The 56298-nt window shown below is 66.0% G+C and carries 56 protein-coding genes (2 of these 56 only partly in view); 29 read left to right on the forward strand and 27 right to left on the reverse strand.

From position 1 onward, the window contains the following. The 11 genes from nuoE to ACZYW1_RS04750 all read left to right on the forward strand — a co-directional run. Positions 1-763: the 3' portion of an NADH-quinone oxidoreductase subunit NuoE gene (gene nuoE, locus ACZYW1_RS04700; protein ID WP_463783686.1), read on the forward strand. It extends 80 nt beyond the left edge of the window; only the last 763 of its 843 coding nucleotides appear in the window; the start codon falls outside the window, past its left edge; the stop codon is at positions 761-763. Then, on the forward strand, positions 763-2085 hold the full coding sequence (nuoF, locus tag ACZYW1_RS04705; RefSeq protein ID WP_463783688.1) for an NADH-quinone oxidoreductase subunit NuoF: 1323 nt from the start codon (positions 763-765) through the stop codon (positions 2083-2085). Before nuoE ends, nuoF begins: the two co-directional genes overlap by 1 nt. Continuing rightward, positions 2082-4484 carry an NADH-quinone oxidoreductase subunit G gene (locus ACZYW1_RS04710; RefSeq protein WP_463783689.1) on the forward strand — a complete coding sequence of 801 codons (2403 nt, stop codon included), beginning with the start codon at positions 2082-2084 and terminating at the stop codon, positions 4482-4484. Before nuoF ends, ACZYW1_RS04710 begins: the two co-directional genes overlap by 4 nt. Then, positions 4481-5743, forward strand: coding sequence for an NADH-quinone oxidoreductase subunit NuoH (nuoH, locus tag ACZYW1_RS04715; RefSeq protein WP_463783691.1), 1263 nt, complete (start codon positions 4481-4483; stop codon positions 5741-5743). Before ACZYW1_RS04710 ends, nuoH begins: the two co-directional genes overlap by 4 nt. Next, positions 5736-6281 (forward strand): NADH-quinone oxidoreductase subunit NuoI, encoded by a 546-nt coding sequence (gene nuoI / locus ACZYW1_RS04720; RefSeq protein ID WP_463783695.1) that lies wholly within the window; start codon positions 5736-5738, stop codon positions 6279-6281. The genes nuoH and nuoI overlap by 8 nt, the downstream gene beginning before the upstream one ends. Beyond that, positions 6278-7075 carry an NADH-quinone oxidoreductase subunit J gene (locus ACZYW1_RS04725; protein ID WP_463783696.1) on the forward strand — a complete coding sequence of 266 codons (798 nt, stop codon included), beginning with the start codon at positions 6278-6280 and terminating at the stop codon, positions 7073-7075. Before nuoI ends, ACZYW1_RS04725 begins: the two co-directional genes overlap by 4 nt. Continuing rightward, positions 7072-7371, forward strand: a complete 300-nt coding sequence (gene nuoK / locus ACZYW1_RS04730) for an NADH-quinone oxidoreductase subunit NuoK (RefSeq protein WP_463783700.1) — start codon at positions 7072-7074, stop codon at positions 7369-7371. Before ACZYW1_RS04725 ends, nuoK begins: the two co-directional genes overlap by 4 nt. A gap of 4 nt (positions 7372-7375) precedes the next feature. Beyond that, positions 7376-9259, forward strand: coding sequence for an NADH-quinone oxidoreductase subunit L (gene nuoL / locus ACZYW1_RS04735; RefSeq protein ID WP_463783703.1), 1884 nt, complete (start codon positions 7376-7378; stop codon positions 9257-9259). A gap of 61 nt (positions 9260-9320) precedes the next feature. Next, positions 9321-10898 carry an NADH-quinone oxidoreductase subunit M gene (locus tag ACZYW1_RS04740; protein ID WP_463783704.1) on the forward strand — a complete coding sequence of 526 codons (1578 nt, stop codon included), beginning with the start codon at positions 9321-9323 and terminating at the stop codon, positions 10896-10898. A 20-nt stretch (positions 10899-10918) separates the two neighbouring features. Next, complete coding sequence (gene nuoN / locus ACZYW1_RS04745) at positions 10919-12508, forward strand: NADH-quinone oxidoreductase subunit NuoN (RefSeq protein WP_463787679.1); 1590 nt, start codon at positions 10919-10921, stop codon at positions 12506-12508. Next, the gene (locus ACZYW1_RS04750; RefSeq protein ID WP_463783706.1) at positions 12505-13302 is read left to right on the forward strand and encodes an enoyl-CoA hydratase; all 798 of its coding nucleotides are present in this window, start codon (positions 12505-12507) and stop codon (positions 13300-13302) included. Before nuoN ends, ACZYW1_RS04750 begins: the two co-directional genes overlap by 4 nt. On the opposite strand, the gene ACZYW1_RS04755 is transcribed toward ACZYW1_RS04750, so the two are convergent. The 9 genes from ACZYW1_RS04755 to ACZYW1_RS04795 form a co-directional block, all read right to left on the reverse strand. Beyond that, on the reverse strand, positions 13275-14585 hold the full coding sequence (locus ACZYW1_RS04755) for an FAD-dependent oxidoreductase (protein WP_463783708.1): 1311 nt from the start codon (positions 14583-14585) through the stop codon (positions 13275-13277). The genes ACZYW1_RS04750 and ACZYW1_RS04755 overlap by 28 nt on opposite strands. Before the next feature lie 122 nt (positions 14586-14707). Continuing rightward, entirely contained in the window at positions 14708-14959 is a 252-nt protein-coding gene (locus ACZYW1_RS04760) for a three-helix bundle dimerization domain-containing protein (protein WP_463783709.1), read from the reverse strand. 43 nt (positions 14960-15002) lie between these two features. Next, complete coding sequence (locus ACZYW1_RS04765) at positions 15003-15443, reverse strand: hypothetical protein (protein ID WP_463783711.1); 441 nt, start codon at positions 15441-15443, stop codon at positions 15003-15005. A gap of 20 nt (positions 15444-15463) precedes the next feature. Beyond that, positions 15464-16708, reverse strand: coding sequence for a DUF58 domain-containing protein (locus ACZYW1_RS04770; protein WP_463783712.1), 1245 nt, complete (start codon positions 16706-16708; stop codon positions 15464-15466). Positions 16709-16714: 6 nt separating this feature from the next. Continuing rightward, the gene (locus ACZYW1_RS04775) at positions 16715-17659 is read right to left on the reverse strand and encodes an AAA family ATPase (RefSeq protein ID WP_463787680.1); all 945 of its coding nucleotides are present in this window, start codon (positions 17657-17659) and stop codon (positions 16715-16717) included. 46 nt (positions 17660-17705) lie between these two features. Beyond that, positions 17706-18188 carry a hypothetical protein gene (locus tag ACZYW1_RS04780; protein ID WP_463783715.1) on the reverse strand — a complete coding sequence of 161 codons (483 nt, stop codon included), beginning with the start codon at positions 18186-18188 and terminating at the stop codon, positions 17706-17708. Next, complete coding sequence (locus ACZYW1_RS04785; protein ID WP_463787681.1) at positions 18185-19123, reverse strand: DUF4129 domain-containing protein; 939 nt, start codon at positions 19121-19123, stop codon at positions 18185-18187. The genes ACZYW1_RS04780 and ACZYW1_RS04785 overlap by 4 nt, the downstream gene beginning before the upstream one ends. 76 nt (positions 19124-19199) lie before the next feature. Then, positions 19200-19652 (reverse strand): SRPBCC family protein, encoded by a 453-nt coding sequence (locus ACZYW1_RS04790; RefSeq protein WP_463783716.1) that lies wholly within the window; start codon positions 19650-19652, stop codon positions 19200-19202. A gap of 16 nt (positions 19653-19668) precedes the next feature. Then, the gene (locus tag ACZYW1_RS04795; protein WP_463783718.1) at positions 19669-20340 is read right to left on the reverse strand and encodes a pyridoxamine 5'-phosphate oxidase family protein; all 672 of its coding nucleotides are present in this window, start codon (positions 20338-20340) and stop codon (positions 19669-19671) included. Between the two features lie 38 nt (positions 20341-20378). On the opposite strand from ACZYW1_RS04795, the gene ACZYW1_RS04800 reads away from it, so the two are divergent. Then, positions 20379-21695 (forward strand): aminotransferase class I/II-fold pyridoxal phosphate-dependent enzyme, encoded by a 1317-nt coding sequence (locus ACZYW1_RS04800; protein WP_463783719.1) that lies wholly within the window; start codon positions 20379-20381, stop codon positions 21693-21695. A 43-nt stretch (positions 21696-21738) separates the two neighbouring features. On the opposite strand, the gene ACZYW1_RS04805 is transcribed toward ACZYW1_RS04800, so the two are convergent. Next, complete coding sequence (locus ACZYW1_RS04805; RefSeq protein ID WP_463783721.1) at positions 21739-22608, reverse strand: SDR family NAD(P)-dependent oxidoreductase; 870 nt, start codon at positions 22606-22608, stop codon at positions 21739-21741. Beyond that, on the reverse strand, positions 22605-23225 hold the full coding sequence (locus ACZYW1_RS04810; protein ID WP_463783723.1) for a TetR/AcrR family transcriptional regulator: 621 nt from the start codon (positions 23223-23225) through the stop codon (positions 22605-22607). Before ACZYW1_RS04810 ends, ACZYW1_RS04805 begins: the two co-directional genes overlap by 4 nt. Positions 23226-23270: 45 nt before the next feature. Between ACZYW1_RS04810 and ACZYW1_RS04815 the strand changes: the two genes are divergently transcribed. Then, a complete protein-coding gene (locus ACZYW1_RS04815) occupies positions 23271-24407 on the forward strand; it encodes a phosphotransferase family protein (protein WP_463783725.1) in 1137 nt (378 codons plus the stop codon). Continuing rightward, positions 24407-25531 (forward strand): Rv3169 family protein, encoded by a 1125-nt coding sequence (locus ACZYW1_RS04820; protein WP_463783726.1) that lies wholly within the window; start codon positions 24407-24409, stop codon positions 25529-25531. Before ACZYW1_RS04815 ends, ACZYW1_RS04820 begins: the two co-directional genes overlap by 1 nt. Here the strand turns inward: ACZYW1_RS04820 and ACZYW1_RS04825 are convergent. Beyond that, positions 25528-26520, reverse strand: a complete 993-nt coding sequence (locus ACZYW1_RS04825; protein WP_463787683.1) for a TIGR03617 family F420-dependent LLM class oxidoreductase — start codon at positions 26518-26520, stop codon at positions 25528-25530. The two genes, ACZYW1_RS04820 and ACZYW1_RS04825, sit on opposite strands and share 4 nt — an antisense overlap. A 112-nt stretch (positions 26521-26632) precedes the next feature. On the opposite strand from ACZYW1_RS04825, the gene ACZYW1_RS04830 reads away from it, so the two are divergent. After that, positions 26633-28000, forward strand: coding sequence for a flavin monoamine oxidase family protein (locus tag ACZYW1_RS04830; RefSeq protein WP_463783727.1), 1368 nt, complete (start codon positions 26633-26635; stop codon positions 27998-28000). Here ACZYW1_RS04830 and ACZYW1_RS04835 read toward each other — a convergent pair. After that, the gene (locus tag ACZYW1_RS04835) at positions 27974-28924 is read right to left on the reverse strand and encodes an alpha/beta fold hydrolase (RefSeq protein ID WP_463783729.1); all 951 of its coding nucleotides are present in this window, start codon (positions 28922-28924) and stop codon (positions 27974-27976) included. The two genes, ACZYW1_RS04830 and ACZYW1_RS04835, sit on opposite strands and share 27 nt — an antisense overlap. A 265-nt stretch (positions 28925-29189) precedes the next feature. On the opposite strand from ACZYW1_RS04835, the gene aceA reads away from it, so the two are divergent. Both aceA and ACZYW1_RS04845 read left to right on the forward strand, forming a co-directional pair. Beyond that, complete coding sequence (gene aceA, locus ACZYW1_RS04840; RefSeq protein ID WP_463783731.1) at positions 29190-31505, forward strand: isocitrate lyase ICL2; 2316 nt, start codon at positions 29190-29192, stop codon at positions 31503-31505. Between the two features lie 11 nt (positions 31506-31516). Continuing rightward, positions 31517-31825, forward strand: a complete 309-nt coding sequence (locus ACZYW1_RS04845; protein ID WP_463783732.1) for a hypothetical protein — start codon at positions 31517-31519, stop codon at positions 31823-31825. On the opposite strand, the gene ACZYW1_RS04850 is transcribed toward ACZYW1_RS04845, so the two are convergent. After that, complete coding sequence (locus ACZYW1_RS04850) at positions 31822-32721, reverse strand: NAD-dependent epimerase/dehydratase family protein (RefSeq protein WP_463783734.1); 900 nt, start codon at positions 32719-32721, stop codon at positions 31822-31824. The two genes, ACZYW1_RS04845 and ACZYW1_RS04850, sit on opposite strands and share 4 nt — an antisense overlap. Before the next feature lie 157 nt (positions 32722-32878). Here ACZYW1_RS04850 and ACZYW1_RS04855 point away from each other — a divergent pair, with 157 nt between their 5' ends. Continuing rightward, a complete protein-coding gene (locus ACZYW1_RS04855; RefSeq protein ID WP_463783737.1) occupies positions 32879-33637 on the forward strand; it encodes an SDR family NAD(P)-dependent oxidoreductase in 759 nt (252 codons plus the stop codon). A 6-nt stretch (positions 33638-33643) separates the two neighbouring features. Here ACZYW1_RS04855 and ACZYW1_RS04860 read toward each other — a convergent pair whose 3' ends face one another. After that, the gene (locus ACZYW1_RS04860) at positions 33644-35371 is read right to left on the reverse strand and encodes an acyl-CoA dehydrogenase family protein (protein ID WP_463783738.1); all 1728 of its coding nucleotides are present in this window, start codon (positions 35369-35371) and stop codon (positions 33644-33646) included. Between the two features lie 159 nt (positions 35372-35530). Here ACZYW1_RS04860 and ACZYW1_RS04865 point away from each other — a divergent pair, with 159 nt between their 5' ends. Next, the gene (locus tag ACZYW1_RS04865) at positions 35531-36058 is read left to right on the forward strand and encodes a hypothetical protein (protein WP_463783739.1); all 528 of its coding nucleotides are present in this window, start codon (positions 35531-35533) and stop codon (positions 36056-36058) included. 11 nt (positions 36059-36069) lie between these two features. Here the strand turns inward: ACZYW1_RS04865 and ACZYW1_RS04870 are convergent, their stop codons facing one another. Next, positions 36070-37515: an aldehyde dehydrogenase gene (locus tag ACZYW1_RS04870; RefSeq protein WP_463783741.1), complete on the reverse strand. Its 1446-nt coding sequence runs from the start codon at positions 37513-37515 to the stop codon at positions 36070-36072. Between the two features lie 9 nt (positions 37516-37524). After that, complete coding sequence (locus tag ACZYW1_RS04875; RefSeq protein WP_463783742.1) at positions 37525-38235, reverse strand: SDR family NAD(P)-dependent oxidoreductase; 711 nt, start codon at positions 38233-38235, stop codon at positions 37525-37527. 82 nt (positions 38236-38317) lie between these two features. On the opposite strand from ACZYW1_RS04875, the gene ACZYW1_RS04880 reads away from it, so the two are divergent. From ACZYW1_RS04880 to ACZYW1_RS04900, 5 genes are all read left to right on the forward strand, one after another. After that, complete coding sequence (locus ACZYW1_RS04880) at positions 38318-39283, forward strand: TIGR03621 family F420-dependent LLM class oxidoreductase (protein WP_463783744.1); 966 nt, start codon at positions 38318-38320, stop codon at positions 39281-39283. A gap of 107 nt (positions 39284-39390) precedes the next feature. Continuing rightward, positions 39391-40287, forward strand: a complete 897-nt coding sequence (locus ACZYW1_RS04885; protein ID WP_463783746.1) for an enoyl-CoA hydratase/isomerase family protein — start codon at positions 39391-39393, stop codon at positions 40285-40287. Further along, on the forward strand, positions 40284-41594 hold the full coding sequence (locus ACZYW1_RS04890) for an aromatic ring-hydroxylating oxygenase subunit alpha (protein WP_463783748.1): 1311 nt from the start codon (positions 40284-40286) through the stop codon (positions 41592-41594). The genes ACZYW1_RS04885 and ACZYW1_RS04890 overlap by 4 nt, the downstream gene beginning before the upstream one ends. After that, on the forward strand, positions 41591-41923 hold the full coding sequence (locus ACZYW1_RS04895) for a hypothetical protein (protein WP_463783749.1): 333 nt from the start codon (positions 41591-41593) through the stop codon (positions 41921-41923). Before ACZYW1_RS04890 ends, ACZYW1_RS04895 begins: the two co-directional genes overlap by 4 nt. A 13-nt stretch (positions 41924-41936) precedes the next feature. After that, positions 41937-42545 carry a TetR/AcrR family transcriptional regulator gene (locus ACZYW1_RS04900; protein WP_463783751.1) on the forward strand — a complete coding sequence of 203 codons (609 nt, stop codon included), beginning with the start codon at positions 41937-41939 and terminating at the stop codon, positions 42543-42545. A gap of 134 nt (positions 42546-42679) precedes the next feature. Here the strand turns inward: ACZYW1_RS04900 and ACZYW1_RS04905 are convergent, their stop codons facing one another. Then, positions 42680-43882 (reverse strand): cytochrome P450, encoded by a 1203-nt coding sequence (locus tag ACZYW1_RS04905; protein WP_463783753.1) that lies wholly within the window; start codon positions 43880-43882, stop codon positions 42680-42682. 236 nt (positions 43883-44118) lie between these two features. On the opposite strand from ACZYW1_RS04905, the gene ACZYW1_RS04910 reads away from it, so the two are divergent. The 4 genes from ACZYW1_RS04910 to glnA all read left to right on the forward strand — a co-directional run bounded on the left by ACZYW1_RS04910 (position 44119) and on the right by glnA (position 47271). Continuing rightward, on the forward strand, positions 44119-44532 hold the full coding sequence (locus ACZYW1_RS04910) for a hypothetical protein (RefSeq protein ID WP_463783754.1): 414 nt from the start codon (positions 44119-44121) through the stop codon (positions 44530-44532). 139 nt (positions 44533-44671) lie between these two features. Continuing rightward, on the forward strand, positions 44672-45301 hold the full coding sequence (locus ACZYW1_RS04915) for a glycoside hydrolase (protein WP_463787684.1): 630 nt from the start codon (positions 44672-44674) through the stop codon (positions 45299-45301). 123 nt (positions 45302-45424) lie between these two features. After that, a complete protein-coding gene (locus ACZYW1_RS04920) occupies positions 45425-45679 on the forward strand; it encodes a hypothetical protein (RefSeq protein WP_463783755.1) in 255 nt (84 codons plus the stop codon). A gap of 155 nt (positions 45680-45834) precedes the next feature. Beyond that, a complete protein-coding gene (gene glnA / locus ACZYW1_RS04925) occupies positions 45835-47271 on the forward strand; it encodes a type I glutamate--ammonia ligase (RefSeq protein WP_463783757.1) in 1437 nt (478 codons plus the stop codon). A 6-nt stretch (positions 47272-47277) separates the two neighbouring features. Here glnA and ACZYW1_RS04930 read toward each other — a convergent pair whose 3' ends face one another. The 5 genes from ACZYW1_RS04930 to ACZYW1_RS04950 all read right to left on the reverse strand — a co-directional run bounded on the left by ACZYW1_RS04930 (position 47278) and on the right by ACZYW1_RS04950 (position 53841). After that, positions 47278-49056: a potassium channel family protein gene (locus ACZYW1_RS04930; protein ID WP_463783759.1), complete on the reverse strand. Its 1779-nt coding sequence runs from the start codon at positions 49054-49056 to the stop codon at positions 47278-47280. Between the two features lie 173 nt (positions 49057-49229). Further along, positions 49230-49496: a hypothetical protein gene (locus ACZYW1_RS04935; RefSeq protein WP_463783760.1), complete on the reverse strand. Its 267-nt coding sequence runs from the start codon at positions 49494-49496 to the stop codon at positions 49230-49232. A gap of 31 nt (positions 49497-49527) precedes the next feature. After that, positions 49528-50721, reverse strand: a complete 1194-nt coding sequence (locus tag ACZYW1_RS04940) for an amidohydrolase family protein (RefSeq protein ID WP_463783762.1) — start codon at positions 50719-50721, stop codon at positions 49528-49530. 33 nt (positions 50722-50754) lie between these two features. Further along, positions 50755-52971 carry an acyl-CoA dehydrogenase family protein gene (locus ACZYW1_RS04945; protein WP_463783764.1) on the reverse strand — a complete coding sequence of 739 codons (2217 nt, stop codon included), beginning with the start codon at positions 52969-52971 and terminating at the stop codon, positions 50755-50757. Positions 52972-52974: 3 nt separating this feature from the next. Then, the gene (locus ACZYW1_RS04950) at positions 52975-53841 is read right to left on the reverse strand and encodes an amidohydrolase family protein (RefSeq protein WP_463783766.1); all 867 of its coding nucleotides are present in this window, start codon (positions 53839-53841) and stop codon (positions 52975-52977) included. 229 nt (positions 53842-54070) lie between these two features. Here ACZYW1_RS04950 and ACZYW1_RS04955 point away from each other — a divergent pair, with 229 nt between their 5' ends. Beyond that, complete coding sequence (locus ACZYW1_RS04955) at positions 54071-54637, forward strand: TetR family transcriptional regulator (protein ID WP_463783768.1); 567 nt, start codon at positions 54071-54073, stop codon at positions 54635-54637. A 29-nt stretch (positions 54638-54666) separates the two neighbouring features. Here the strand turns inward: ACZYW1_RS04955 and ACZYW1_RS04960 are convergent, their stop codons facing one another. From ACZYW1_RS04960 to ACZYW1_RS04975, 4 genes are all read right to left on the reverse strand, one after another. Further along, the gene (locus ACZYW1_RS04960; protein WP_463783769.1) at positions 54667-54891 is read right to left on the reverse strand and encodes a hypothetical protein; all 225 of its coding nucleotides are present in this window, start codon (positions 54889-54891) and stop codon (positions 54667-54669) included. A 7-nt stretch (positions 54892-54898) separates the two neighbouring features. Continuing rightward, positions 54899-55420 (reverse strand): G/U mismatch-specific DNA glycosylase, encoded by a 522-nt coding sequence (mug, locus tag ACZYW1_RS04965; RefSeq protein WP_463783770.1) that lies wholly within the window; start codon positions 55418-55420, stop codon positions 54899-54901. A gap of 57 nt (positions 55421-55477) precedes the next feature. Continuing rightward, complete coding sequence (locus ACZYW1_RS04970; protein WP_463787685.1) at positions 55478-55930, reverse strand: DUF5078 domain-containing protein; 453 nt, start codon at positions 55928-55930, stop codon at positions 55478-55480. 122 nt (positions 55931-56052) lie between these two features. Next, positions 56053-56298, reverse strand: the 3' portion of a protein-coding gene (locus ACZYW1_RS04975) for a hypothetical protein (protein WP_463783772.1). It continues 165 nt past the right edge of the window; 246 of the gene's 411 nt are visible here — the last part of the coding sequence; its start codon lies off the right edge, out of view — the gene reads right to left on this strand; it ends in the stop codon at positions 56053-56055.

The following is a 56298-nucleotide window of genomic DNA, read 5'->3' on the forward strand; positions in this document are numbered from 1 at the left end:
GCCGCCACCGGAGGAGCCCGGCCAGTTCGTCACCGACGGCGCGCCGCAGTCCTACCCGGCCGATGTGCAGGCCCAGCTCGAGGTCGACGCCAAGGACATCATCGGCCGCTATCCGAGTCCACGCTCGGCGCTGCTGCCGCTGCTGCATCTGGTACAGGCACAGGACGGCTACATCACCCCGGCCGGTGTGGAGTTCTGCGGCGCCCAGCTCGGTCTGACCGGTGCCGAAGTTGCCGCTGTCGCAAGCTTTTACACCATGTACCGGCGCGGACCGACCGGCGACTACCTGGTCGGGGTGTGCACCAACACGCTGTGCGCGGTGATGGGTGGCGACGCGATCTTCGACTCACTCAAGGACCACCTCGGCCTGGCCAACGGCGAGACCACCGACGACGGCTCGGTCACCCTGGAACACATCGAATGCAACGCCGCCTGCGACTTCGCGCCCGTGGTGATGGTCAACTGGGAGTTCTACGACAACCAGACCGTCGACTCGGCGCGCACGCTCGTCGATGGTCTGCGTTCCGGTAATCCGCCGGCTCCAACCCGCGGAAACCTGTGCAAGTTCAAGGAAACCGAGCGGATTCTGGCCGGCTTCCCGGACCAGCGACCGGACGAAGGCCAGGGCGGCGCCGGCGCGGCGACGCTGGCCGGGTTGCGCGTGGCCAAGGAGAAGAACATGAGTGCCGGCGACACTGCAGAGCGAAGCGCTGCCGAGGAGCCGCAGAAGAAATCAGCACCGCCGGCGGGGGAGAAAACATAATGGCGTCACCGACACCGCTGGCTCCGGTGCTGAGCCGATACTGGGACGACCCGGAGTCGTGGACGCTGGAAACCTACCGTCGCAACGACGGCTACCAGGCGCTCGACAAGGCCTTGAAACTCGACCCGGACGCGGTGATCTCGGCGGTCAAGGATTCCGGGCTGCGTGGTCGCGGTGGCGCGGGTTTCTCGACCGGTACCAAGTGGTCGTTCATCCCGCAGGGCGACAGTGGCGCCGCGGCCAAGCCGCACTATCTGGTGGTCAACGCCGACGAGTCGGAACCTGGCACCTGCAAAGACATTCCGCTGATGCTGGCCACCCCGCACGTCCTGGTCGAGGGCGTCATCATCGCGTCGTACGCGATCCGGGCCAGCCACGCGTTCATCTACGTCCGCGGTGAGGTGCTGCCGGTGCTGCGGCGCCTGCAGAACGCCGTCGCCGAGGCCTACGCAAACGGTTACCTGGGCCGCAACATCGGCGGGTCGGGGTACGACCTGGAGCTGGTGGTGCACGCCGGCGCCGGCGCCTACATCTGCGGCGAGGAGACCGCGCTGCTGGACTCGTTGGAAGGCCGTCGTGGTCAGCCGCGGTTGCGGCCGCCGTTTCCCGCGGTCGCCGGCCTGTACGGCTGCCCGACGGTGATCAACAACGTCGAGACCATCGCCAGCGTCCCGTCGATCGTGCTCAACGGCGTCGACTGGTTCCGCTCGATGGGCAGCGAGAAATCCCCCGGCTACACGCTGTATTCGCTGTCGGGCCACGTGACCAACCCGGGCCAGTACGAGGCACCGCTGGGCATCACGCTGCGCGAACTGCTCGACTACGCCGGCGGTGTGCGCGCCGGTCACCAGCTGAAGTTCTGGACTCCCGGCGGGTCGTCGACGCCGCTGCTGACCGACGAGCATCTCGACGTGCCACTGGATTACGAGGGCGTCGGATCGGCCGGGTCGATGCTGGGCACCAAAGCGCTGGAGATTTTCGACGAGACCACCTGCGTGGTGCGCGCGGTGGGCCGCTGGATCGACTTCTACAAGCACGAGTCGTGCGGCAAGTGCACGCCATGCCGCGAGGGCACGTTCTGGCTGAGTCAGATCTATCACCGCCTGGAAGGCGGTCAGGGCACCGCCGGTGACCTCGACAAGCTCACCGACATCGCCGACGCGATTCTCGGAAAGTCGTTCTGCGCCTTGGGCGACGGTGCGGCCAGCCCGGTGGCGTCGTCGATCAAGTTCTTCCGCGACGAGTATGTCGCCCACATCGACGGGGGTAGTTGCCCGTTCGATCCCAAGCTGTCCATGCTCGCCTCGAATGGAGCCTCATGACGCAAACCGCTGACACCGGCGAAAAGGTCACCGAGCCCGAGCTGGTGACGCTGACCATCGATGGCACCGAAGTCAGTGTTCCCAAGGGCACCTTGGTGATTCGGGCCGCCGAGCTGATCGGCGTGCAGATCCCCCGATTCTGCGATCACCCGCTGCTCGACCCGGTCGGCGCGTGCCGGCAGTGCATCGTCGAGATCGAGGGCCAACGTAAGCCGATGGCGTCGTGCACCATTCCGGTCGCCGACGACATGGTGGTGCGCACGCAGTTCAGCTCCGAGGTGGCCGACAAGGCGCAGCACGGGGTGATGGAACTGCTGCTGATCAACCACCCGCTGGACTGCCCGATGTGCGACAAGGGCGGCGAGTGCCCGCTGCAGAACCAGGCGATGTCCAACGGCCGCGCCGACTCTCGGTTCGACGACGTCAAGCGCACGTTCACCAAACCGATCAACATCTCGTCGCAGGTGCTGCTGGACCGCGAGCGCTGCATCCTGTGCGCGCGCTGCACGCGGTTCTCCGAGCAGATCGCCGGTGACCCGTTCATCGACATGCAGGAGCGTGGCGCGCTCCAGCAGGTGGGCATCTATGCCAACGAGCCGTTCGAGTCGTACTTCTCCGGCAACACCGTGCAGATCTGCCCGGTGGGGGCGCTGACCGGCACCGCCTACCGGTTCCGGGCCCGCCCGTTCGACCTGGTCTCGAGCCCGAGCGTGTGCGAGCACTGCGCCGGCGGCTGCGCCGAGCGCACCGACCACCGCCGCGGCAAGGTGCTGCGCCGGCTGGCCGGTGACGATCCCGAAGTCAACGAGGAGTGGAACTGCGACAAGGGTCGCTGGGCGTTCAAGTACGCCACCCAGGGCGACCGGATCACCACTCCCCTGGTCCGCGGTGAAGACGGCGCGCTCGAGCCCGCCTCGTGGCCGCATGCGGTCGCCGTGGCGCTCCAAGGACTCACCACGGCCGCCGGCGGGGCCGGTGTGCTGCCCGGCGGGCGGCTGACCGTCGAGGACGCCTACGCCTACTCGAAGTTCGCCCGGATCGTGCTGGGCACCAACGACATCGACTTCCGCGCCCGTCCCCTCTCTAGCGAGGAGACCGAATTCCTGGCCGCTCGCGTCGCCGGGAAGCCGCTCACGACCAGCTACTCCGACCTGGAGTCGGCGCCGGTGGTGCTGCTGGTCGGATTCGAGCCCGAGGAAGAGTCGCCGATCGTGTTCCTGCGGCTGCGCAAGGCCGCACGTAAGCACGGTCTGCCGGTGCATTCGATTGCACCGTGGGCCAGCAACGGTCTACGGAAGATGCAGGGCACGCTGATCGAGACCGCTCCGGGTGGCGAGGCCGCCGCGCTGGACGGGCTGGCCGGCGGTGAACTCGAAGGACTGTTGGCCAAGCCGGGCGCCGTCATCTTGGTCGGTGAGCGGCTGGCGAGTTCGCCCGGTGCCCTGTCTGCCGTGGCACGGCTGGCCGACAGCACCGGCGCCAAACTGGCGTGGGTGCCGCGCCGCGCCGGTGATCGCGGCGCGATCGAGGCCGGGGCGCTGCCGGGGCTGCTGCCCGGCGGCCGTCCGCTGAGCGACGAGACGGCTCGCGCGCAGGTCGCCGCGGGCTGGAATGTCGCCGATCTGCCGACCGCCGAAGGGCGCGACGCGGAGGGCATCCTGGCCGCCGCGAAAGACGGCAGCCTGGGCGCGCTGCTGGTCGGTGGCATCGACCCCAACGATTTCGCCGACCCCGACGCGGTCCTCGCCGCACTCGACGCCGCGGGTTTCGTGGTGAGCCTCGAACTGCGACACGGCGCGGTCACCGAACGCGCCGACGTGGTCTTCCCGATCGCTCCGGCCGCCGAGAAGGCCGGTACCTACGTGAACTGGGAAGGCCGTCAACGCAGCTTCGCCGGCGCGCTGCCGCCCGCCGCCACGCCGGATTGCCGGGTGCTGGACACCCTGGCCGACGAGGTGGGCATCGACCTCGGATTCCCCACTGTGGCCGCCGGTCTGGACGATCTCAACCGGTTGGGCGCCTGGGACGGCGCGCCCGCACCTGCCCCGACCGCCGCCGCGGCCGAGGCCCCGAAACCCGGTGCCGGAGAAGCGATTCTGGCCGGCTGGCGAATGATGCTGGATGACGGCCAGCTGCAGGACGGCGAGCCACACCTGGCCGGTACGGCGCGCAAACCCGTGGTGCGGTTGTCGGCGGCCACCGCGAACGGCCTCGGCGCCGCCGACGGTGATGACGTCACGGTCAGCACCGCGCGCGGCTCGATCACCCTGCCGCTGACGATCACCGAGATGCCCGACCACGTGGCATGGCTGCCGCTGAACTCGCCGGGCTCGGCGGTGCACCGGCAACTGGGCGTCACTCCCGGCGCAGTGGTGAGCATTGGAGCGAGCAAACAATGACCGGTTTTGGGCAAGACACCTGGTGGCTGATCCTGGCCAAGTCCTTGCTGGTCTTTGTGTTCCTGGTGCTGACCGTGCTGATCGCGATCCTCGCCGAACGCAAGATCCTGGGCCGGATGCAGATGCGCTGGGGCCCCAACCGGGTCGGCCCGCGCGGCTACCTCCAGAGCCTGGCCGACGGCATCAAGCTGGCGCTCAAGGAGCCGCTCATCCCGTTCGGCGTCGAGAAGCCCATTTTCCTTCTCGCCCCGGCTATTTCGACGATCCCCGCGATCACCGCCTTTGCGTTCATCCCCTTCGGTCCACAGGTTTCGGTGTTCGGCCACCGGACGCCGCTTCAGGTGACCGACCTGCCGGTGGCGGTGCTGTTCATCCTGGCGCTGTCGTCGATCGGGGTGTACGGCATCGTGCTCGCCGGATGGTCCTCGGGTTCGACGTACCCGCTGCTGGGTGGCGTGCGTTCCACCGCGCAGGTGATCTCCTACGAGGTCGCGATGGGGCTGTCGTTCGCGACCGTATTCCTCTACGCCGGAACGATGTCCACCTCGCAGATCGTGTCGGCGCAAGACCGGGTCTGGTACATCTTCCTGCTGCTGCCGAGTTTCTGCACCTACCTGGTGTCGATGGTCGGCGAGACCAACCGGGCACCGTTCGACCTGCCCGAGGCCGAAGGCGAGCTGGTCGCCGGCTTCCACACCGAGTACTCGTCGCTGAGCTTCGCGATGTTCTTCCTCGCCGAGTACATCAACATGACGACGGTGTCCGCGCTGGCCGCGACGCTGTTCATGGGCGGCTGGCACGCGCCGTGGCCGCTGAACATGTGGGCAGGCGCCAACAGCGGCTTCTGGCCGGTGCTGTGGTTCACCGCGAAGGTGTGGGTGTTCCTGTTCCTCTACATCTGGTTGCGCGGCGTTCTCCCGCGACTGCGCTACGACCAGTTCATGGCGCTCGGGTGGAAGATCCTGATCCCGGTCTCGCTGGTCTGGGCGTTGATCGCCGCCGGGATCCGCACGCTGCGCGATCAGGGCTTTGCGCACTGGACGGCGGTGCTGGTCGGCGCCAGCATCGTGGTCACCGCCGTACTGCTGTATCTGTTGCAGAGACCGTTCAGCAACAGACAGCTTCGCAAGAAGCGACGTCGCACGGAGGAGGAGGCGAGGGCCGCACACACCGCGGCGGCCCTGGAACCGGTCTTCCCGACGCCGCCGATGCCCGCGAAATCGCTGGCGCCAGCGACCAAGGAGGTAGCCAATGGCTAAGTTCCTCAGTTCCCTCGCCGGATTCGGTGTCACGTTCGGCGCGATGTTCAAGCGCCCGATCACCGAGAGCTATCCGGAGAACCCGGGCCCGGTGAAGCCGCGCTACCACGGGCGCCATCAGCTCAACCGCTACGCCGACGGCCTGGAAAAATGCATCGGCTGCGAACTGTGCGCCTGGTCGTGCCCCGCCGACGCGATCTACGTCGAGGGCGCCGACAACACCGATGAGGCCCGGTTCTCGCCGGGTGAGCGCTACGGCCGCGTCTACCAGATCAACTACCTGCGCTGTATCGGCTGCGGGCTGTGCGTCGAAGCCTGCCCCACCCGGGCACTGACCATGACCAACCACTACGAGATGGCCGACGACAACCGTGCCGACCTGATCTACGAAAAGCAGAACCTGCTCGCACCCCTGCTCGAGGGCATGAACCCAGCGCCGCACCCACGGGCGGAGGGATCCACCGACGCCGACTACTACCGCGGCAACATCACCGCCAACGGCCTTCGCCAGCTGCCGATCACGGATGTCTCGAAGTGACCACCCTGCTGGCCGCGGACGTGATCGCCCGCACGTCCACCGGCGAAGCCGTGACGTTCTGGATTCTCGGCGCGCTGGCGCTGATCGGCGCGCTGGGCGTGGTGATGGCCGCCAACGCGGTCTACTGCGCGATGTCACTGGCCCTGACGATGCTCTCGCTGGCGGTGATCTACATGATCGAGGACGCGTTGTTCCTCGGCGTCGTGCAGATCGTGGTCTACACCGGCGCGGTGATGATGCTGTTCCTGTTCGTGCTGATGCTGATCGGCGTGGACTCCGCGGAATCGCTGGTCGAAACCCTTCGCGGACAACGGATCGCGGCGGTGGCCGCCGGGCTGGCATTCGGCATCGTGCTGATCGCCGGCATCGGCAACGTCGCCGCGCACGGCTTCGTCGGGCTGACCGAAGCCAACGCGGGCGGCAATGTCCAAGGCCTGGCGGCGCTGATCTTCACCCAATACCTGTGGGCCTTCGAGCTGACCAGCGCGCTGCTCATCACCGCGGCCATCGGCGCGATGATCCTGGCGCACCGCGAACGCTTCGAGCGGCGAAAGACTCAGCGCGAGATGTCCATCGAGCGGTTCCAGGCCGGCGGCCACCCCACCCCGCTGCCCGGCCCGGGCGTCTTCGCCCGGCACAACGCCGTCGACACCCCCGCGCGACTGCCCGACGGTTCGCCGTCCCGGCTGTCGGTGCCCGCGGTTCTGGAACTACGCCCGGTCAAGGACCGTGACCTGCCGGCACCCAACGGCGCCAACGGTTCTCGCGCCATCACGAGAGGGGGTGCGTCGTGAATCCGCACAACTACCTGTACCTCTCCGCGCTGCTGTTCACCATCGGCGCGGCCGGTGTCCTGTTGCGGCGGAACGCGATCGTCATGTTCATGTGCGTCGAGCTGATGCTCAACGCGGTGAACCTGGCCTTCGTCACCTTCGCCCGGCTGCGCGGTCACCTGGACGGTCAGATGATCGCGTTCTTCACGATGGTCGTCGCCGCCTGCGAGGTGGTGGTGGGGCTCGCCATCATCATGACGATTTTCCGCGCCCGTAAGTCGGCTTCGGTCGACGACGCCAACCTGCTCAAGGGCTGAGGGGATGACACATTTGATCTGGCTGCTCGTCGCGCTGCCCGCGGCCGGCGCCGCGACCCTGCTGCTCGGCGGTAGGCGCACCGACACCTGGGGACACTGGCTGGGCTGCCTGACCGCGCTGGGTTCGTTCGCGGTCGGCCTGTCGTTGCTCACCGACATGCTCGGCCGTCACGGCGACGCCCGGACCATCGTCCAGAATCTGTTCACCTGGATCCCGGTCAACGGCCTGCAGGTCGATTTCGGTCTTCAAATCGACCAACTGTCAATCTGTTTCGTTCTGCTGATCACCGGGGTCGGGTCACTGATCCACATCTACTCGGTCGCCTACATGGCCGAAGACCCCGACCGCCGCAGGTTTTTCGCGTACCTGAACTTGTTCCTGGCGGCGATGCTGCTGTTGGTGGTGGCCGATAACTTCGTGGGGCTCTACGCCGGCTGGGAAGGCGTGGGTCTGGCGTCCTACCTGCTGATCGGGTTCTGGTATCACAAGCCGACCGCGGCCACCGCGGCCAAGAAGGCGTTCGTGATGAACCGGGTCGGCGATGCCGGGCTGGCGCTGGCGATCTTCGTCATCTTCGCCAACTTCGGCACGTTGTCCTACTCGGGCGTCTTCGGTCAGGCCGCGGGCGCCAGCCCCAGCGCGCTGACGTGGATAGGGCTGCTGCTGCTGTCGGGGGCCTGCGCCAAGTCCGCCCAGGTTCCGCTGCAGGCCTGGCTCGGGGACGCGATGGAAGGTCCAACTCCGGTGTCCGCGCTGATCCACGCTGCCACCATGGTGACTGCCGGTGTCTACCTGATCGTGCGCTCCAACCCGCTCTACAGCCTGTCCCCCGACGCCCGGCTCGGCGTGATCATCGTCGGCGCCGTCACGCTGATGTTCGGGGCGATCATCGGTTGCGCCAAGGACGACATCAAGCGAGCGCTGGCCGCGTCCACGATGAGCCAGATCGGTTACATGGTGCTGGCCGCCGGCCTGGGCCCGGCCGGCTACGCGTTCGCGATCCTGCACCTGCTCACGCACGGCTTCTTCAAAGCGGGCCTGTTCCTCGGTTCCGGCTCGATCATCCACGCGATGCACGAAGAGCAGGACATGCGCCACTACGGCGGTCTGCGCAGCGCCCTCCCGGTCACGTTCGCCACGTTCGGCCTCGGCTACCTGGCGATCATCGGTGTGCCGCCGTTCGCCGGCTTCTTCTCCAAAGACGCCATCATCGAAGCCGCCCTGGGAGCGGGTGGGGCCGGCGGCTGGATTCTCGGTGGCACCGCGCTGCTGGGCGCCGGTATCACCGCGTTCTACATGACCCGGGTGATGCTGCTGACCTTCTTCGGCAAAAAGCGTTGGGCCGCCGACGCGCATCCGCACGAGGCGCCCGCGCTGATGGCCTGGCCGATGATCCTGCTGGCGGTCGGGTCGGTGTTCTCCGGCGGGCTGCTGGGCTGGGGTGGCACGCTGCAGCACTGGCTGGAGCCGGTGACCACCTTCGAGGAGAGCACCCCCGTCGCGCCGAGTTGGGTGGTCAGTGCCGTGGCCGTCGGCATCGTCGCAGTCGGCTTCCTGGTCGCGCTCTGGCGATACCTCGGCAAACCGATACCCGAGACCGCCCCGACCGACGTGTCGGTGCTGACCATGGCCGCCCGCCGCGACCTCTACGGAGACGCCTTCAACGAGGGAGCGTTCATGCGTCCAGGGGCGCAATTCACCCACGCGCTAGTCGATTTCGACGACCAAGGTGTGGACGGCTCGGTCAACGGGCTGGCCAACCTGGTGGGTCGTGCATCGGAGTGGTTACGCGGCTTCCAGACCGGATTCGCCCGTAACTACGCCTTGTCGATGTTGGCCGGAGCGGCGCTGGTCGCCGCCGGGATCCTGGCGGTGCAACTGTGGTGACCGCCTTCGCGCCGTCGACGACGATCGGTGCCGAGCGTAGCGATGAAGAGGAGCGGCGCTCATGACCAACGGTCCGTGCCTTTCGATTCTGTGGCTGTTGCCGCTCGTCGGCGCCGTGGTGATCATTCTGCTTCCGGCCGGTGCGCGCCAGCTCGCCAAGTGGCTCGGCGTGGCCGTCTCGGTCGCGGTGCTGGCGTTGTCGATCGCACTCGCGCTGGCCTTCCGGGCCGGCGGGCCGACCTACCAGTTCACCGAATCTCACCCCTGGATACCGGCTTTCGGCGCCGGCTACACGCTCGGGGTCGACGGTATCGCGCTGATGCTGGTGCTGGTGACCACCATCCTGGTGCCGTTCCTTCTGGTGGCGGGCTGGAACGACGGCGGCGACAAGCCCCGCGGTACCCAGGCCTACGTGGCGCTGACGCTGACCATCGAATCGATGGTGCTGATCTCGGTGGTCTCGCTCGACGTGCTGCTGTTCTACGTGTTCTTCGAAGCCATGCTCATCCCGATGTACTTCCTCATCGGTGGTTTCGGCAGCGGTGCCCACCGGTCACGCGCCGCGGTCAAGTTCCTGCTGTACAACCTGTTCGGCGGACTGATCATGCTGGCCGCCGTGATCGGCCTGTACGTGGTGACGGCTGAACACGGTTCGGGCACTTTCGATTTCCGTCAGATCGTCGCCGCCGTCACCACCGGCTCGCTGAACGCGTCGTCGGGTGTACTCAAGGCGCTGTTCCTGGGTTTCATGTTCGCCTTCGCGATCAAAGCGCCGCTCTGGCCGTTCCACCGCTGGCTGCCCGACGCCGCGGTCGAGTCGACGCCGGCGACCGCGGTTCTGATCACCGCCGTGATGGACAAGGTCGGCACGTTCGGCATGCTGCGGTACTGCCTGCAGTTGTTCCCCGATGCCTCAACGTATTTCCGGCCCGTCATCGTGGCTCTGGCGTTGATCGGTGTCATCTACGGCGCGATTGTGGCGATCGGCCAGACCGACATCATGCGGCTGATCGCCTACACGTCGATCTCACACTTCGGCTTCATCATTCTCGGCATCTTCGTGATGACGAGTCAGGGGCAGAGCGGTGCGACGCTGTACATGCTCAATCACGGCATCTCCACCGCCGCGGTGTTCCTGATAGCGGGCTTCTTGATCTCGCGACGCGGCACCCGGTCGATCGCCGCGTACGGCGGCATCCAGAAGGTGGCGCCGGTGCTGGCGGGCACGTTCCTGGTTGCCGGACTGGCCACGGTGTCGCTGCCCGGACTGGCACCGTTCGTCAGCGAATTCCTGGTGCTGCTGGGCGCTTACAACCGCTACTGGCTGGCGGCGGCGGTCGGAGTGGTCGCGCTGGTGCTCTCCTCGATCTACATCCTGTGGCTGTACCAGCGGGTGATGACCGGCCCTGTCACGCAGGGCAACGAGCGGATCCGTGACCTGGTGCCGCGCGAAATCCTGGTCGTCGCTCCCCTGATCCTGCTGTTGCTGGTCCTCGGCATCTACCCGAAGCCAGTGCTCGACATCATCAATCCGGCGGTGGGCAACACCATGACGACCATCGGTGCCCACGACCCCGCGCCGATTGTGCGACCGGGAACGGCGCGCATACCCGGAATGGCGGAAGGACCGCACCGATGACGCTTCTCGCCACCGCACCGATGCCGACGCCCAGCGTCGAATACGGGATCCTGTCACCGATTTTCATCGTCTTCGGCGTGGCGATAGCCGGTGTCCTGATCGAGGCGTTCCTGCCCCGGCGGACCCGTTACGGCGCCCAGGTCCTGCTGGCGCTCGGTGGTCTGAGCGCGGCGATCGCCGCGGTGATCGTCGTCGCTCGTCAACTCGACCCGCCGGGCCGATTCGCGGTGCAGCACGCACTGGCCGTCGACGGGCCGACGCTGCTGCTCCAGGGTGCCGTTCTGCTGGTCGCTGTGCTGGCGATCTTCTTCTTCGCCGAGCGCTACAAGGGCGACAACGCGGCCGCCGGGCCGGGTGCCGCCACGGCCACCGCCCACGTGCCGGCCGGCTTGGACTCATTCACCCCGCAGGCATCGGCGGTGCCGGACAGCGCCGCCGAGCACGAGGCACAGCGGGTCGGCGCGAGCCAGACCGAGGTCTTCCCGCTGACGATGCTCGCCGTCGGCGGCATGCTGGTCTTCCCGGCGGCCAACGACTTGCTGACCATGTTCGTGGCGCTCGAAGTGTTGTCGCTTCCGCTGTACCTGCTGTGCGGGCTGGCCCGGCACCGCCGGCTGCTGTCTCAGGAAGCGGCGGTCAAATACTTTCTGCTGGGCGCATTTTCGTCTGCCTTCTTCCTCTACGGCGTCGCGCTGCTGTACGGCGCCACCGATACGCTGTCGCTGACCGGCATCGCCAAAGCCCTGGCCGTCGACCACAACCGCTCGCTGGCGTTGACCGGTGTCGCGCTGCTGTCGGTCGGGCTGCTGTTCAAGGTCGGCGCGGTTCCCTTCCACTCCTGGATCCCCGACGTCTACCAGGGCGCTCCGACTCCGATCACCGGATTCATGGCCGCCGCCACCAAGGTCGCGGCCTTCGGCGCACTGTTGCGCGTCGTCTATGTCGCGCTGCCGCCGCTGCACGATCAGTGGCGACCGGTGCTGTGGGCCATCGCGATCCTGACCATCGCGGTCGGTACCGTCACCGCGGTCACCCAGACGGACGTCAAACGGATGCTGGCGTATTCGTCGATCGCGCATGTCGGCTTCCTGCTCACCGGTGTGATCGCCGACAACCCGGTCGGCCTGGCAGCGACGATGTTCTACCTGGTCGCCTACAGCTTCAGCACGGTGGGCGCATTCGCAGTCGTCAGCCTGATTCGCAACGCGCACGGTGAAGAAGACGCCACCACCGCGCACTGGGCCGGGCTGGGTCAGCGTTATCCCGTTGTGGGCCTGCTGTTTTCGATGTTCCTGCTGGCTTTTGCCGGCATCCCGCTGACCAGTGGCTTCATCAGCAAGTTCGCGGTGTTCTCGGCCGCGGCCAAGGGCGGAGCGGTGCCGCTGGTCATCGTCGGTGTCATCGGCAGCGCGGTCGCCGCCTACTTCTACGTCCGCGTGATCGTGCTCATGTTCTTCACCGAACCGCACGCCGAGCCGGTCCACGTCGTGATGCCCAGCTTCTGGAGCAAGGCGGCCATCGCGATCTGCGCGGCGATCACCATCGGATTGGGCATCTTCCCGCAGCCACTGCTCGATCTCGCCCGACAGGCCGCTCAGTTCCTGACGTGACCTCGCCGCTGGTTCTCAGTGACGACACCGGCCCGGTCCGGGTGTTGACCATGAACCGGCCCGAGAAGCGAAACGCGTTGAGCCCCGACCTGATCGGTACGCTCTACGCCGCTCTCCGCGAAGCCGACGACGACCCGTCGGTGCGGGCAGTGGTGCTCACCGGTGCCGACCCGGCGTTCTGCGCCGGCGTCGATCTCAAGGAGGCCCAGCGGCTCGGCTCGGTCTACTTCGAGCAGTTTCAGAACCAGAGTTGTATCCGTCAAACCGGCGAGATGCGCACGCCGATCGTGGGCGCGGTGAACGGAGCGGTGTTCACCGGCGGGCTCGAAATGGCTTTGGGCTGCGACTTTCTCATCGCTTCCGAGCGGGCGGTGTTCGCCGACACCCACGCGCGCGTCGGGATCCTGCCCGGCGGCGGGATGACGGCGCGACTCCCCCAGGTGGTCGGGGCGGCGATGGCGCGGCGGCTGTCGATGACCGGTGAGGTGATCGACGCGACGCGAGCCGAGAAAATCGGCCTGGTCACCGAAGTGGTGCCGCACAGCCGACTGCTGGCCAGGGCGGTCGAACTGGCCGCTCAGATCGCCGAAGTACCGGCGCCGATCATGGCCGGCCTCAAGAAGATCTACGTGACCGGCGCTGCGCCGATCACCGATCCGGCGCTGGCCGCCGAGCAGGCCATCGCCGGTGCGCAGACCCTCGACCGCGACGCCCTCGAAGGTCGCTACGCCGAGATCAGCGAGCGCAACCGTCGCCAGATCCAGTCTCAGCCGGATGCCAGCAGCGGGCTGTAGTCGGTCGGCGGGTCGACGAGATTCATTGAGCGATAGAGCTTTTCGCTCATAGCCGGGCTGGTCTCCGCGGCTGACAGCATCGCCTCACGGAAGTCCAGCAGTTCCTTGGAAGGGACGTTCTCCGGATCACCGTTGTTCATGTAGCGATCGTTGAATTGGTTCGACGCCCACATCGGGCCGATGTGCTCCGCAGTCGCCGCGAAGAAGCGCCGGCTCACGTCGACGTCCGACTCGGCCAGGCAATCCTGCAGCGACTTCGCTTCAAGCGCAGCCACCGTCATGCCTTGGCCGTAAATCGGATTGGTGCTGCAGATGGCGTCGCCGAACACCAGGAAGCCCTCGGGGAACCGGTCCATCTTGTCGTAGCGCCGCCACGTCGCTCCCGGATAGCGGAACACCGAGATCTCGCTGATGGCCTGGCCCCGCTTCAGCGCCCGCAACAGCGCCGGCGGTGCGAATTGTGTTGCCATCCGGATCATTCCGGTGAGGTCTTCGGGTGGCTCGTTGTCCGCGACGCGGGTCAACGTGAATATCCAGGTGTCGTGCTCGTAGACCGAGAACGCCCCGCCTGTCGGCTTTGTCGGCTCAGGGACGACGAAGGTCATCTTCTCCTTGATGATGCCCTCGGGGATGCGCATCAGCAGGCTGGCGTAGTTGGCGGTGGTCTTCGACTTCTCGATCACCGGCCGTTCGTAGCCCAGGTCTTCCAGGAAGGCGGGCGTTCGGGCACCGCGGCCCATCGCATCGACCACCAGGTCGGCGTCCAGTCGCCGTTCGGCTTGGGTCTCACGGTTGGAGATGACCACGCCGGTGACGCGCTGCGGGGTGGGCGCGATCGGCGCGACGAACTCGTGGCCGTCGAGGATCTCCACGTTGGCGATGGCGCTGACCCGGCGTCTGACGTGCGCTTCCAGCAGCGGGCGGCTCAGCAGATGCAGCGTCACCGCGGACGGGTCACTGAATTTGCCCGCACGGCTCAGCTCGTGACCGGCCACCCGGATCGACACCCGCGACATGTCGCCGTCGTCGCAGATCGCCGCGCCGTCGGCGACGGTCTCGTCGTGAATGCCGGGAAACAGTCGGTCGAGCTCCTGAGCACCACGGCTCCAGAGCACATGGAAGTGCCGGCTTTGCGGAACGCCCCGCCGATGGTCGACGTCGTCGTGCAGCTGGTCGCGTTCGATCACCGTCACCGCGTCGTAAAAGTCGCTGAGCACGCGGGCGGCGAGTAGGCCGCCCATTCCCGCACCACAGACGACAGCCCGCTCCCCCAGCTTGCCCACCGAATCGCCCCCTCGCCGATAGCCTGTTCGCCGACTCACCGTACCGAGATGGTTAAAAGATTAGGCCGAAACCACAAATGCGAGCGGTGAATCATGGTCACCGCCAAGGACGACTGTGAAACTCAGACGCCGGCTGCGGTCATCTCTTCGAGAGCCACCGCTGCCAGGTCGGGCCGCAGCACACTCAGCTCCTCGAGCTCCTCGTCCGCGCGCCGCTGCACCAAAAGCGGAATGAAACCCCGAACCCGGCTGCCCTGAAACTGCGAGTACACGTGGCGCACGACGGCGGCCACCTGAGCTGTCGGAAGAGCGGCGTATTTCTCGGCGAGGCGACGCTCGACGTCGCTGATCAGCGCCCGCTCTTCTTGCGGCATCCCGACATTGTTGTCCCCAACTCAATGCGGGTCAAGATGTGCACTAGCCGTCCTCGTCCCGCAGAAATGGCCGGGTCGCGAGCAGGTAGATCGCGAACACGGCGAACGGCGCCAGCAACGGCAACCACGGCAATCGCAGCGGAAAAGCGGTCGCGGCCAGCCCGACCAGCGTGAAACCCAGCGCCGATATCAGGGTCGCCGGGCTCACCGAATCAAGACCCACACCGCTGCTCGCGCTGTGCCGAAGCACCAGGTAGACCACCGCTGCCAGGCCCGCCACCGCGGCGACGACGGCGGTGGGGCCGGAGACGGCGATCGTCGCCACGGTCAGCAGGACGGCGAGCGTGGCGAGGGCGCGGACCATCGTCGCCCCGGCCACGGCGAGCGCGGCGGCCACCGCGAGTGAACGCGCTGTTCCGTGTGTACCGACACCGGCGGCAGCCACCATCAAAAATCCGCACGCCGTCGACAGCAGGTATGCCACGACGACCGATCCGCGCCTCGTCACCGGCGCGCCGCCAGCCGTCGACGGCGATCGGGCACCGCTTGCATGGACTGGTCGAGGGTCCGGTCCGGCAGCCAGGGCACCACGTCGACGCCGACGGTGGCCATGTCGCGATACATCGCCGACCGCTGCAGGGCCCAGATCCGGGCCACCAGTGGATCTTGAGCAACGCGGAACGGGACACCCTGAAGCACGTCGACTGCGACAACGACGTGACCGCGACGCCGTAGGTCGATCAGCGCCAACGCGAACTCGGTGTCGAGCAGCGTCGAGAATCCGACGACGATCGCCCCCGACGGTATGGCCGCTCTTGGCGCCAATGTTCCTGTCGTGCTTTCGAATTCGTCACCCGCGCTCAGCACCGCGTCGAGTATGCGATAGAACTGCCGCTGGCCGATATCGGCACCGAGCCAGCGGGGCCGGTGGCCCCCGAGCGCGACGATGCCGGCCCGGTCGCCGTTGCGCAGCGCGGTCTGCACGACCTGAGCGGCGCCGCGGACAATCCGCTCGGTGGCCTCGGTCGCGGGCCCGGCGGGCTGCGGGTAGCCGTCGATCAATACCACTACGTCCGCGGAGCGGTCGGTCAGCCGCTGGGTCACGTGTAACCGCCCGCGGCGGGCGCTCACCGGCCAGTTGATCGTGCGCAGTTGATCACCCGGCACGTAGGTCCGGATGTCGGCGTACTCGACGCCGCGACCGAGGTGCCGGGTCAGGTGAGTGCCCAGCCGGTCCAGCAGTTCCGTCGGCGGCAGTGTCGTCGGCTGGGGCGGCGTCATCGGAAACACGATGACTTCGGCCGCGTCGACAGTCCCCGACCCGGCCAGCAGTCCGCCGTGCGCGACGACCTCGACCGAGGTGCGCACCGGGTAGCGGCCCCACCGTTGCGCACTGATGACCACCGTCTGGCGCTGCCCAGGTGTCGCCTCGAGCCTCAGGCCCGGCACCGACGACGCCGTCAGTCGCGTTGCGGTACCCGGTGTTTCAGTGCTGGTCCACAGCGTCAGCTGCATCTCCTCGGCTTCGAAGCAACGCTGCGAACCCGGTTCGGCATGGACGCTGACTCTCGGCAGGGGTCGTTGCCAGCTGACCGAGCACAGCACACCGAGAAGAGGAGCGGCGAAGGCGACCAGTTGCCAGCATGAACCGATCAGGCCGACAGCCAGGGCCAGCGCAGCGGAGGTGGCGATCGCCCGCGTCAATGACGATGCGCGCCAATGTAGCTCGAACTCCCGAACCTCGACCACACCGACCTACTGTGACCCACCGTGCGTTCGGGGCACCGGCAATCGCCGTAACAGTTCCCCGATGATGTCCGACCCCTGGATTTTTCGGACCCACATCTCCGGCCGCAACGTGATCCGGTGCGCGACCGCAGGCGGCGCAAGCGCTTTGATGTCTTCGGGGATCACGTAGTCACGGCCGAGCAGCAGGGCGCGGGCCCGCGCCAGCTGCACCAGATCGAGTTCCGCCCGGGGGCTTGCGCCGACCGCCACCTGGGGGTGGTGGCGGGTTGCGGCGGCCAGCGACACCACGTAGTTCAGCACGTCCTCATGCACGCTCACCTGTTCGACGGACTCGCGCATCGCCAGCAGATCATGGTGGTCCACAACCTGATTGACCGTCGGCTCGATCGATCCACGATCGAGGCGCCGCCGCAGCATCGACACCTCGTCGCGTTCGGAGAGGTAGCGCAACTCCAGGCGCACGGCGAAGCGGTCCAGCTGCGCCTCCGGCAGCGGGTAGGTGCCCTCGTACTCGATCGGGTTGTCGGTGGCCAACACGATGAACGGTTGCGGCAGCGGGTGCGTGACACCGTCGATGCTGACCTGACGCTCCGCCATCGCCTCCAGCAGCGCCGCCTGGGTCTTGGGTGGCGTGCGGTTGATCTCGTCGGCCAGCAGCAGGTTGGTGAAGATCGGGCCGGCACGGAAATCAAAACGGCCCGACTGCATGTCATAGACCGTCGAGCCGAGCAGATCCGCCGGCAACAGGTCGGGGGTGAACTGCACCCGGGTGAAATCCAGCCCGAGCGCAGCGGCGAAAGACCGCGCGATCAGTGTCTTACCGAGGCCCGGCAGGTCTTCGATCAGCACATGCCCGCTCGCGAGCACCGTGGTGAGAATCAGCGTGAGCGCCGCGCGCTTGCCCACCACCACCTGCTCGATCTCGTCGAGCACCGCGGTGGCGCGGGCCATCGTCGATTCCGCGGTCTCCGAGGTCATATCCGATATTTACCCCTTGTCATACCTGCTCAAGCCGCTCCAGGATTTCCTCCAGCATCGCCCGGCCCGGCCCGGGCTCGCCGGCCCCGGTGCGCGACACGTTGTTGGGGTCCACCCACGCCCACAGTTCCGGGCCGAAAAGCGTTCGCCCGGTGGCATCGAAAGCCACCGGATCCTTGGCCTGCTTCTGCCTGGCCGCCATCCCGAATCGTCGCGCCAGCATCGGGCGCAGATGCCGGTCCCAGTCGGCTCGGGTCGATTCCGACCGGTGGATCAGCGTCTCGGTCCGCGACAGCCAGCTGCGCAGCGTTTCCTCGAGGGCATTCGGGATCTCGGGCGGCGGCGACGGGACATCGCGACCGAGGACCTGCCGGACGTTGACCAACGCGAAGAGCGCCGCCACACCCGCCAGCCAGAGCACCAGGCGACGGTCGTGCAGCGACAGCGCGGTCAGCTCGGCACACAGCACGACCGAAACCCCGAGTGCGATCAGTCTTTTCACACCGAGCTCCGCATGTCGGCAAGCACCAGCTGTAGGACGTCGGCTGCACGGCCACGATGCGTCTCGGTCATCACGTGCGGACTGAACCGCGCCTCTTCGAAAAGGCTGACCAGTTCGGTCGCGGTGTCGATATGCAGCGCATCGTGTTCGACGGCGCGGGCCAAAACCTCTGTCGGAGTGTCGAAATCCTGCGGTGCGGCTCCGGGGAAACGCCCGAGCTCGCGCTCCATCGCCGCGTAACACGCGATGATCGCCTGGCGTGGTTCGCGATCGGGGTCTTCCACCTCGGCCAGGCCGCTCTCGGCTGCCCGAGCCAGCGAGCTGGTCGCCGGGGTGACGGGCGCCGGTTCACCGGGAGCCTGAGTCGCCGTGCCCGGCGGTCCGGCGGCCCGGCGTCGCCGGGAGACCACGGCGCTGGCGACGAGCATCACCAGTAGAGCCACCGTGCCGGCGATCAGATAATGCAGCACGTCGCGGTCGACCCCGCCGTCCTTGGATTCCGACGGTCGGACGGCCTCACCCGTCGGCGGAACGGCTGCTGACGGCGGGCGTGACGGCGGCTGATCGATCTGGTGCGGGCCGAGGTACCTCGCCAGCAGCCACAGCAGGACCAACCAGACCAGGAGCACTGCCGCGCCGATCAGCAGCACCCGCCAGGCGGGCCGGCCACTACTGCCGGCGAATCTCCTGGGCATCGGGCTGGCGCTGCTCGCCACCCGGCGCGGATCGCGCAGTCGGGCAATCAGCGCCGCGGCGACGATCGCCAGCGACAGACCGAGCAGGGCGGCGACGTAGATCAGCGATGCGCTGCTGTGGGGCGGCACCCGCTCGACGCGCTGAGCGCCGGGGAGGTAGCCGCGCAACGATGCGGCGATGGCAATCAACAGCACGATCACGGCGACCACGCGGCCAGTCGCCTTGTCCAAGATCGGCACACCACTCGACAAGTGCCCATCGTGGCATGGAAAAGAGGTCGACGGCCACCGATCGGTCAGTCCCGTCGGACGCGGCTCAGTCGGGCTCGGCGATGCGCGCCAGCCGGTCCAATGACGCCTGCAGCATGGCGCTCGTCGTGCTGCGGGCATGGACCACCCGTTTCGGGTCGGTCAACCGCGACCAGTCGTAGGTGTGCGTGACCCGGGTGCGGGTGTCGCTCACCGGGTCCAGCTCCCAGCGCCACAGATGTCCGGGCGGCCGCTGACCGACCTCGGACGGGGTCCAGGCGATGAGACGGCCCTCACTGAATTCGACGACTAGGTTCTCGCGTATTCCACCGTTGGTCAGCGTCATGGCGAAGCGGTCACCGATCGCTCGGACCCGTTGTCCACGTGCGGCATTGGCGAGGTTGTCGTTGCCGTCCCAACGCGGCTGCTGTTCCGGGTCGGCGATCAGCGCGAAGATCTCGTCGGCGGTGGCGGCAATCTCGCGGCTCGCGCTCACCACCCGCGGTGTGTCGTCGGACATAGCCCGATCCAAGCACTCAGCCTCGGCGGTAGTCCGCGAGGTAGGACGGCAGCGGGATGGCCGGATCGAGATCGTCGGCAGGAATCGGCGATCCCGGTTGCAGGGTGAGCGGGAGCACCCCGGCCCAGTGCGGCAGCGTGAGGTCTTCTTGGTCGTCGACCGGACCGCCGGTGCGCACCTTGGCCGAGACCTCCACGAGGTCGAGAGCGAGCACGGCCGTCGCCGCGAGCTCGCGGGCGCTGGGCGGCCTGCTGTCGGCGGATCGACCGGACGCCACGTGATCGACGACGGCCGCCAGGGCACGCCGCTTTTCCTCGACGTCACGGACCAACCGGGCGTTGCCGATTGCGACCACCGATCGGTACTCCAGCGAATGGTGCATCCCCGAGCGGGCCAGAACCAGCCCGTCGACCAGCGTCACGGTGACGCACACCGGTAATCCGCCGGGCGCACCGGCGGCCGCCAGCATCGGTCCGCTGCCGGTCGATCCGTGCAGGTAGAGCGTCTCGTCCAGGCGAGCGTGCAGCGTCGGCAGCACCATCGGGTCGGCGTCACCGACGACGCCCACGTGGCAGATCAGCGCCTCGTCGAGGATGCCGTGGACGGTGGCGCGGTCGTATCGGGCGCGTTCGCGGTACCGGGTGGGCACGGTGCGCGCCGTGGGGGCGTAAGCCTGGTCCGCCGTCATGGTTGCCCTCGCTTTTGCACTAGTACATACTAGATTATGTGCCAGAACAATACATCATCCAGGGAACCGGCGCCGAGTCGATTGCGTCTGACGTCGAAACGGCGATATCGACTGGCGCTATGGGGCCTGGTGCCGAACTGCCATCGATCCGCGATCTGGCCGCGGACCTCGGCGTGAACCCGAACACGGTGGCCGCCGCCTATCGCCTGCTACGTGAACGCGGTGCCGTCGAGACCGCCGGCCGACGCGGTACCCGGGTGCGCGATCGCCCGGCGACCAGTCCCCGCTCGCTGCGCGGCATCTCCGTCCCTCCGGGAGCGCGCGACCTGTCCACCGGCAATCCGGACCCGGCCCGGTTACCGGTTGCCCGGTCGAGCTCCCGCCGGAAAACACCTGTGCTGTACGGGGATCCGCCGATCTCGGCGGAAGTCGGCGAATACGCGGGTGTCTCGCTGACCGCCGACGGCATCCCGGCGGACCACATCGCCGTGACAGCAGGAGCTCTGGACGGCATCGAACGCGTGCTCAACGCCCGACTGCGGCCGGGCGACCGGGTGGCGGTCGAAGACCCGGGATGGGCAAACCTGTTGGATCTGCTGGCTGCGATGGGGTTTTCCGCCGAGCCGATGCGGGTGGACGACGACGGGCCACTGACCGCGGAGGTAGATCGGGTACTGCGGCGCGGCGTGCGGGCAATCGTGCTGACCAGCCGCGCCCAAAATCCCACCGGCGCCGCGATATCGGTCGAACGTGCGAAGTCTCTGCGTTCGCTGCTCGTCGACCACGACGACGTGTTGCTGATCGAGGACGACCACTGCGCCGGTATCGCCGGGGTGCCATTGCAGTCGCTGGCCGGCACCACCCGCCACTGGGCATTCGTGCGTTCGGCCGCCAAGGCTTACGGCCCCGATCTGCGATTGGCGATACTGGCCGGTGACCAGCGCACGATCGAGCGGGTGAACGGGCGACTACGCCTGGGTCCCGGCTGGATCAGCCACGTCTTGCAGGACTTGGCGGTCAGCCTGTGGGCCGACGAGGCCGCCACCCGGACCGTGCACGACGCCGAAGTCGCGTACGCCCGCAACCGCGAGCTGCTGGTCGCAGCGTTGTCCGATCGCGGCGTGCCGTCGCACGGCCGGTCCGGCCTCAACGTCTGGATACCGGTTGCCGACGAAACAGTGTCCATCACAGCACTATTGACCGCGGGCTGGGCAGCGGCCGCAGGCGCGCGCTTTCGGATCGACAGTCGACCGGGAATGCGGATCACCATCTCGGGGCTCGACACCGCCGACGTCGACGCGCTGGCCGACGCGGTTGCCGATGCGGTGCGCACCGTCGGTCGCGGAAGCGTGTAGTGCAGACCGCCCGCGACGTTCCCGGCCCGCCGGACGTGGCGGCCTACAACCCGAACGCGCCGAAGCTGCCGTCCAGCACCTGCAGATGACCGATCGTCCGGCCGGTGACCACCGTCGGATCAACCAGAACCAGCTCGGCGGCTGCCCGGGCGAACTCCTCCGCGGTCGACACCTCGTCGAACTCGCGGGCGTAGAACGAAAGCCCTGGCGTCATAATCGCTTTCGACGGCGACAGCGCATTGACTGCAATGTTGTGCGGTGCCAGATCGTATGCGGCGCAGGAGGTCAGGTGCTCCAGTGCGGCTTTCGATCCGCCATAGCCGGGTAGCACGCCGGCACCGCGATCGGAATACGGTCCGTCGCCCGGAAGCCGGGAGGCGACCGAGCTGATGTTGATGATCGAGCCGACGCCCGCACTCATCATGTCTGGAGCGACCAGCTGGATCAGCTCATACGTGGCGAACACCGCGATCTCGAAGTGTCGGCGGTACGCGCTCAGCGGCGTGCCGAGCACCGGTGGGAAGTCCGCTTTCACTCCACCTCGTTGCACCGTCACGGGCTTGGCGCGGGCCTGGTCTCCCGGCCTGGGCGGACGACCCGGCGCGGTGAATGCCGCATTGTTCACCAGTATCGTGATCGGGCCCAGCGCATCTCGTGCTTCACCGACCAGCCGGGCGATGTCGTCGCGGTCGAGCAGGTCGGCCCGGATCGCCTGGGCGCGGCCGCCGGCCGCCTCGATGTCCGCGACCGTCTGCCCGATGGTGCCGGGAAGCCTTTCGTCCCAGACACTTTCGGTGCGCCCGACAACGGCGACAGCTGCGCCGTCGGCTGCCAGCGCCAGCGCGATTTCGCGACCCAGGCCTCGGCTCGCGCCGGTGACGATCGCCGACCGCCCGTCCAGTCGTCCTGTCACCGGCCCGACCCTACCTCTCGGGTCACCCCGTGCACGAGGATCGCGGTGGTCTGGTCCACCCAGGCGTCATCGAGCGGTTCGTCGGGGCTCAACAGCATGCGCAACAACGTGGACCCGCCGATCAATTCGATCAGCCGCTCCGGATCGACGTCCGGATGCACCTCGCCGCGGTCGACCGCTTCGCTGAGTCGCACCTGCACCGTCGTGAACAAACCCGCGAACCGCGACATCACCCGGGCGTTCAACTCCGGGTCGGCACTCATGTCGGCGACCAGACCGGGCAACGCGGCACGGACCACCGGGGTGGTGAACACGTCGCGGGCGGCCGCGATCATGGCCCGCAGATCGGCGGCCATGCCCCGGGTCGGACCGACCAGCGCCGTCGGCGCGACCGGGAACGCGGCCTCGTGCACCAACTCGGCCTTGCTCGACCACCGCCGATACAACGCCGTCTTCGTCGTGCCGGCCCGCTCGGCGACCGCGGCCAACGTCAGATTCGAATATCCAATTTGCACAAGCAGATCCGCGGTCGCCGTCAATATGGCAGCGTCGATACGCGGGTCCCGGGGCCGTCCGGCACCTGAAACCTTGTCAACCGCGGATGGGTCTGCTTTCATAACGCTACCCACCGTATCGTAATTGCCTCATGAAGGAGGCGCCCTGTGCCCAATGAACCCGTCCTCGACCAGGTCGACCGGCTCCAGCGTTCGAGCCGCGACGTGACGACCCTGCCGGCGGTGATGTCGAAATGGCTGTCCACCGTCCTGCCTGGCGGGGCAACACCACAGGTCACGGTCGAAAGCGGCATCGACTCGACCGGCATGTCCTCGGAGACCATCATTCTGACCGCCCGCTGGGACTCCGACGGTGAGCCGGTCGAACAGAAGTTGGTGGCCCGCGTCGCGCCGACCGCCGAGGACGTCCAGGTGTTCCCGACGTATCGCCTCGACCACCAATTCGACGTCATCCGCAAGGTCGGCGAGCTGACCGACGTGCCTGTACCGCGGGTGCGCTGGCTGGAATCCACCGGAGAAGTACTGGGAACGCCGTTCTTTCTGATGGACTACGTCGACGGCGAGGTCCCGCCCGATGTCATGCCCTACACCTTCGGTGGCAACTGGTTCGCCGATGCGCCCGTCGAACGCCAGCGTGAACTGCAGGACGCGACCGTGGGTGTGCTGGCCTCACTGCACGCAATTCCGAACGCCGACAAGACTTTCGGATTCCTGGCCGACGGCCAGCACGGTGACACCGCGCTGCGACGCCATGTCAACTGGGTGAGGTCGTGGTACGACTTCGCGGTACCCGATATCGGTCGATCGCCGTTGCTCGAGCGGACCTTCACCTGGCTGGAGGACAACTGGCCGCAGGACGCCGACACGAACGAACCGGTGCTGCTGTGGGGTGATGCGCGTGTGGGCAACGTGCTCTACCGCGACTTCCAGCCGGTGGCCGTGCTCGACTGGGAAATGGTGACACTCGGCCCGCGCGAGCTCGACGTCGCGTGGATGATCTTCGCTCACATGGTCTTTCAAGAACTGGCCGGCCTGGCGACCTTGGACGGCCTGCCGCAGGTGTTGCGCGAGGAGGATGTCCGCGCCACCTATCAGCAGCTCACCGGCGTTGACCTCGGCGAGCTGCATTGGTTCTACGTGTACTCCGGGGTGATGTGGGCGTGCGTGTTCATGCGCACCGGTGCGCGCCGAGTCCACTTCGGCGAGACCGAGAAACCCGACAGCGTCGAGTCGTTGTTCTACCACTCAGGGCTGATGAAGCGTTTGATCGGAGAGGATCACTGATGCCGCACTCACTGGGCCCGCTCGACGAATTCCCGGTCCACCAGGTCCCGCAGCCCATCGCGTGGCCCGGTTCCTCGGACCGGAACTTCTACGATCGCTCCTACTTCAACGCCCACGACCGCACCGGGGACATCTTCGTCATCAGCGGCATCGGGTACTACCCCAACCTCGGGGTGAAAGACGCATTCCTGCTGATCCGACGCGGAGATTCCCAGACCGCCGTGCACCTGTCCGACGCGATCGACCAGGACCGGTTGAACCAGAACGTCAACGGCTACCGGGTCGACGTCATCGATCCACTGCACAAACTGCGGATCGTGCTCGACGAAACCGAGGGCATTGCAGCCGATCTCACCTGGGAAGGGCTGTTCGATGTCGTCCAGGAGCAGCCGCACCTGATGCGCTCCGGCAACCGGGTGACGCTGGACGCGCAACGCTTCGCCCAACTCGGCAGTTGGAGCGGTCGAATCGTGGTGGACGGCAAGGAAATTGTGGTCGACCCGGCCACCTGGATCGGTAGTCGTGACCGGTCCTGGGGCATCCGGCCGGTTGGCGAGGCCGAACCGGCCGGACGTCCGGCCGACCCGCCGTTCGAGGGCATGTGGTGGCTGTATGCGCCGATGGCGTTCGAGCAGTTCACCATCGTGTTGATCATCCAGGAGGAGCCCAACGGGTTCCGCTCGCTCAACGACTGCACCCGGATCTGGCGCGACGGCCGCGTCGAACAGCTGGGCTGGCCACGGGTGAAGATCCATTACCGTTCGGGTACAAGGATTCCCACCGGCGCGACAATCGATGCGACGGCACCGGACGGCACACCGGTGCACTTCGATGTCGAGTCCAAGCTGCCGGTGCCGATTCACGTCGGCGGCGGCTACGGCGGCGACTCCGACTGGCTGCACGGCATGTGGAAAGGCGAGAAGTTCGTCGAGAGGCTGACGTACGACATGACCGATCCGGCGATCATCGGCCGGTCAGGTTTCGGAGTCATCGACCACGTCGGGCGTGCGGTATGCCGCGACGGCGACGCGGAGCCGGTTGAGGGTTGGGGCCTCTACGAGCACGGCGCACTGGGTCGACATGACCCGTCGGGCTTCACGGACTGGCTGACGGTTGCGCCCTAACGCAATTCGTCGATGATCGCCGCCAGCGTCTGCAGACCGAGCGGCGCAGCCTGGTAGAGGCAGACGGTGTCGGCCACGCCGTCGACCCGGTCCCGGATGTGCCGGGCGACGTCGGCAGGAGACCCGCAGGCGGCGATCGTGTGCAGGACCTCGTCGTCGATCAACCCGCCCATCTCCTCCCAACGCCCCTGCTTGGACAGCGCATTGAGTTCGGGCTGCAGATCCTGCCAGCCGTGGGCTGCCAGCACCGGTTGGTAGGCCGGCGTCGATCCGTAGAACGCCAGCAGCGCCCGCGTCCGGGCGTGCGCCGCTTCGAGTTCGGCGTCGGTGTCACCTGCCGAGACGATGATCTCGGGCAGCACGGTGAAATCCTGGCGGCCCGCCGCCGCCAGCCCCTCCCGCACTCTCGGCATGGTGTGCTCCTGAAGATATCGCTTCGAGCCGAAGGGCATCACCAGGAGACCGTCGGCGTGCTGCGCAACAGCGGTTGTCAGCCGCGGCCCGAGCGCTCCGACGTAGATCGGCGGCGGACCATGCGGATTCGGTCCCGGGTTGAAGGTCGGCGTCATCAAGGTGTGCCGGTAGTAGTCGCCGCGAAAGTCCAACCGCTCCCCGGAATTCCAGGCCGCGAAGATCGCCCGCAGCGCCGCGATGAGCTCGGTCATCCGGGCCACCGGTTTGTCGAATTCGGCGCCGAAGCGCTTTTCGATCTGCGCACGGATCTGTGTTCCCAATCCGAGGATGAACCGGCCCGAGCTCAGCAGCTGGTGGTCGTTGGCCTGATGGGCCAGGTGAATCGGATTGCGCGGGAACGCAATAGCCACATTCGTCATCAAGTCCAGGTCGGGCACGGTCGCGGCCAGCGTCAGCGGCGCAAAGACGTCGTGCGGCCCCTCGAACGTCGCGACGCCGGTGGCTCCCGCATCGCGCAGCTCCCGAGCCCGCTCCGCCGCGTCGGCCAGTCCGTATAGAGCTGTGAAGACTTTCAGGGATCCGCCTTCCGACATCGCGGGCGGTGTCAACGGGCGCCGTCCGCCTGCGGGGTGAGTTGGGCCGTCGAACGCTGACACTACCCAGCATCGATGGGGTTGACTGAGGGGCATGCCTGACACGAACTGGACTGTCGATGTCGTCGTCGTGGGAGCTGGTTTCGCCGGACTCACGGCCGCCCGCGAGCTCAATCAGCGCGGCCACGACGTCTTGGTGCTGGAGGGTCGCGACCGGGTCGGCGGCCGGTCCTACACCGGCCACGTCGCCGGCATCCCGGTCGACATGGGCGGCACCTTCGTCGGCCCGACCCAGGACGCCGTGCTCAAGCTTGCCGCGGACCTGGGCATCACCACCGTCCCGACCTATGACGACGGGGCCAATCTGATCCGGTGGCGCGGCGCGGTGCGCTCCTACCGCGGCACCATCCCGCGGTTGTCGCTGGGCGGTCTGCTCGATCTCGGCCGCGTGCGTTGGCAATTCGAACGCATCGCGCGGACCGTCCCGCTGACCGAGCCGTGGACGGCGCGGCGCGCCGCCCGGCTGGACAGTCAATCGCTGGGTCAGTGGTTGCGGTCGGTGCGCGCCGGCAGCACCACCCGTGACCTGTTGGCGATCATGGCGCGGGTGACGTGGGGTTGCGAGCCCGACGACGTGTCGATGCTGCACGCGGCCCGCTACGCCCGCGCGGCCGGTGGCCTGGACCGGATGCTGGACGTCGAAAACGGAGCGCAGCAGGATCGCTTCGCCGCGGGCACGCAGCACATCGCCGACACCGCGGCCGCCGAACTCGGTGACCGGGTGGTGTTGGAGGCCCCCGTACGACGCATCGACTACCGTGCCGACGGAGTCACCGTCATCAGCGAAAAAGGCCGGGCTGCAGCAAGATTCGTCGTCGTAGCCGTCCCCCCGGAGCACTGGGACGCCATCGAGTTCAGCCCGGCGCTGCCGGCCGAGCACCGACAACTGCCACAGCTATGGCCCCAAGGCCGGCTGAGCAAGGCCTACGTCGCCTACCCCACGCCGTTCTGGCGCGACAAAGGACTGTCGGGCGAATCGCTCTCCGACACCGGTCCGGTGTTCATCACCTTCGATGTCAGCCCCCAGCCCGAAGGGCCGGGAATTCTGCTGGGATTCGTCGACTCCCGCGAGTTCGACCAGCTACCGGACGAGCAGCGTCGGGAACGGGCACTGGAGTGCTTCGCGGCCCTGTTCGGCGAGGAAGCGCGCACGCCACTCGACTACGCCGATCATCGTTGGGGCGCCGAGGAATTCGCACCTGGCGGACCGACCGCCGCGGTACCGCCGGGTTCGTGGACCCGCTTCGGTCCGCTGCTGCGGCGCCCGGTCGGCCCGATTCACTGGGCCGGTACCGAGACCGCCGACGAGTGGACCGGATTCCTCGACGGTGCGGTGCGTTCCGGGCAGCGGGCCGCCGCCGAGGTCGCCGCCGGGCTACAGAGCGCGTCGCAGCGTCACTGACTCCGCGAGTGCGCGCAGTTCCCGGTTGACCTCCATCGGCCGTTCCAGCATCGAGCAGTGGCCTCCGGGCAGCTCCACCAGGCCGACCAAATTCGGTGCAGCAGCGGCGATCCGGCGGGATTGGACCAACGGTGTCAGCCGGTCGCGCTGACTGGCGATCACCAGGGTGGGCACGGTCAGGCCCCTGAGGTCGATGTGCTTGCGGCCCATGGCATCTACGAGCGCCTTGCCGCAGCCGCCGCGACCGGCCGGCGAGGTAGCGCTGAACAGCTCGTTGATCAGCGCGCCGACCGCCCGGTCGGCGTCTGCCCCAACCGCGAGCATCGAGATCATCTGGTGGCTGACGCGACGGGCCAGCGGCGGGACCGCGAACGAGCCGAACGTGCCGATCAAGGCGCGTCCGCCCAAGATCCGCGCGGCCGCCAGCGGCGCCGGCACCCCCAGTAACTGCACCTCGCGCAGCAGGTCGCCGGTGGTGGTGTTGATCAGTGCGACGGCGTCGGCACGCGACGCGACCTTGTGCCGGTACTGGTCGGACCAGGCGGCGATGGCCATCCCGCCCATCGAATGCCCCGCGACGAGGGCACGTTCACCCGGCGCCAGCGTGGCGTCGAGGACCGCGTCGACGTCGGCCGCGAGGTGACTGAGGCTGTAGCCGCCACGCTTCGGGGTACCGCTACGCCCGTGGCCACGGTGGTCGAATGCGATCACCCGGTATTCGCGTGCCAGGTCCGCGATCTGATAGGTCCACGCGCGAATCGCACAGGTGATGCCGTGCGCGAGGACGATCGGATAGCCGTTGTCGGGGCCGAATATTTCGGTGTGCAGGCGAGTCCCGTCGGCGGACCGCACCTCGGCAATGCGACTGGGAGGAAGATCCACCGCCAGAGCGGCGCGTTTGCGGGTCGACAGCAAAGTACTCATGGGCGCTCCCGTCGGATGCGGCGTCGTTGCCGCGTTCGCAGAGTGTATCGGTCCGGACTACCCCGCCGTGGCCGGAAAATAACCCTGGCGACATTTTCTTCTGCTCGGCTCTCGACGATCCGGAGCGGCCAGACCGCGTCGGCGGTCAGCGCGCTGCGGCCATGTGCAGCAGAGATCTGATTTCGAGACGTCCCGGCGCGCAGCGGCCATAGACTCGGGCGATCGGGCTGAAATCGTGGACGCAGAATCGGAGAGCGGAGAAATCATGAGCACCATCGAGGCGGATGCAAAGACGCAGACACCGTCCGAGCCGGACTCGCAGCGGAGCGCATTCGAACGCGACGTCGCCGCGACGCAGGCCTATCTGGACAGTCCCCGCTTCGACGGCATCACCCGGCTCTACTCCGCGCGCCAGGTCGTCGAGCAGCGCGGCACCATCCCGTCGGACTACATCGTCGCCCGCGAAGCCGCCGAGGCTTTCTACCCGCGGCTGCGCGAGCTGTTCGCTCAGAAGAAGAGCATCACCACCTTCGGCCCCTACTCGCCCGGGCAAGCCGTGACGATGAAGCGAATGGGGATCGAGGGCATCTACCTCGGTGGGTGGGCGACCTCCGCCAAAGGCTCGATCAGCGAGGATCCCGGACCCGACCTGGCCAGCTATCCACTCAGCCAGGTGCCCGACGAGGCCGCGGGCCTGGTCCGCGCGCTGTTGACCGCCGATCGCAACCAGCAGTACCTGCGACTGCGAATGAGCGAGGCGCAACGCGAACGGACGCCGGCGGTCGACTACCGGCCCTTCATCATCGCCGACGCGGACACCGGCCACGGTGGCGATCCGCACGTTCGCAACCTGGTCAAACGTTTCGTCGAGGCGGGCGTGCCGGGATATCACATCGAAGACCAGCGGCCCGGCACCAAGAAGTGTGGCCACCAGGGCGGCAAGGTGCTGGTGCCGTCGGACGAACAGATCAAGCGTCTCAACACCGCCCGCTTCCAGCTCGACATCATGCGGGTACCGGGCATCATCGTCGCGCGCACCGACGCCGAGGCGGCCAACCTGCTCGACAGCCGCGCCGACGAACGTGACCAACCGTTCCTGCTCGGCACGACGAACCTGAAGATCCCGTCGTACAAGTCGTGTTTCCTGGCGATGGTCCGCCGCTTCTACGAGTCCGGTTTCACAGAGCTCAACGGCCACCTGCTCTACGCGCTGCCCGACGCGCAGTACGCCACCGCCGACGCCTGGCTGGAGCGCAACGGCATCGTCGAGCTGATCACCAAGGCCGCCGGCACACCGGATCACGCGCAGGAATCGATCGACGCCGTGTTCGACGAGATCGAGTCGAAATTCGTCGACGCCTGGCAGCTCGACGCAGGCCTGATGACCTACGGCGAGGCCGTTGCCGAACTGCTCGAATTCAACGCCAACGACGGCGAATCCATTGACATGAGCGCCGACGAGTGGCGGGCGTTCGCCCAGCGGGCTCCGCTCTACACCGCCCAGCAGAAGGCGAAGGAGTTGGGCGTCAACGTGTCCTGGGACTGCGAGCTGGCCAAGACACCGGAGGGCTACTACCAAATCCGGGGCGGCATCCCCTACGCGATCGCCAAATCCCTTGCCGCCGCACCATTTGCCGATCTGCTCTGGATGGAGACCAAGACGGCAGATCTTGTCGACGCCCGCGAATTCGCCGAGGCGATCCATGCGCAGTTCCCCGACCAGATGCTGGCCTACAACCTCTCGCCGTCGTTCAACTGGGACACCACCGGCATGACCGATGACGAGATGCGGGCGTTTCCCGAGGAACTCGGCAAGATGGGCTTCGTCTTCAACTTCATCACCTACGGCGGCCATCAGATCGACGGTGTGGCGTCCGAGGAGTTCGCGACCTCGCTGCGCCAAGAAGGCATGCTCGCGCTGGCTCGCCTGCAGCGCAAGATGCGACTGGTCGAATCGCCTTACCGCACACCGCAAACGCTGGTCGGTGGACCGCGCAGCGATGCCGCGCTCGCCGCTTCGTCCGGTCGGACCGCGACCACGAAGTCGATGGGTGAAGGGTCCACACAGCATCAGCACCTGGTCCAGACCGAGGTGCCCAAGAAGCTGCTCGAGGAGTGGCTGGCGCTGTGGGGCGACCACTACAAGATCGGCGAGACGCTGACGGTACGGCTGCGCCCGCGCCGGGCCGGCTCGGACGTACTGGATCTGGGCATCTACGGCGACAACGCCGACGAGCCGCTCGCCAATGTCGTCGTCGACCCGATCAAGGACCGGCACGGGCGCAACATCCTCACGGTGCGCGACCAGAACACGTTCGCCGAGAAGATGCGGCAGAAGCGGTTGATGGACGTCATCCACCTGTGGCTGATCCACCGGTTCAAGCCGGAGATCGTGTACTACGTGACGCCGACCGAGGACAACATCTATCAGACCGAGAAGATGAAGTCGCACGGCATTTTCAGCAACGTGTATCAGGAGGTCGGTGAGATCATCGTCGCCGACGTGAACCAGCCGCGTATCGACGAGTTGCTGGCATCCGATCGTGAGGCGCTGAAAAAGCTGATCGCCAAACAGGATTGAGTTCTGCTGAGGTGACCGGCAGGCCGGCCATTCCCTTCCTGAAGCCGACGGCTCAGGAATGGGGGAAGGTGTTCGGTGTCAGCCTGGTGGTGGTCTACCTGTTGTCGATCCCGTTGACCTGGTTCTTCATTCAGCAATCAGGTATGGGCTTCAAGAGGGGCGACAATCTTTCGGCCGGCGACGTGCTCGGTGGCATCCTGATGCTCTGCCTGTTGTGGGCGCCGCCGACCTGCCTATACCTGTCGTGGGCGTTGATTCCGTTGGCCGCGCTCGGCGCCTTCATGACGGCCGGCATTCGCAAGGGTCGCCTCAGGGGCTAGCCGACCAACTCGGGGTGGAACTTCGTCGCCATACGGCGAAGACCGTCCTGCCAGTCGACCGTTCCGGCACCGACCAACTCGTGCATGCGGGACGCGTCGGTCGGATTGCCGCGCAACGCCTGCGGGCTCTCCTCGAACACCGGATCCTTGCCGACCAGCGAGCCGAGGTAGCGGCACCAGTCCTGCAGGCTGACCGTCTGCTCGCCGCACCAGTTGACGGTGGTTGCCGGAACCGATGCGGCAGCGAGCAGCTTGGGGATGGTCGCGATGATGTCGTCTTCGTGAATTGGGTTGTAGCTGGCCGGAATTCCAGCCGGCACCGGGATCGGGATGCCGGCGAGCATCATCTCCATGTGGTAGAACGGCCAACCCCCGTTGTCACCGTAGGGAACGTTGAGCCGGGCGATGACGGTCGGCACCCCGAGCGCTCGCGCCATGCTCCGGGCGACCACCTCGCCGGCGATCTTGGAGATGGAATAAGTGGGAAACAGCGGTTTGTGGTTGTCGCCCAGTGCGGATCGCTCCGTTCGGGGCTCGTCGTCCGGCGGGTCGTAGACAGCCGCCGAGGAACAGTGCAGGAACCCCTTGGCACTGCGACAGTGCGCCATCAGCAGGCCGACCGATTCGGCATTGGCGCCCAGATCCTTGTCCCAGTCACCACTTTTCGCCACCGCCAGATTGAGCACGTAGTCGAAATCTGAAGGCAGACCGTCGAACTCCCCGGCAGCGAGGTTGACCTGCTCGCATCGAACCCCGGCGTCCTCCAGAGCCGTGCGAGCCGCCGCATTGGTGAACCGCGCGATGCCCCACACCTCGTTGTCTTCGGCCAGAGCTCGAGCAACTGGACTTGCGACCTGTCCGGTCGGGCCGGTGATCAGGATCTTGGCACCACGCACGGGTCCCTCCTCAGTCAGGTCGTCGACGGGATCGTACTGCCGCGACCCTCCGCCGCAACGGCTGTACCGCGAAACCCGCGGCCCGCTTCGGAACAAAGATGTACACCGGTCGGTTTACCAAGGTTGAAAGCACTCGCAACCCGAAGGAGTCAGCGCCATGTCAACCGTCCTCGTCACGGGAGCCGGTCGCGGGATCGGCCGCGCCATCACCGAAGAATTCATCCGGCGTGGTCACCACGTCATCGGCACCGCCCGCAACACCGACTCGCTCGATGGTCTCGACTTGGCCCAGCGGCTGGCGCTCGACGTCACCGACGATGCCAGCGTCACCGCCGCATTCGCAGCTGCCGGTGATGTCGACATCGTCGTCATCAATCCCGCCGACATCTTTTACGCGGCGGTGGAAGCCATCCCACTGGACGAGCTGCAGCGACTGTTCAACCTGAACACCGTCGGCGCACTGCGCGTCGCGCAGGCCGCGCTACCCGGCATGCGGGCACGTGGTGAAGGCAAGCTGCTGTTCATGTCCAGCATCGCCGGACGCATCGCACTGACACCGGGAGCCGCTTACGGAGCCACCAAGTGGGCATTGGAGGGTCTCGTCGAAGCCCTCGCGATCGAGGTTGCCCCGTTCGGCGTCCAGGCAGGCCTGCTCGAGCCCGGCGCGGTGAGCTCCGGCGCGCTCGACGACGTGAAGACCTACACCCTGCCCGACGATCCGTATGCCGAGCTGCTCACCGAAGGCGCCGCATTCGAGGGGATGATCACCCCGCAGCAGGTGGCCGCCGAGGTCGCCGATGCTGCCGAGAAGCCGCAGCTTCCGCTTCGGATTCCGATCGGTGACGCCGCCCGCGCGGTGCTGGCAGCGCGCCGAGCCGCCCCCGACGACGTCCCGTTCGTGCCGACTGCCGGCTAGGGCCGGCTAGGGCCGCATTTCGTAAGCGCCGTCGTAGGCCCTGACCTGCTCCCACACCCGATCGAATCGGCCGGAGTCGATCACGGGCCTACGCACGGCGGCCAGCGCCCAATCCTGTTGCGCGGACGTCGAACTCGACTTCCCGTGCAGTGTGACCGCGTACTGGGAGAAGTCCCGGATCTGGACCTCGAAGATCTGGTCCACCAGGTCGGCATCCAGGCCGATCAGGTCCGCCTGCTCGAGGATCAACTGGCCGTAGACGACCAGCGTGAACAGGTGGCCGACCACGAGCAGGAAGTCGAGATCCTTCATCTGCTCCGGACTGGGCGCGGCGGTCACGAGCAAATCCTTGAGAGCCGAGGCCTGTTCAAAGAAGAGCGCGACGTTCGGGACATTCGCGTGCTGCTGGTAAACCCTTGTCCAGTCGGCGAATTGCACTTTCGACGCGCCGCGGGCCGGGCCCTGCGCCCAGAAGAAGGTGTCGTCGGCCGGGTCGGTGCGAGTGCCGATCTCCGGATACTCGGCGGGGTTGAGCATGTAGTTGGGCATGAACTTCAAGATCTGCGCGACGTTGACGTGCACGGTGCCCTCCAGCCGCGGTAGGGCGCCGATCAGACGGGCGACTTCGCTGAAGTAGGTGTTCTTCTCGAATCCTTTGGCGGCCAACACGTCCCACAACAACGTGACCACGGTTTCGCCTTCCGACGTCACCTTGGACTTGGTCACCGGGTTGAACAGTAGGTAGCGACGGTCATCGAGGCTGGCGCTGCGGAAGTAGTCGATCGCGCGATCGCTGAAGAGTTTCATCGCGATCACCCGCGCGTAGGCCTCGACGAAACTGGCCTGCACGTGCGGGAAGTCGGTGACCGGGTTGCCGTAGAGGATGCGGTTGTTGGCATGCGTGATCGCTTCATAGAAAGCGTGCTCGCACATGCCGATCGAACCCGAGCACAGATTGAACTTGCCGACGTTGACGGTGTTGAGCGCGGCCGAGAACGCCTCCGGACCGGTGCACAAGATGTCTTCCTCGTGCACCGGGTAGTCGTTGAGCCGGAAGTTGCTGACGAACATCTGGCCGTGCACCACATTGCCGATGAGTTCGTAGTTCTCGTGCGCACTGTCGGCGACGAACCACACGTAGCCGTCGGCGCCGTCGATGTCGGTGCGGCGCGAGAACACCGAGACCATGCCCGCGACGTTGCCGTTACCGATGTAGTACTTCTCCCCCGACGCGCGGAAGACGACACCCTCGTCGTCGTCTTCGGCGGGCGTCAGCAACAGGTCGGTGTTGTAGATGTCGGCACCGTGCTCGCGCTCGGAGAGTGCGAACGCCATCACCCCGCCGGCCTCCAACTGCGCGGCGGCCCGCTCCTTGGCCTTGATGTTGTCGCTCTGCCAAATCGGCCCGAGGCCGAGAATCGTCACCTGCTCGGCGTACCAGTACGACAGCCCGTAGAACCCGAAGATCTCGCTGAGCGCCGCGTTGCGGGAAGTGTCCCACCGCTTGTTGGGATCACCGCCGCCATACTCCGACGGGGTGAGGAACGTCGCGAAGACCTTTTCCTGCTTGATGAAGTCCAGGAAGTCCGACACCCACGTCGCCTCGAGGTCGTCCCGCAGAAGCGTCACCTTGCCGCGGTCCTCGAACCAGTCGATCACGGCGCGCAACTGGCGTCGGGTCTCCGGGTCGAAATGCGACGGGTCGTAGGCGTTCGGATCAAACAGCAGTCCCATGGGCGTCGAATCTAGCTCCACGACGATGCACCCCGCCAGCGACCTGATGAGGAAGGAAGCGATCGGATCGACCTGGGCGGATCTCGAGAAGCTAACGATTGCACCATCACGCGGCGTGGGGGCGCGATCCTGCTGGTCACCCGTGTTTTCGTGGAACCCATGTCCTCCTATTCGGCTTGCACCCGACGCATTGCTGTCGCTGCAGCGGCCTGCGGGACGCTGCTCACCATCGGCACGCCCCTGGCCGCCGCCGACCCAACCACCGACGCACTCGGCTTCCTCGACTCCAGTGCCCGATGCACCGCACCCAATACGGCTGTCGCGTTCGGCAGCACGGCGAACTCACGGGTCGCGATCTGCAAGAGCCCGGCCGGCCAGTTCGGCTACCACGGCGTCCGGGTCAGCGACGGTGCGAAGTTGATCGCCTCCGCTACTGCCGACGCCGACGGCAGCTACGTCGCCAAGCAGGACGGCGTCACCTACACGGTGACGTCGAACGCGCTGGTGGTCAGCGACGCCACCGGGGTGATCCGCCGCGAGCCGATGACGTCATTCCACGGCCCCAAAACTGTGCCGTCTCCGGCGGGCACGGCGCAGACACCGGCCGTCAAGCCGCCGGCGCCGACCGCCAGCGCAACCGCGCCGTTGCCGCCGCCGCTACCGGCCGAGGTCGGCGGAAAGCGCTAGTCCAGTTCCGACTAGCCGGCGACCGAAATCGACTGGCTCACGGTGTAACTGTCGATTCCTTCGACCCCGAGCTCGCGACCGTAGCCGCTGTTCTTGACGCCACCGAAGGGCGCCGCGGGATCCATGATGTAGCCCTCGTTGACACCGAACGTGCCGGACCGCACCCGGGTAGCGACCCCGATCCCGCGATCGGCGTCTGCGGTGAACACCGACCCGGCCAGCCCGTACTCGGTGTCGTTCGCGATCCGGATTGCCTCGTCCTCGTCGCGGTAGGAGATGACGGTCAGCACCGGGCCGAAGATCTCCTCGCGCGCGATCCGCATGTCGTTGTCGGCCCCGCTGAACAGCGTCGGGCGCACGTACCAACCGGTGTCCAGCCCGTCGGGCATCTCCGCCCCGCCGACCACCAGACGCGCACCCTCGCTGGTGCCCGATTCGATGTAGCCGCGGACGCGCTCCTGCTGGCGCTCGGCCACCAGCGGACCGACCGCGGTGTTGGGATCCGCGGGATCACCCACCGGCATCGACTCCATCGCTGCGGCCAGCGCATCGACGAACTCCGCCTCGCGGGCCGCCGGGACCAGGATTCGGCTGAGCGCGTTACACACCTGGCCGCTGTTGGCCAGGCTGGCCATCTGGATTCCGGCTGCCACCGCCGCCGGGTCGGCATCGTCGAGCACGATGGCCGCCGACTTGCCGCCCAGTTCGAGACTGACCTGCTTCAACCCCTGCGCGCAGGCCAGCGCGACCTGACGCCCGGCGGCGGTGGAACCGGTGAACGACACCTTGTCCACGCCGTCGTGGCTCACCAGTTGCTCGCCGACCTCACGGCCGCCAGGCACCACGTTCAGCACCCCAGGTGGTAAGTCAGCTTCGGCAACCAGGTCGGCGAACAGCTGCGCGTCGAGAACGGACTCCGGTGCCGGCTTGAGCACCACCGAACATCCGGCGAGCAGCGCCGGCACGATCTTCGCGACGGTGAGGAATTGCGGCATGTTCCACGGCACGATCGCGGCGACGACACCCACCGGTTGCTTGATAATCCGAATGTCCTTGCCGTACAAGCCAGGACGATCCTGCTGCCAGTGGTAATCAGCGGCGATGCCGCAGAACGCCGACATCATCGTCAGAGGCAGCCGGACCTGTGCCATCTTCGCGAAGCTGATCGGCGCACCGATCTCGGCTGAGATGAGCGACGCCATGTCGGCGCGGCGTTCTTTGTAGACGGCCGCCAGGCGCCCGATCGCCTCGATCCGCTCGAAGGGCTGCATCCGCGGCCACGGGCCGGAGTCGAATGCCGCGCGCGCCGCCTGCACGGCACGTTCCACGTCGGCCGGTCCCGCGCATGCTGCCCGGCCGATCTCGGTGCCGCTGTGTGGAGATATCACGGTGATGACGGAATCGCCTTGCGGCGCAGACCACTTACCGTCGATGAAGAGTTGATCCCTCTGGTACATCCGGTCCTCTCAGGTGTTGCGACCGCCGTTGACGCCGAGAATTTGTCCGGTGATGTAGCCGGCTTCCTCGGAGATGAAAAAGGCGCACGCCGCGGCGATATCCTCGGGCCGGCCCACCCGGCGCACCGGCGTCCGGTCGATGTGGTCCTCCACGGTTCCGCCGAGCTGATGCTTGCTCTCGGCGCCGCGGAGCATCGGTGTGTCGACGAAGCCCGGCGGAACGGCGTTGACGGTGATTCCGGCCGGACCGTATTCCAGCGCCAGCGATTTCGTCAGGCCGTTCACCGCGGATTTCGCCGCCACATAGTGCGCCATCAGCTGTTGACCCGAATGGGTGCTGGACGACGAGATGTTGACGATGCGGCCCCATCCGGCCTCGACCATGTCGGGCAGCACCGACTGGATGGTGTGGAAGACGCCGTTGAGGTTGACGTCGATCACCTTGGACCACTCCTGGAAGGAGATCTTCGAGAACTTCTGGAAGCCGGTCATCCCGGCGGAGTTGACCAGCACCAGGATCGGCCCCAGTTGCGCGCGGATGGCCGAGACAGCCACATCCACCTGGGAGCGGTCGGTGACATCGACGACGTGACTGAACTCGTCATCGGTGGGTGTCAGGTCGATGACAGCGACCCGGAATCCGTCGGCGCGCAACCGCTCGACGATGGCACGACCGATCCCCGACGCTCCGCCCGTTACGACCGCCGTTTTCGCGTCCACTACCGCCCCTTCTCGACCGATTTCCTGAGCGACTGCCCAAACCAGTCATGCCTATCACCCGCGGTCGTTTATGGTCAAGCCCATGGACAGGCCCCCGTTTCGGTTTGCCGTACAAGCCACCAATGCGGCCGGCGGACGCGAGTGGCGCGACACCGTCCGGCGAGTCGAAGAACTGGGCTACTCAACACTTTTCCTCGCCGACCACTACCTGGGCCCCGGGCCCGCGCAGAAGTTCGCTCGCACTCCCCGCCAGGACCTCGCACCGATAGCGGCGATGGCCGCGGCCGCCGCAGTCACCGAGACGCTGCGAATCGGCTGCCGGGTGTTCTGCATGGACTATCACGTACCCGCCGTGCTGGCCAAGGAAGCGGCGACCCTGGATCTGCTGTCGGACGGTCGGCTGGAAATGGGCATCGGCGCGGGATGGAGTGAAACAGAGTACAACGCAATGGGTTTGACGTTCGACCGACCGGGCCGGCGGATGGCCAAACTGGCCGAGGTGGTGGCCGTCATCAAGGCGCACTGGGCAGGCGAACAACTGGACTTCGCCGGTCAGATCGTTCAGGTGCGCGGTTACGCGGGCCGGCCGCGAGCGGTGCAGCGCCCGCATCCGCCGATCATGATCGGCGGTGGCGGCCCGCGGATGCTGGCGTACGCCGCGCGGGAGGCGGACATCGTCAGCATGTCCAGCGTTCCGTTCGTCGCTCACGATGCCGACGGCCGTGATCCGCACACTGTCGCCCAGCACCGGATCGACGCCGTCCGAACTGCCGCCGGTGAACGTTACGGCCGGCTCGAAATCGAGAGTTCGCCTTATTTCACGGAGGTCACCGACGACCCCGAGGCCGCGCTCGACGCCGCCGCATCGTCGACCGGGATACCGACCGAGGTGTTGCGCGAGCATCCCAACGTGATGATCGGATCGCTGGAAAGCATTGTGGACAACCTGTATTCACGGCGCGAGTCCCTCGGCGTGAATTACGTGACGGTGCAACAGTCACAGCTCGAGTCGTTCGCACCGATCGTGGAGCGACTGCACGGCCGGTGAAGGCTTGACCGTCATGCGGGAACGGTGTAACGATGTCTCGTAACTATTGGGCGATCGCTCAAATAGTGTTCACGCCCGAACGACCACCGCAGGAGTGAGACGACTCAATGGCCAAGCGGACCAGATACAGCGAGTACCAGAACAGCTATGCCAACTACAAGTTCGAACTCACCGACGACGGCATCCTCTTCATGCAGTGCCATACCGACGGCGACAGCCTGGTGTGGAGTTGGAAGGCGCACGACGAGATGTCGGACGCCTTCGCCGATATCGCCGGCGACCGTGAGATCAAGGTGCTCATTCACACCGGCACGGGCGAGAACTACAACGCCAATTGGGGTCGCCTACCCAACGGCGAACCACCCGAACACCCCATCTATCAGGCCATGCCCGACGACCGCGGGACGCACAAGCTCGACGAGAAAGCCTGGTACGCACGCCATCTCATCTTCAATGTGCTCGACGTCGACGTCCCGATGATCAGCGCGGTCAATGGTCCGTGCAACATGCATTCCGAGGTGCCGATCATGGGCGACATCGTGTTGGCCTCCGAGGACGCCTATTTCCAGGACGCCTCCCACTTCCCGCGCGGCCAGGTGCCCGGTGACGGTCAGCACGTGATCTGGAGTGTGCTTGCCGGACACAACCGCGCACGCTACTTCCTGCTCACGGGCCAGAAGGTCAGCGCGCAGGAGGCCAAGGAGTGGGGCGTGGTCAACGAGGTGCTGCCCAAGGACAAGGTGTTGGACCGGGCCTGGGAGCACGCCCGCGAACTGATCAAACGACCACCGCTGACTCTGCGGTACACCCGACAACTGTTCACCAACCCGCTCAAGCGGGCCTTCGTCAACGAACTCGGCCATGGGTTGGCTCGCGAAACCTACGCGCAGCGCGTGTTTTTCCCGTTCGGTGGCGAGATGGCGCCACTGGACAGAGCGTGGGACGACGAGCCGTGGAGCACCCCGTCCAATGGGGCGCGCGCACCCGAAGGAGTCCAACCATGACCAGCATCCAGCAGCGACTCTCGACCGGACGCGGCAAGTTCACCACGGACTATCCCGAACTGGGTACCGACCCGGTCAACTACGAGGATTCCATTTCACCGGAATTCTTCGACGCCGAACGCGAGGCCGTGTTCAAGCGAAACTGGTTGTGCGTCGGTCGAATCGAACGACTCCCGCGAAGGGGCTCGTATTTCACCCGCGACCTGCCGGGCCGCTTGGCATCGATCGTGATCGCGCGCGATGCCCAGGACACCGTGCACGCGTTCCACAATGTCTGCGCGCACCGCGGCAACAAGGTGGTCTGGCAGGAACATCCCGGCGAGGAGTCGTCGGGGAACTGCCGCGCTTTCGCCTGCAAATACCACGGTTGGCGGTACGGGCTGGACGGCAAGGTCAACCACATCACCAACGAGAATGAATTCTTCGACCTCGACAAGAGCATGCTGCGGATGCCCCCGGTGCACTGCGAGGTCTGGGCCGGCTTCATCTTTGTGCACCTCGCCTCAGAAAAAGGGGCCCCGGCCCCGCTGCGCGAATTCCTCGGCGACGGGCTGCTGGGCATCGAGGCCTACCCGTTCGACAAGATGACCCAGCACTACGGGTTCTCCACCCGGATCAACGGCAACTGGAAACTGGCCGTCGACTCGGTGTGCGAGTGGTATCACCCGCCGTACGTGCACGGCCGCTTCATCGATCCCGATGTCGCCAAGGCCGAGATGATGGTGCCGCCGGTCGATTCGTATCACTACGACTTGTTCCGGCCGCACATGCTGACCTCGGTCCCCGGGCCACCACCGCTGCCGGCTCGTGAACCCGGCACCGCCGGGCCCGCCCGCCAGGATCAACGCTGGGTCTACAAGCTTTTCCGCGCAGGCCTTTTCGGGCCCGACGACGTTCCCGACATCGGCGTCGACGAGTCCGCTGACTACCTGAACCGCGGCGGGATCGCCTCCTGGGGTAACGACCAGTTCTGGGTGTTTCCGAACATCTCGATCCAACTCTGGGCCCGCAATTACTACATCACCTACACGTACTGGCCGGAGACCGTCGACACCCACATCTACGAAATCGACTTGTACTTCGTGCCGCCGGTCAACGCCACCGATCGGCTGGCGCAGGAACTGGTGGTGGACAGCACGATCGAGTTCGCCATGCAGGACGTCAACACGATCGAAGCCACGCATTCGGCACTCAAGACGCGGGCGCAGAACACTTTCCACCTCAGCGACCAGGAACTCCTGATTCGCCAATTCCACACCGTCATCCGCGACACTGTCGGGGCCTACCAGTCCGCGAAGGAGTCATGATGCCGGCTCTCCCCCAAGCGTTTTCGGACCTCGAGCCGTTTGTCGCCGACTGGGCGCTCCCGACGCGCGCCCAGCGCTATGACGCGCGACTGTCGAGACCGTTCGACGAACTGGTCAGGTTCTACGACGCGGTGGCGCCCAGGGCCGAGGAGGCGATCGCCCATCTCAACACACTCGACATCGACGATCTGCCCGACGACGCCACGACGCTGCTGCACATGCTCTATTCGATGATCCTGGTTTCCTACGCGGTCAACGTGTTCAAGCAGAACCGCATACCCGACTCGGGTGCCGCCTTCTTCGAGATGGTCGCCGAGCCCGCGGTGTGATAGGACTCGCAACGTGACCGCATCCGCACGACCCAAGGCACGTGACTCCACGACGCGCGAATTGTTGATCGCCGCAACGAGTCAGATCATGGTCGAGGAGGGTTACGCGGCGGCGACTTCGCGCCGCGTTGCGGCGCAGGCCGGGGTCAAGCCGGCGCTGGTGCATTACTACTTCCCCACCATGGACGAGTTGTACCTGGCGGTGTTCCGGATCGGCGCGACGGTCTACCTGGATCGCCAGCAGAAGGCGCTGTCCTCCGACCGGCCCCTGCATGCTTTCTGGGAGACCCTCACCGCGCCCAAAGACACCCGGCTGCTGTTGGAGTTCATGGGACTTGCCAACCACCGCAAAGAAATCCGCGCGGAGATCGCCGCCTGGTCCGAGCGCTGGCGCGAACAGCAGATCACCGCGCTGAATTTCATCGTCCGCGAGCACGATCTGGACACCGACGACTTCCCGCCGGCCGCCTTGGCCGTGATCATCGCCGCGATCGGGCGCACGCTGATCCTGGAGGAGGGACTCGGGACCGCGGGCGGCCACAACGAGGCTGTCGCACTGGTGCACCGATTCCTGGACAAGTTCGAGATGCCGCAGCCCAAGAATCGGCGCGGCGCCGGTTAGTGCTCACGTGGCGGCAGGGGCCGCCGGTTTGCCCGCCTCCGAGCGACAAAATTTGGGCGGCATCACAATTGTCGCTCGGAGGTGGGCACAACGCATGCCCCCGGATCCTGGGACGGGTGGGTTCGCGGCGCCGGTCAGGGCAGGACGACTCGCAGCTTCTCCCACCCGCGAACCGTCGACGTCGAGGCGAGTTGCGCTGTGCCGTAGTCGATATCCCACTCCGGCCAGCGGTTGAGGATCTCGTCCAGAGCGACGCGGCCCTCCAGTCGAGCCAGATTGGCGCCCAGGCAATAGTGCACACCCTTGCCGAAGGTGATGTGCGAGATGTTGTCGCGGTGGATGTTGAATACGTCCGGGTCGAGGTAGCGACGAGGGTCCCGGTTGGCGGCGCCGAAGAGCAGCAGCATCGCGCTACCGGCTGGGATCGTGGTGCCATAGAGCTCGAAATCCGTTGTCATCCAACGGGCTACGTGCGGCCCGGTCGGCTCGAAGCGCAGCGTCTCGTCGATGGTCCGGTTCAGTAGCAACCGGTCCTGCTCGACTTCGCGCCGTTGATCGGGATGTTCGGCGAGCACCTTGGCCAGCCACCCGATCAGCCGACCCGTCGTCTCGTTACCGGCACCCGCGACCACTTGTGTGTAGTGCAGCACTTCTTTACGGGTCAGCTTCCGGTGCACGCCGTTCTCGTCGTCGAATTCGACATTGAGCAAGGTGGTCATCAGGTCGTCGGACGGGTTCTTCGACCGCCACTCGACGTAGTCGGCATAGATCCGACCGTCGGCGATGGAATCCGCATTGGCCACCTTGAGCGGCGTGCCCGGTTTGGTGCGCAGGTTCGCATCGTTGGCATCGCGAACCGAGATCTGCTCGGACTCCGGAATGCCCAGCAACATCCCGATCACCCGCATGGGCATCATCGACGCAAGCTCGGCGATGATGTCGAACCCGTCCGAACCGACGTGCGGGTCCAGACATTTCACGCAGTACTGGCGAATCTGATCCTCGATGGCGGCCATCCGGCGCGGTGTGAACACCCTCGACATCAGGCCGCGCAGCATCGAATGCTCGGGCGGGTCCTGGAACATCATCACACCGCCCGGCATCTCGAACTTCGACTTCACCAGCTCGAGGATGTCGCTGCGGCGGCTGGAGAAAACCTGCCAATTCGCCAGCGCCTGTTCGACATCGGAATGCCGCGATATTGCCCAGAAATCGAATTGCTCGTTGTAGTAGACCGGCGCTTCCTCGCGCAGCCGCGCGAAAGTGGGGTACGGATCGTTGTTGATCCCGGTGTCATACGGGTCGTAGTAGACGTCGGTCTCAGCTGCGGCAGTCATCTGGGTTTCTCAGCCTCCGCGCAGGGTTTGGGCGATCGCCCAATTACGAGCGCACGCCATGTCTAGCAGCCGCGCGTGGAGCCCGTCAAGAGCCGCTGTCGCCGGGTCGGGGTGCTCCGACGAATAGGAGTCCGCTGATCGGGTACACGGTCGCGATACGCAGCAAAAACGGCTGCCCGACAGTTCACCCCACTAATCTGTGAGCAGGATTCGCTCGACAGGAGCAGGAGCACATGATGAACACCAACCGGACCGCTCTGGCATTGCGCGCCTCGGTCGCCGCGCTGCTACTGGCTGCCGCGCCGTTCGCAGGCTCGGGCGTGGCGCATGCCGGTACGGATCCGACGTACTTCACCAACTCCGACGGCAGCATGCAGGTCATTTACAGCGGGGGTGGTCTCACCACCTATGCGACCGTCGTCGACGCGCGCAATCCGGAGGGCCAAACCGAGTTCTGCCACTACCACTCGGACGGCGTGATGGGCACGGTCGCGTTCCCGTACAACGCCGACATCACGGTGACCGGACCGCACCCGTCGGCTCCCATCACCATCATTTTCCAGGCAATCGGTGGTCGCTACAGCGTCAACGTGACCTGCAGCAGCACCGGTAATTCCGCCGCGTTCTCACCGGTGGTCCTGGTTTCCTAAGAAGCTCCGACACGGCAGCGCGAAGTTGCCACACAACGTCTGACCAGGCGTTAAAGTGCTGCTCGTGACTGGTAACCGGTCGAGCAACGGGCGGGGCCGCTGGTTGGCGTTCGGGGTGACCCTGATCGTCTCGGCGGGCATGTTCTACGCGCAGAGCACGGAGTCGCGGTGTTGCAGCACCAAGCCCACCGTCGCCGCGTCCAACGCGAGCCCGGTGGCGCATCCGCAACCGGTGCCTCCTCCGCCAACCCCGCAGGCAGCGCCGCTTCGGGTGGCCAGTCCGGCCGAGCTGAAGTCGTTGACTGCCGACGCCCCGGCCGCGGCTCAGAGCTTCACCTTCGCGCTGCCGACCGGCGTCGCGCCGGAGAGCGGGCTTCAGGTCAAGACCATCTGGGCGGCTCGCGCCATCAGCTTGCTGTTTCCGCAGATCAGCACCATCGGCGGGTACCGGCAGGACGCGCTGCGGTGGCACCCGAACGGTCTGGCAATCGACGTGATGATCCCGAACCACAACTCACCCGAAGGCATCGAACTCGGCGACCAGATCGCCGGATACGCGCTCGCCAACGCCAAGCGCTGGGGAGTCGACCACGTGATCTGGCGGCAGAAGATCTACCCGGGCCTCGGCAACCCGAGCTGGACGGCGAACCTCGGCAACGAGACCGCCAACCACTACGACCACGTGCACATCGCGACCGATGGCGGCGGCTACCCGACCGGTCACGAGACCTACTCGATCGGGTCGATGACCCCGACGCCGCCGGCCTGACCGTCGCCGCGCGGCGGCACAATCGAGAGATGGCGCCGGCGCCCGCACTCGCGGACACTCGCCCAGCCCTGTGATGCCGACCGGCCGGTAAACTGGCCGTAATCCCGAGAGCTACGGAGAAACATGAAACGCCCGGTTTTCCACGCCCTTCCCGTCGGCGCTTTCGCCATCCCGGCGGTCGCGATGATCCTGGCCGCACCCCTCGCGCAGGCCCAGACCGACATCGAGGATTCCTGCAAAAAGGCCGGTGGCGAGTACACCCAGAGCCAGGTGAGCGCCCACTTCGGGCAAGACGCTCAGGTGCAGGAAAGCTGCACTATCGGCAACAAGACCACGACCTGGACCAACGGCGTTCAAGGCCCGACCTACGGCGGCTAGACCGCCTTCTTCCCCCAATCACCGCTCGCCCGTCGGACACCCTCGTCAAACTGCGCTTCCAGCAACCTCCCGCCCGGGATGCGGACCCGGCTGCGGCGTGCGTGAATGATGGCACGCTGCAAAGGCGCGGCTCAGCCGAGCAAAGGGGTACTGGCGTGTCTGACCGGACGCCCGACGACATATTCAAACTGGCGAAAGACGAGCGCATCGAATACGTCGATGTGCGCTTCTGCGACTTGCCGGGCACCATGCAGCACTTCACCATTCCGATCTATGCCTTCGACGAGAACGTCTTCGACGAGGGTCTGGCGTTCGACGGCTCGTCCATTCGCGGCTTCCAGTCGATTCACGAATCCGACATGCTGCTGCTCCCCGACCCCGAGACCGCGACCATCGATCCGTTCCGCACCGCGCGAACCCTGATCGTTAATTTCTCCGTGCACGACCCGTTCACGCTCGAGCTGTATTCGCGCGACCCGCGCAATGTCGCCCGTAAAGCGGAGAACTATCTGATCAGTTCCGGCATCGCCGACACCGCCTACTTCGGGCCCGAAGCGGAGTTCTACATCTTCGACTCGGTCAGCTTCGCCTCGCACACCAACGAATCCTTCTACAAGGTCAATGCGGCGTCCGGCTGGTGGAACACCGGGGTGGAGAACGAGTCGGACGGCAGCCCGAATCTGGGATACAAAGTGCGCCCGAAAGGCGGGTACTTCCCGGTGGCCCCCACCGACCATTACGTCGACCTGCGCGACGTCATGCTCACCCATCTGACCAACGCGGGTTTCCACCTGGAGAAGGGCCACCACGAGGTGGGCAGCGGCGGTCAGGCCGAGATCAACTACAAGTTCAACACGTTGCTGCACGCGGCGGACGACCATCAGATGTTCAAGTACATCGTCAAGCAAACAGCTTGGCAGGCAGGCAAATCCGTCACCTTCATGCCCAAGCCGCTGTTCGGCGACAACGGCTCCGGCATGCACTCGCACCAGTCGCTGTGGAGGGACGGCGTACCGCTGTTCTACGACGATGCCGGCTATGCGGGGCTGTCCGATATGGCCCGCCACTACATCGGCGGACTGCTGTATCACGCGCCGTCGCTGCTGGCGTTCACCAATCCGACGGTCAACTCCTACAAGCGCCTGGTGCCCGGCTATGAGGCGCCGATCAACCTGGTCTACAGCCAGCGCAACCGGTCGGCGTGCGTGCGTATCCCGATCACCGGCTCCAACCCGAAGGCCAAGCGGCTTGAGTTCCGATGTCCCGACGCGTCAGGCAACCCGTACCTGTCGTTCGCGGCGATGTTGATGGCCGGCCTCGACGGCATCAAGAACAAGATCGAGCCGCCTCCCCCGGTCGACAAGGACCTCTACGAACTACCGCCCGAGGAAGCAGACGAGATTCCGCAGGCTCCCACCCAGCTGTCCGCGGTGATCGACCGGCTCGAAGAAGACCACGAATACCTCACCGAGGGAGGCGTTTTCACGCCCGACCTCATCGCGACGTGGATCAACTACAAGCGCGAGTACGAGTTGGCGCCGTACAACCTGCACCCGACGCCGTACGAATTCGCGCTTTATTACGACGTCTGAGATCGGTCACTCGACCGGATCGGGCGCCCACCGCGGCCTGCGCACCTCGGGCCGCTGCGGACCGCGCGCCGCTGCCAGCGCCAACGCGGCTTCGCCGCTGATCGTCGTCAGCGGTGGCGGCTGGCCCTTCCGCAGCGTCGCGATCAGCTCGCGATACGGGCCGATGAGATAGACGGTGTCGCCCGCGCGCAGTTGCGAGTTGCGCCGTGGCCGAAGGCTCACCGGCCCTTCCGTCCGGGTGATCGCGATGACACGGGTCTGTGTCGACATGTCGACCATCCGCAGTCCGTCGAGTTCGCTGCCCTCGGCCACCAGCATCGCGCCGATCATGAAAGACCGCTGCCCGACCCAGAATGTGCCCAGCACCTTCAGGCCCATCGCGGCGCCGATGAACCACGGGGCCGCCAGATCCACGATCGAGCGGACGTTTTCGAAGCCGAACTGCTGATTCACCGCGGCGCTGAGGGCACGGCCCTGCACGCGCAGCACGATCGGCTGGGTGGTGTCGGGACCCAGGATCTCCAACAACACGATGCCGGTGCGGATGTTCTCCATGTCGTCCTGAGTCATCACGGCCACGCCGCGGCAGTGATCGACCCGCGCGGACTCCAGCGTCTGACGCATCGTCGAATCTCCGAAGATCACGGGCACATCCAGCTCGGCCAACGTGGACAGGAAGCGGTTGTTCTCGTCTTGCTCGATGACGACCACGTCGTACCCGGCCACGGCCAGGTCCCTGACGACGCGAATTCCAGTCGCGCCCATCCCAACCACGACCACGTGGTTGCGCATGCGCCGCGCGCGCCGCAGGCCCGCGGTGTGGACGAAGCGCCGCGACAGCAACAAGTCGGCGACGATGGCCACCAACACGGCGGTGATCATCACACCGCCGAACATCAGCCCGATGGCGAACAACCTCAGCACCGAGGACTGCGCGGCGAAACTGAAGTCACCGAAGCCGACGCTCGTGATGGTCTCGGAGGTGAAATACAAGGCGTCCAGCCACGACATCTTCGGATTCACATAGGTGAAGCGGACCATCGCCGTGGCAGCGAACATCAGCACCAGGGTGAACACGAAGGACGGGAACAGCAGTGGGTTGGCATCTTCGCGCATGGAGCGCACCGCATCCACGGCATGACGCACCTTGGACTGGCTCGCGCGCGTCGCCGTCGAAGGCGGCACCGTGATGCCGCGAGCCTCGAGTTCGTCCTTCACGCCGATCATCGAAGTCCAGTCGCCCGGGTAGACCTTCTGGTCGCGCCCCGGGCACGGCACGATGTCACCGGGGACCGGCGCGTTCTTACCGTGGACCACCGCCACCGGCGCCAGGTCGCCGTAGATGTCGCGGAGCGTCCCCGGTTTCCGCGCCTCAGACCCCCAGACGACGAAATCCATTCCCGCGGTCTCGAATTGATGTGCGTTGCGCGAAAGCACCGCCTCGACAATGGACGGTGCGGCGAGGTCGGCGACATTCAAAATGGCGCCCGGGCCGCTGACCGCATCCACCGCGTCGCGCAGTACAGTGTCGGCGATCCGCGCCACCACGCGTACGTTGGGGCTGTATCTACGTGCCAGTAAGGCGATTTCGAGGTTGACCGCATCGTTGGGTCCAGCGCACACCACGGCGCGTGCGCGGTGCACGCCGGCGCCGAGCAGATCGTCCGCGGACGTGATCCGGATGATCCGGGCGCCGGCACCGCGTAGCTCGTCGATGATGGTGTTGGCCAGGGCGTCGTCACCGCAGACGATGATCTCGCGGTGAAACTGGAAAATTTCGCCCATGCTGCCGCAACCACCTACGCTGTCATCGTCCGACCTCTATGACTATCGGCTACGGCGCCCGAAAGTGCCACCTGAGCGGCCGCGAACTCGACTGCGGCACAGGCGCACTCGCGATGGAAACGCGTTCGACCCTGGCTCGTCACGCCGAAGAAACAGTTGTCGTGTAGGACCGTTCAGGTCTGGCCGGTGGCCAACCACTGGTCGACCAGATCGGAACATCGCCGCGACACCACCTGCCCCATCGCATCTTGTCGACCATGGGCACCTTCGTCGTCGTCCTGGACAGCACCGACCGTCAACCGGACCACTTCGTCGAGTTGCTCGCGATCCAGGCCGAACTCGATCAAAGAGTCGGCGTGGCGGTGCAGGTCGATGTCATCCGGTAAATCGGAGCGCGCCAGCAACACCGCCGCGTTCTCTTCACCGACTTCGAGCAGCATGGCCACCAAATTCGGCTTGTTGACCAACAGGTCACACCGGCCGGCGGATCGACAGCTCGAGCCCGTTGTCACGCATCACCGATCGGCATTGCTGCGGCGTGTAGTCGAAGTTCTCCAGGTCTTTGATGTAAGCCGCGGGATCGGCGAGGCCTTCGACATGAGGGAAATCCGAACCCATGATGATCTGCGTTTCGCCCAACAGGCGCAGCAGACTGGCGAGTTCGTCTTCGTAGAATGGCGACACCCACACGTGTCGCTTGAAGGTTTCGCGCGGGTCTTCCTGATAGATCTGCGGGATCTGGCCATAGGACTTGGTCAGCTTCTCGAACAGGTGGAACACCCAGTCCGAGCCGCTCTCGATCGACGCCATCCGCAAGTTCGGGAAGCGCAGGAACAACCCGTTGTGCAGATGGTTGGCGAAGGTGTCCTGCAGCGCGTTCCCGGAGAACAGGCTTCGGAAGCCGAGGAGCGCCTGAAAGGACATCATGTAGTCCGATTCACCCCATGCCGGCATGAATTTCGAGTAGTACGTCTCACCCGAGTGGTAGCACAGCGTGATGCCGGAATCGTTGACCAATTGCCAGAATTCGTCGAACATCGTGTCACCGGGCGGGCGCATTCCGACAGCGGTCGTGATCGGGCCGGGAATCATGACGACAAAGCGTGCGTCGCGTTCCAGCGCCCATTCGAGTTCGCGGACCGCTTCGTCCGGCTTGCACAGGGTGATGTACGGCGCAGCGAAAATTCGCTCCTGGTAGGCGAATCCCCAGTCCTCCTCCATCCAGCGGTTGAACGCCCGAAATGTCGCAACGGTCGCGTCCAGGTCCGGCAGCAGCGCCTGCTCCATTCCGACTCCGAGAGTCGGCAGGAGGATGCACCCCGCCATCCCCTGTTCGTCCATCAATGCGAGTCGCGCATCACGGTCTCGATAGGAGGGCGGGATCGGCTCCAGATCACCGAAAAGTGCATTCAGATCAGCACCTCTCGGGTTGCGGCCACGGAAGTACTCATCGAGGGCGCCCGGCTTGCCGACAGGGTCGAACGTCGGGTTCGGAATGAACCTGTTGACCCTTCCGCCGACGAGCAGACGTTGCCTGCCGTCGAGTTCTGCCCACTGGATCGCCCGCTTCTTGAACTGCCGGTCGATGTGTCGGGTGAATGCGTCAAGGGCCTCGTAATAGTGGTTGTCGCAGTCGAAGAACTGAAAGGGAAGTGGGGTCGTCATCGCGGTGGGTGTCCTTTCTCGGCGACGTAGGAATCAGTTGCGCGGCAAGCCGAGAACCATCGACGCGATGACAGTCAGCTGAATTTCGGGCGTGCCACCGCCGATGAGTTCGGCGGGGGTATCGAAATATGGTTGGACGACCGCCGGTTCGGAGTTGGCCAACATGGCGGCACGGCCGGTCAACCCGAGCGTGGCGGCCCACGCACGCCGCAACTGCAAGACCATCGCGTACTTGGCGATGCTGGACGTCGGCCCGGGCCCCTGCCCCTCGACGAGGCGGAGAGTCTCGCGCAGCACCATGGCTTTGATCGCAGTGCTGTGGGACTCGACGTCGCCGAGCGCCAGCAGCGCGGCGTCCTGGTCCGGACCGGCCGCGCCGGCTACCCCGCGGAGCGCTTCGGCACGATCGATGCTGACGTAGTTGCCGATGGCCGTCCGTTCGACCGCCATGGTCGCCACCGCCAGGCTCCACCCGTCGTTGGGTGCACCGACGAGCATGTCGTCGGGCACGAACACGTCGGTGAAGAACACTTCGTTGAACTCGAAGCGTCCGCTGGCCTGTTTGATCGGCGAGACCTCGATACCGGGCGTCGCCATGTCGATCAGGAAGTAGCTGATGCCGCGGTGCTTCTTGGCGTCGGGATCCGTTCGCGCGAGCAGTGCTCCGAACTCGGCCTGATGCGCCATCGACGTCCAGATCTTGTGCCCGTTGATCAGCCATCCACCGTCCACTTTGGCGGCCCGGGTGGACAGCGACGCCAGGTCCGATCCGGCACCGGGTTCGCTGAAAAGCTGGCACCACGGCTGTACTCCACGAATGATCGGCCACGCGAATCGCTCACGCTGCAGATCGGAGCCGCTCTGCAGAATCGTCGGAAGGATCCATTCCGCGATGCCGAGCGACGGCCGAATCAATCCGGGCCGTTTGGCGAACTCGTCGACGATGATCACCTGCTGCACTGCAGAGGCGTCAACGCCCCACGGCGCGGGCAGATTCGGCGCCACCAGACCTGCTCGCGCGAGCAGGTCGCGCTGCGCCCCGACGGCAAGCCCGGGTGTCCTGACGTCGCCGGAATAGCGCTCGTTGTCCAGGCCGAGCGCCTCGTCCAGGGTGGCCGCCACCGTCGCCCGGAAATCCGACTCCATGTCACCCAAGTTGATGGTGGTGGAACGCTTTTGGGTGCACGCCAGCTCACCTGCCTCCCGACTCCAGCGGGTGGCCGGGCCCAGCGACGCCGCCAGGCTGGTGGCACGCCGCCAGTACAGGTGGGTGTCGTGCTCCCAGGTGTAGCCGATCGCGCCGAACATCAGCATGGCGTCGAGTACCAACTCGGGTGCGGCGCCCACCGCGACAACGGCGGCCGAGGCTGCCGCGAGGCGCTGCTGTTCGATGGAATCGCCGTCAGCACGTACCGCATCCCATGCGGCTGATGCCGACAGCTCGGCGTTCACCAGCAGCGCGGCCGCCTTGTGCTGGAGCGCCTGAAAGGAGCCGACCGGCCGGCCGAATTGCTCACGCGTGCGGATGTATTCGATCGCCTCGGCGGTGCAGCGTCGTACTGTCCCGGCGGCTGCGCACGCGGCCAACGCCACCACCACGCAGCGAGCCCGATCCGCGGAGATCCCGAAAATCTCGGCGCTGTCCGGCACGACGTGGTCGGTGAGCCCGATAACGCCCACGTCGGTGCACAGATCGGTGCCCTGCTGAGCTGTGACCGTCACACCAGCGCCCGGGGTGATCACGAACCATCGTCGGCTACCATCGGACGCCTGCGCGGACAGCAAAATTCGTTGCGCTGCACAGACTCCCAACACCGGTTCCGTAGCTCCACTGAGCCGCCACGTATCTCCGTCCGACACCGCATGGACGGTGCCGTGTTCGGGCAGTACGACGACCGCCGTCGCCCCCGAGGCCAACTCTGCCAGCAGCGGTTTGACCGATGCGTCGGCGAGATTCGCCACGGCACTCGCCGTCACCGTGCTGAGAACCGGACCGGGCAGCAGGGCCGCCGCAGCCGCCTCGACCACGCAGGCGGTGTCGGCCAGTGTGCCGTCCTGGCCGCCGGAATGGCCGGGAAGGTGCACCGCGTGAAACCCGTTGGCGACGAATTCCTGCCACCACGGCGGAATTTCGCCGGCCGCGATAGCATCGAAGGCAGCGCGGGTCGCGTCGATCGGCGCGTGCCGAGCGGCGAAACGGCTCACGGCATCGACGAGTTGCTCCTGCTCGACAGTGATCGCCAGCGTCATCGATCAGCCTTCGAGCCCGAGAATGCGGGCTGCGTTGCCGTACAGGAATTTCGGCCAGACCTCGTCCTTGAGCGGGACGTTGGGCAGGTCGCGGAAGATGCGCTCCAGGGACAGGCCCATCGGAAAATATCCGGCGTAGAGAATCTTGTCGGCGCCCCGGGTATTCGCGTAGTCGATGATGGCCTTCGGGTAGTACTTGGGCGCGAACGCCGACGTCGAGTAGTACAGGTTGGGCCATTTCAACATGAGCTTGACGGCGAGGTCCTCCCACGGTTCGCAGCCGTGCCGGGTGACGAATACCAAGTCGGGAAAGTCGAACATCACCACGTCGATGCGTGCGACTTCCTGGCACGCGAAAGGTACACGCGGACCGGGGATGCCGGCGCAGACGAAGATCGGGAGCCCCAGGTCGACGCAGGTCGCGTAGATCGGATACATCTTCGGGTCGTCGATGGGCACCTGCGGAAATGTGCCGGCCGGAAAGACCGACGTCGCGCGGATCCCGAATTGCTCGTAGTCGCGACGGATCGCATTCACCGACCCCATGACGTCGTTGGGGTCCACCAGCGCTCCGGAAGGCACGAAGCGATCGGGGAAAGTCTTGAGCGCCAACTGCGCAGAATCTTCGCCGACCCCGATCATGGCCTTCTCGATACCGAACCGGTCCATCTGCTGAAGTACCAGTGACACCGGGTCGTCCGTCGGCAGGCCCTGCGGGACGTCTTTGAACATGTACTCCACCGGGAACTCGAAATCCTCTTTGGATTCGGCGTCTTTGGTCTGCTTCCGGATGAAGTCGTACTGGGCGGAACCCTCGTGCGGGAACCCGATCATCGTGTCGATCACGGGCAGACCCACCGGTCCGGGCATGACTCCTCCGATCGCACTGAGTTTCGCGAGCGCATCGCGCGGAACCAATATTGAAACACGGTTCTACCAAAGTCAACATTGAAAAGACGCACTAGCTGCGATAATGTGGCCGGACTTCTCAGCAGCGCGGACTCTGATGAGAAACTTGTTCTCTCTGTCACGAGCCGGAGGTCGACCCGTCAACATTCCTGTCGCACGGCCGGACACCACCGTCCTCGCACTGACGGACATGACCAGCCGTCAGTTGATACGGCGAGCCAACATCATCGAAGCCGTCATCGATCTCATTGCCGAACTGGGCGCCGATGCGGTGCAGATGCGGGACGTGTCCAAGCGTTCCGGGGTGGCGCTGGCCACCCTCTACCGCTACTTCAACTCCAAGGACTATCTGCTCGCCGCCGCCCTCGAGGACTGGCAGAAGCGGCTGACCCGCCGCATCCTGGCCTCACGCGCGAGCGACCCGGACCAGGATCCGCTTCCCGGCGTCCTCGACTACCTCCGCCGTGCCCAGCGGGCATTTCACCGCAACCCCAACATGACCGCGCTGATGTTCCAGATGACGACGTCGGCAGATCGCCAAGCCGTCACGACGATCGAGCACATGAATCGCACCAACACGGAGATGTTCAATCGGCTGCTGGAAGGTGTTGCGCCCGATGATGTTCCGAACGTCACCTTCGGGCTCAACGCCGCGCTGAGCAGTTCGATCGGCGGAGTGCTGGCGGGAATGATGACGTTGGAGGAGTCGCTCGGTCGGGTCGAGTGGGTTGCCCGCGTACTACTAGCCGATCGCTAGGCGGCACGACTGCCGCAGCAAGGCATGCGTTACTTGATACCTAGCTGATTGCACTCCAGAACGAACAGTTCGGTCGGCGGATCCGTCCCGTGACGGTGCAGGTCCTGGCCCTCAGTGGTCGAGTAGAAGTGGTCTGATTGGGCTTTGACGCAACGCTCGAGCTTCTTGTGGCCGGAGTTGTACCAGGCCCACACCACCGACACGATGACGACCACTGTCACGGCTACCGGGAGGAATGCGGCTCGTCTATTCATGTCGTGGTCAAGGGTACTCGGGCCGCAGAAGTGCCTGACGCAGCTCGCTGTACGCGTTGACGAGTTGGTCGAGGGAGAACCCGATGTTCAAACCGCTCGGATTTGGTAGCACCCATGCTTGCGCTCCGGCGAAGCCCGGCTGATAGCGACCCCAGGCGACATCCGATGTGCCGAGCATGCAAGCCAGTGCTCGCTTGCCCAAGAAAGCGACCGCCCGCGGCGTGTAGCAGCGAATCTTCGCCTCGAATTCGGGTTGCGCGCTTCGGAACTCAGCGGGCGAGACCTCACTGGCCGCCCGCGTGGGTCGCCTGACCACCGCGGTGACCCCGCACCCGTAGTCGAGTAGCCGATGCTGATCGGCGGGCTGAAGGCGAACATCGGTGAAGCCGGCCAAGTGCAGTACCGGCCAGAAACGGTTGTTGCGGTGCGAGAAGTTGTAACCGTCGTGGACCGCGCTGGCGGCGAGATTCAGACCGCAGAAGACCACATCAAGTCCATCGGCCAGGATGTCCGGCTCGAACTCAGGCATGGTCGCGTGTCTGCCGGGGCCTAGATCCGTTGCCGCATAGCGTATTCGCCACGCAAATCAGCCTCCATCGATCCAACCCCACACAGACATGTCCCCGCGCGGATACTCCGCACAGACGTCGGTCGCTTTCGCCACGACGCCTTTGTTGTTGAAGAAGATCTTGGCCCAGTTCCCCCAGTGGGTGGCCACCTGCTCGTAGTAGACGTTGGTTGCGGTGTCCTCCGAATATTGGCGACGGCCCGCCGGGTCGAGTGAGAAAAACCAGTGGATCCGATCGACGGCCGACTGCTGAACGTCAGCAGGACGGTGGCTCTTGTCGCGCATGTACCGGTCGAAATACACCGGACTGGTATCGCGGGTAGCGGCGAGATACTGCTCGGCGTCACAGGAAGTCTCGATGATACGGCGAGGTACCGGAAAATCCTCTGTCGAGTCCGCCATCGCGGGCGCGGCGAATAGTGTTGCGGCCACCGCGAATAACGGCAACCAGGTTGCAGCCCGACGAACCATCTGCGCCATCGACCCTCCATGGCTTTCAGCGTGACAATGCTGCGAGCCACAACCGCGGGCCGAAATAGATTATTTCCCGGCGGCGGAATCGGGCCGGCGGGACGTCGTTTCGAGATGGAGGGTCAGGCACCCTTGTGTTCTGCGCGGCCAAACGTCCAGGCGATGATCTCGTCCAGGCGTACGCGCAGCTCGTCATGCCTGGCGACCTCGCCGTCAGGCTGCCGGTAGGCGACTTTCGACAGGTGAACGTAGTCGTGCGACCGGCAGGTGCCGTCCGCCTTCTGGGAGTCTGCACCGTTGCCGGTGGACCCCGGCCGCCGGTGATCGATACCGACGGTCTGCAGGTAGTGCAGCACCTTCTGGTCGTA

The sequence above is a fragment of the Mycobacterium sp. IDUB_36 genome (assembly GCF_055419225.1).

Excerpts from the sequence above, each read along its gene's own strand:
- ACZYW1_RS04740 (WP_463783704.1), top strand. The coding sequence starts at position 9,321 with ATGACCAACGGTCCGTGCCTTTCGATTCTGTGGCTGTTGCCGCTCGTC.
- nuoL (WP_463783703.1), top strand. The coding sequence starts at position 7,376 with ATGACACATTTGATCTGGCTGCTCGTCGCGCTGCCCGCGGCCGGCGCC.
- ACZYW1_RS04895 (WP_463783749.1), top strand. The coding sequence starts at position 41,591 with ATGATGCCGGCTCTCCCCCAAGCGTTTTCGGACCTCGAGCCGTTTGTC.
- ACZYW1_RS04775 (WP_463787680.1), bottom strand. The coding sequence starts at position 17,659 with ATGGCCCGCGCCACCGCGGTGCTCGACGAGATCGAGCAGGTGGTGGTG.
- ACZYW1_RS04835 (WP_463783729.1), bottom strand. The coding sequence starts at position 28,924 with ATGAGTACTTTGCTGTCGACCCGCAAACGCGCCGCTCTGGCGGTGGAT.
- ACZYW1_RS04905 (WP_463783753.1), bottom strand. The coding sequence starts at position 43,882 with ATGACTGCCGCAGCTGAGACCGACGTCTACTACGACCCGTATGACACC.
- aceA (WP_463783731.1), top strand. The coding sequence starts at position 29,190 with ATGAGCACCATCGAGGCGGATGCAAAGACGCAGACACCGTCCGAGCCG.
- ACZYW1_RS04955 (WP_463783768.1), top strand. The coding sequence starts at position 54,071 with ATGACCAGCCGTCAGTTGATACGGCGAGCCAACATCATCGAAGCCGTC.
- ACZYW1_RS04865 (WP_463783739.1), top strand. The coding sequence starts at position 35,531 with ATGTCCTCCTATTCGGCTTGCACCCGACGCATTGCTGTCGCTGCAGCG.
- mug (WP_463783770.1), bottom strand. The coding sequence starts at position 55,420 with ATGCCTGAGTTCGAGCCGGACATCCTGGCCGATGGACTTGATGTGGTC.
- ACZYW1_RS04870 (WP_463783741.1), bottom strand. The coding sequence starts at position 37,515 with ATGTACCAGAGGGATCAACTCTTCATCGACGGTAAGTGGTCTGCGCCG.
- ACZYW1_RS04760 (WP_463783709.1), bottom strand. The coding sequence starts at position 14,959 with ATGCCGCAAGAAGAGCGGGCGCTGATCAGCGACGTCGAGCGTCGCCTC.
- nuoF (WP_463783688.1), top strand. The coding sequence starts at position 763 with ATGGCGTCACCGACACCGCTGGCTCCGGTGCTGAGCCGATACTGGGAC.
- ACZYW1_RS04935 (WP_463783760.1), bottom strand. The coding sequence starts at position 49,496 with ATGCTGCTCGAAGTCGGTGAAGAGAACGCGGCGGTGTTGCTGGCGCGC.
- ACZYW1_RS04710 (WP_463783689.1), top strand. The coding sequence starts at position 2,082 with ATGACGCAAACCGCTGACACCGGCGAAAAGGTCACCGAGCCCGAGCTG.
- ACZYW1_RS04915 (WP_463787684.1), top strand. The coding sequence starts at position 44,672 with ATGTTCTACGCGCAGAGCACGGAGTCGCGGTGTTGCAGCACCAAGCCC.
- ACZYW1_RS04945 (WP_463783764.1), bottom strand. The coding sequence starts at position 52,971 with ATGACGCTGGCGATCACTGTCGAGCAGGAGCAACTCGTCGATGCCGTG.
- ACZYW1_RS04880 (WP_463783744.1), top strand. The coding sequence starts at position 38,318 with ATGGACAGGCCCCCGTTTCGGTTTGCCGTACAAGCCACCAATGCGGCC.
- ACZYW1_RS04910 (WP_463783754.1), top strand. The coding sequence starts at position 44,119 with ATGAACACCAACCGGACCGCTCTGGCATTGCGCGCCTCGGTCGCCGCG.
- ACZYW1_RS04820 (WP_463783726.1), top strand. The coding sequence starts at position 24,407 with ATGCCGCACTCACTGGGCCCGCTCGACGAATTCCCGGTCCACCAGGTC.
- ACZYW1_RS04930 (WP_463783759.1), bottom strand. The coding sequence starts at position 49,056 with ATGGGCGAAATTTTCCAGTTTCACCGCGAGATCATCGTCTGCGGTGAC.
- ACZYW1_RS04855 (WP_463783737.1), top strand. The coding sequence starts at position 32,879 with ATGTCAACCGTCCTCGTCACGGGAGCCGGTCGCGGGATCGGCCGCGCC.
- ACZYW1_RS04970 (WP_463787685.1), bottom strand. The coding sequence starts at position 55,930 with ATGGTTCGTCGGGCTGCAACCTGGTTGCCGTTATTCGCGGTGGCCGCA.
- ACZYW1_RS04810 (WP_463783723.1), bottom strand. The coding sequence starts at position 23,225 with ATGAAAGCAGACCCATCCGCGGTTGACAAGGTTTCAGGTGCCGGACGG.
- nuoI (WP_463783695.1), top strand. The coding sequence starts at position 5,736 with ATGGCTAAGTTCCTCAGTTCCCTCGCCGGATTCGGTGTCACGTTCGGC.
- ACZYW1_RS04790 (WP_463783716.1), bottom strand. The coding sequence starts at position 19,652 with ATGTCCGACGACACACCGCGGGTGGTGAGCGCGAGCCGCGAGATTGCC.
- ACZYW1_RS04860 (WP_463783738.1), bottom strand. The coding sequence starts at position 35,371 with ATGGGACTGCTGTTTGATCCGAACGCCTACGACCCGTCGCATTTCGAC.
- nuoN (WP_463787679.1), top strand. The coding sequence starts at position 10,919 with ATGCCGACGCCCAGCGTCGAATACGGGATCCTGTCACCGATTTTCATC.
- ACZYW1_RS04830 (WP_463783727.1), top strand. The coding sequence starts at position 26,633 with ATGCCTGACACGAACTGGACTGTCGATGTCGTCGTCGTGGGAGCTGGT.
- ACZYW1_RS04940 (WP_463783762.1), bottom strand. The coding sequence starts at position 50,721 with ATGACGACCCCACTTCCCTTTCAGTTCTTCGACTGCGACAACCACTAT.
- ACZYW1_RS04950 (WP_463783766.1), bottom strand. The coding sequence starts at position 53,841 with ATGCCCGGACCGGTGGGTCTGCCCGTGATCGACACGATGATCGGGTTC.
- nuoH (WP_463783691.1), top strand. The coding sequence starts at position 4,481 with ATGACCGGTTTTGGGCAAGACACCTGGTGGCTGATCCTGGCCAAGTCC.
- ACZYW1_RS04890 (WP_463783748.1), top strand. The coding sequence starts at position 40,284 with ATGACCAGCATCCAGCAGCGACTCTCGACCGGACGCGGCAAGTTCACC.
- ACZYW1_RS04960 (WP_463783769.1), bottom strand. The coding sequence starts at position 54,891 with ATGAATAGACGAGCCGCATTCCTCCCGGTAGCCGTGACAGTGGTCGTC.
- ACZYW1_RS04920 (WP_463783755.1), top strand. The coding sequence starts at position 45,425 with ATGAAACGCCCGGTTTTCCACGCCCTTCCCGTCGGCGCTTTCGCCATC.
- ACZYW1_RS04885 (WP_463783746.1), top strand. The coding sequence starts at position 39,391 with ATGGCCAAGCGGACCAGATACAGCGAGTACCAGAACAGCTATGCCAAC.
- ACZYW1_RS04795 (WP_463783718.1), bottom strand. The coding sequence starts at position 20,340 with ATGACGGCGGACCAGGCTTACGCCCCCACGGCGCGCACCGTGCCCACC.